The following is a 54,630-nucleotide window of genomic DNA, read 5'->3' as shown; positions in this document are numbered from 1 at the left end:
GCCGAGGCTGGCGGTATCCACGGCGATGACCTTGTCGACCTGGCTCTGGATTTCGGTCACCCATTGCTGGTCGTTGTACATCCGGTCCGAGCAGCCGAGCATGAACACCCGGTGCTGCAAATCGGCTGGCAAGGCCGCGCGCAGCATGGACTCGCGCTCGGCCAGCGTGAACGGATTGCGCGGGCTGACCGCCTGCCGTGCCGACCCGCAGATCACGATCAGCTTGTCGGCGTGCTCCAGTGCGGCGTGGATCAGTTTCAGGTGACCGTTGTGCACCGGCTGGAACCGGCCGATGAACACCAGATAGTCGAAACGTTTCGTCATCGGTTCTCCCGGATGAAAAAAGGGCGGTCTCGACCGCCCTTTGCACTTATGCGTAATAACGCTTGGAGAACTCGAGCATGCGCTCGATCGGCAACCGCGCGGCGTCCACCGCCTCGGGGCTCAGGTAATCGATGCGTGTGCCGACACCGGCCTGCGCCCGCTTCACCGCCTCGATCGTGTTCATTTTCATGTACGGGCACGAATTGCACTGGCAACCGGCATAGATCGGCGCCTGACGGATGTCCAGATCCGGCCGCGCCAGCCCCATGTTGTAGAGGATGCCGTCCTCGGTCGCGACAAAGATCACCGCGTCGGCTTCCTTGTCGAACGACTTCACCCAGTTGAGCATGCCCGAAGTCGAACCGACGTAATCGGCCTGCTGCAGCACCGGCAGCGGCGATTCCGGGTGGGCGATCAGGTATTTGGCACCGGCAACGCTGGCAAACGCCTCGTCGAGCGCGCTCTGGTTGAACTTGTCGTGCACTTCGCACACGGCCGACCACAGCGGCATGCCGTAGTCGTACTGGAAGTTCAGGTAAGCGCCCATATTGCGGTCCGGCGAGAAGATCACCTTTTTGCCGTCGGCATACAGGCTGGCGATGATGTCATCGACGTTGCGGCTGGTGACGATCCAGTCGCTCAGCGCCTTGTGCTCGGCCGAGCTGTTGATGTAGCTGACGTGCACGTGATCGGGATGCGCCTCGCGCCACGCTTTCAGCGCCCCCACGTCGGTCTGGGTGACGAGGCTACAGGTCGAACCGGCGTCGGGCAGGATCACCTCGGCATCCGGATTCAGTATCTTGGCGGTCTCGGCCATGAAGCGCACACCGGCAAACACGATGGTGTCCGCGCCGCACTCCTTGGCGTAGAGGGACAGCTCCAGACTGTCGCCGACCTTGTCGGCCATCTGCTGGATCTCGGGCTGGCAGTAGTAATGCGCCAGCGTGACGACTTTCTTGCTCATGGTCTTCCCCCATGCAAAACGCGCGGGCTCGCCCCGCGACGGATCGATCAGTACAGCAACCCGCTGATGCGGAACGGATTTCCTCCGGCACGGCGTTTCCCGCCGCACAGCATCAACGGCGTCATAGTACACCCGCAAGGCCGCGCAGCCTCGGTCGTCCGATCATTTTTGCAAAAAGGTGTTGACGGACGGCATTACGGGAGCCATAATGCGCTCCTCAGTTGCAGAACACAGCAGCGAAAACGGCGAAGCGGGATTAGCTCAGTTGGTAGAGCGATACCTTGCCAAGGTATAGGTCGAGAGTTCGAGCCTCTTATCCCGCTCCATTCACCGGTTTCATTTCTTGTTTTGCCTGCTGATGCGGGATTAGCTCAGTTGGTAGAGCGATACCTTGCCAAGGTATAGGTCGAGAGTTCGAGCCTCTTATCCCGCTCCAGATTCCAGAAAAAGGGAAAGTTATACGCTTTCCCTTTTTTGTCGCAGTTGCGGCGGGGTAGCAAAATGGTTATGCAGCGGATTGCAAATCCGTCTATGCCGGTTCGATTCCGACCCCCGCCTCCAGTACAAAAGCCCTGATTATTCAGGGCTTTTTGCTTTTCTGGCAACAGGAAATCCCCAAACGGCGTGCTACAATCGGCGCCCTGCCCCGATGGTGAAATTGGTAGACACAAGGGACTTAAAATCCCTCGGCGTAAGCTGTGCCGGTTCGACCCCGGCTCGGGGCACCAGATACAAAACAAAGGGTTACGTGAAAACGTAACCCTTTTTTGTTGCCCGCCTTCATCGGAGCGGCCGGAACAGAAGCCTGCGCCGAGACTAGGCCAACACGTGCTCGATCGACGAATGATCCTCGATCTTCAGCACTTTGGCGTTGACGACCAGCGACGGCAAGCGGGTCACGCCCAGCGATACCGCCTCGGCCGCACGCCGGCTGTCGACGCCGAGATTGACGATGTCGATCGTGGTATCGAGCGACTCGAAGGCTGCGGCGATCGACAGGCAAATGTTGCAACCGTCGTGAAACAGGATGGTCGCCATTTCAGAACTCCCCTTCGCGGATGTAGGGCTGGCTCCACAAAATGGCTTGCAGCAGTACCGATTTGACCCAGGCAGCGTGCATTTTCTCGACCTCGGCCGCCGGGGCGCCGTGCTTGGCCAGGAAAGGCTTGAGTGTCGTGGTGATCGGAATCGTCAGCGCCGGGATGTAGCGGAAGTTGACCTGCGCGGTGCTTTGCACCTGATCGGTCTGGTTCTTTTTGAACTTGCTGTGGCGCAGGCCGATTTCGTACTGGTAATCCAGCCAAGCCTGATCGTACTTGGCTTCGGCGGTGTCGAGAATCCAGCGTGCGAAGCGCTGGCGGACCGCCGCCAGATAGCCCGCATCCGGTGCGCCGGTGCGGGTGTTGCCGAAGAACACCACCAGTTCGGGGGTGGAGGCAACGAAGCCGTACCAGACATCGAGAATGGCGTCGGTCTGGTCGGCCAGAATGGCGGCGCTTTGCCGCAAGGCCTGAACGTCTTCGTCACTGAACAGCAATGCCTTCTGCAGCGACGCCAGATCGTCGAGCGAGTATGGCGCGCGAGCCACCGAGGGCTTGCCAAGGGTATAACCCGGGATCGGCGCAGCGACTTCGGCCTGCACGATGCCCGGCTTCAATGCGGACAGAATCGACTTGAGGAACGGCATGGTTGCACTCCTGAGTGAACAGCGATCAATGCCCAGCACCTGTAGCGTTCGATGCTGGCCCTGTGGTTACTGTGCCCGATCCTGGGATACGATGAATGTTCTAAAGTCGATTAAACATATCCTTAAGTCCAAACATGCCCGATACCCCGCTGCCCCCTTCGGTAGACCGGCTTTCGCCGCTGCTTGACCGCTTCCGCGTGCGCGCACAGCTGTTTCACACCGGTGCGCTGTGCGGCGTCAGCCTGTTCGAGCAGCAACCGGGGCGGGCCTTCCTGCACGTGCTGCGCCGTGGCGAGATGGAGGTCGTCCATACCGGCAATGATGGACTGGCCCCCCGGCTGATCGTCGACGAACCGACATTGCTGTTCTACCCGAGAGCCATCACCCACGCCTTCCACAACCCGCCGGTCGACGGGTCGGACTTCACCTGCGCGACGCTGCGCTTCGACGGCGACGAGCACAATCCGCTGGTTCAGGCGCTGCCGTCGCTGATCCTGCTGCCCTTGCGCCAAGTCACCGGGCTGGAACAGACGCTGAACCTGCTGTTCGCCGAAACCGACCGCAGCCGTTGCGGCTCGCGCCTGCTGGCGGACAGGCTGTTCGAGGTCGTGCTGATCCAGCTGCTGCGCTGGCTGATCGACCACCCCGATGCAGCAGGCATCTCCTCCGGGCTGGTCGCCGGCCTGTCCGATCCGCGACTGGCGCGGGCACTGGCAGCGATCCACGCCCAACCCGGCGATGACTGGACGCTGGCGGCCATGGCCACCAAGGCCGGAATGTCGCGTGCCGCATTTGCCGCTGGCTTCAAGCAGGCCACCGGACAGACGCCCGCCAGTTACCTGAGCGACTGGCGCTTGAGCCTGGCAATCGGCGAGCTGCGCGCGGGCCAGCCGATCAAGGTGATCGCCGACGCACTCGGTTACAGCGGCGCACCGGCCTTCTCCAAGGCGTTCAAGCAGAGGTTTGGCGCCGCCCCGCGCGACTGGCTGCGCGAGGCGACGGCGGCCTGAGCCACTGACAACGATCGGGGCCCGAAAACAGCCAGCCCTAGCCGCCGGCCAGTGCAACGCTGGCCGGCTGTGCCGACACGGCGGCTGCGGCTTGCTCGGTCAGCCAGAGCAGAACCAGCCGCGACAGGCGCTCGACGATCTGGTCGATCTGCACCGGGGTACAGATCAGCGGCGGCAACAATCGGATCGTCCGCTCTCGCGTGACATTGATCAGCAGCGCCTCGGTCCGCAGCGCGCGCTCGACCAGTGGCGTGCACGGCGCAGCCATTTCGATCGCGATCATCAGTCCATGACCTCGGACGCCGCGCACCCCGGGATGGCCGGCCAGCCGCACCTGCAAGCCGCGAAGCAGCTGTTCGCCCAGTTGTTTCGCCCTTAGCGGCAGCTGTTCGCGCTCGCTGATGTCGAGTACGCAGCAGCCGACCCGGCAGGCGAGCGGATTGCCGCCAAAGGTCGAGCCGTGATTGCCGGGCACAAACAGCGCGGCAGCGGTCGAGCGTGCCAGACAGGCGCCGATCGGTACGCCGTTGCCGAGCGCCTTGGCCAGCGTGATCACGTCGGGCACGATGCCGGCATGGTTGAAGCCGAACCATGCGCCGGTCCGCCCGAGGCCGGTCTGGATTTCATCCATCATCATCAGCCAGCCCCGGACGTCGCACAGTGCGCGCAGCTGCTGCAGATAGGCCGGAGAAGCAACGTGCACGCCCCCTTCGCCCTGTACCGGCTCGACGAGGACGGCCACGATGTCGGGGTGTTCTTCAGCGCATTGCCTCAGGGCCGCGATGTCGTTGAACGGAACACGGATGAAGCCCGGCATCAGCGGCGCAAACCCCTGCTGCACCGCCGGGTTGCCACTGGCAGCCAGCGTCGCGAACGTGCGGCCGTGAAAGCTGTTGTCCATCACCACGACCAGCGGCTGCGCAATGCCGCGACGCTGCGCATGCAGCCGGGCCAGTTTCAGCGCGGTCTCGTTGGCCTCGGCACCGGAGTTGCAGAAAAAAGCCTTGTCCATGCCGGCCAGCGCACACAGGCGTGCCCCCAGCCGCTCCTGCCATTCGATGCCGAACAGGTTGGAGGTATGGATCAGCCGGCCCGCCTGATCGGCAATGGCTGCGGCGATTTCCGGATGCGCGTGCCCCAGATTGGTGACCGCCACGCCGGCGATGGCGTCGAGGTATTCCCGGCCGTTGGTGTCCCAGAGAAGCGCGCCCGATCCGCGTTCAAACGAAACCGGCTGACGCGAATAGGCATGCATGAGGTAGGAAGTGGGCATGGTTCGATGCGGCTCCGGCAGGGTCATTCGGCCAGCGGCGCAGCTTGAAACAGCGCTTCTGCTCCCAGTAAACGCAGTCCGTCCGGACCGCTTTCAAGAATGCGTCGTTCGCCGTACGCCACCAGACGCTGGGTACGAAAGCCCTGCTCCGCCGGCAACTGGGCAGTGATCGTGGCCAATGCTTCGCGTGCGCCTGGCGCCTCGGTTTCGAAAAAGCCTAGCAGTTCGCCGTGCTGCCAGACGGTGAGCCGGTATTTGTGCGGGGTCGTGTCCATAAGGGGTGGGGGGCTCCAAGTCGGGATGGATAATTCAGGCTCAGCTCCGCATAGCCTGACTGGTGGGAGAACTGCAGTGCCGAGGTCACTTCGTCGCAGGCCAGTTGGACGGCATCGTGCAGCGGTACGTCGGCCAGCAGCAGGCCGGTCAGCACTGCGGCAAACAGGTCGCCGGTGCCCTTGGCATTGCAGGCAATGCGCGGATGCGTCAGCACCCGGGTGTCGTCACGCGTCACGATCGCCACGCCGAGCGGCGCGTCGGCGGAACCCGGCGCTTGGGCCGAGGTCACGACGACCCATTCGGCCCGTCCGGCCAGCCAGACGCGCGCAGCGTCGATCACGTCGTCGAACGTCGCCAGCCGGCGCGCGGCAAGCCGCGCCAACTCGAAACCGTTCGGCGTCAGCCCGTGCGCAAGCGGCAACAGGTGCTGGGTATAGGCCAGCACCAGCTCCGGCTCGACATACATGCCGCAGTCGTAATCACCGAGCACCGGATCGACATAAAAGCGGATGTCGGGCCAGTGTTCGTGCACGTGCGCCAGCCAGCCGGCCAGCATGCGTGCCTGATCGGCGCAGCCGAGATAGCCGATGACGATGGCGCGCGTGGCCTGCAGCACGCCGCGCAGCTCCAGCTCGCGCAGGTAGCCGGCGAACCACGTCGCCGGAATCACCCCGCCATCCACCGACGGATAGTGCGGGGTGTTGCTCAGCAGCACGGTGGGCACCGATGCCACGTGCAGCCCCATCCGCTGCAGCGTGGGCACCGCGATCGAGTTGCCCACGCTGCCGTAGACGAGTTGCGACTGGATCGAGATCACGTCGATCGGCAGCGCGGTTGTCGCGCGCCGCCGCCCGGGTGCGTCAATGTCGTTCATGCAGGCGAGGTCTGTTCGGAAATCACGGTATCGAGCCAGCGCTCGGCCACTTCACGCGCGGCCTTGGACAGCGCCGGGCCGTACTGAAGTGCCTGCTTGCGCAGCACACGCGGGTCAATGCCCGCCTGCCCCAGCTCTGCGGCGTGCCCCACCAGCCATTGTTCGATCCGGGCGGTGTCGGCCTCGAGGTGGAACTGCAGGCCCAGCGTGTTCGGGCCGTGCGCAAAGGCCTGGTTGGCGCCGATACGGGTGCCGGCCAGATGCGCCGCGCCGGCCGGAATGTCGAACTGGTCGCCATGCCAGTGCAGCACCGAGACACCGTTCAGTGCCGCCAGCGGCGAGGCCAGCCCTGCATCGCTGAGGCTGAGCGGGCCGAAGCCGATTTCCTTGACGCCGAGCGGGTAGACCTTGGCGCCCAGCGCACGCGCGATCAACTGTGCGCCGAGGCAGATGCCGAGAACGGGTTTGCCGGCCGCCAGCCGTGCGCTGATCAGCTTGAGTTCGTCGTCGACGAAGGGATAGATCGTTTCGTCGTACGCGCCGATCGGCCCCCCGAGCACGACCAGCAGGTCGGGTGCCAGCGGATCCAGTGCCGCCAGCTTGGCGGTGGTGGCGTCAACGTACTCGATGTGAAAGCCGCGCGATGCCAGCACGCCTTCGAGCGTACCGAGGTCTTCGAAATGGACGTGGCGAATGGCAAGAACCGATTTCATTGGGTGTGCTCCTGAGTAAGGGCCTGGTTCGGCCAGTAATGGTGATGCGGCAATGCACGTGCGCCGAACAGGGCCTGACCGACGCGTACGACGGTAGCCCCCTCCTCGATCGCGATTTCGAAATCACCGGACATGCCCATCGACAACTCGTCCATGTGCATGCCCGGCGGCAAATCAATCCGCAGGCGGTCGCGCAGTTCGCGCAGGCGCACGAAGCACGCGCGAACCCGTTCAGCGTCGGTCGACAGGACCGCCAGCGTCATCAGCCCTTTCACCCGCAGCGACGGAAACTGCCGCAGCTGCTGGACGAATGACGCGGCTACGTCCGGGTGCAGGCCGTACTTGCTGGCCTCGTCCGAGGTGTTGATCTGGACCAGCACATCCAGCGTGCGCCCCTCGAGCTGGAGCCGCTGCTCGAGCGCTTCGGCCACCCGCAGGCTGTCAAGCGCCTGAAACTCGCGGGCCATCTTGGCGACCACCTTGACCTTGTTGGTCTGGAGATGGCCGATGACCACCCAGTCGACGTCCCCCAGATCAGCCATCTCCTGCCATTTCTGCTGGACTTCCTGCACCTTGTTTTCGCCGAAAACCCGGCAGCCGGCCGCATAGGCCATGCGGATGCGCGACTGGTCGACCGTTTTGGACACCGGCAACAGCCGAACGCTGTCCGGCAGGCGGCCGGCGCGCGCGCATGCCGCAGCGATGCGCTCGCGGACCGATGCCAGATTGGCGGTGATTTCAGCCTGGGTCTGCGCTTGCGGATAAAGCACCCCGCCCCCCTTCAGGGGGAGATCGAAACCGGGTGAGTTCAATGCGTGCTCCTCGACGCGTGGTCGGTCAGTGGGTTAAAGGGCGATCGTCAAGGTGGCCAGCGTCGGGTAGGTGCAGCACGCCAGCGCATAGCCTTCGGCCTGTTCGCCCGGGCTCAGCGCGAAGTCGGCCTCGCGGCGGCATTCGCCGTCGACGATCTTGATCCGGCAACTGCCGCAAATCCCCGAACGGCACTGGCTCTTGATCGGGATCCGGTGTTCCTCGAGCAGGTCGAGCACGCTCTGCCGCGGATCGGCGCGCAGCGTCCGGTCCAGCCCGGCGATCGCCAGTTGCGGCGCCGCCAGCGCGGCGTCGACGACGATCGGTTCGGCCGCGGCGGGTGGCGTGAACGACTCGATCAGCACCTTGGCCCCCGGATGCAGGCGCCGCATTGCGGCCTGCTGCGCACTGGCGAACTGGTGGCTGCCGCAAATCACCACGGCGTCGAGCTGGTTCAGCTCGACCAGATCCGCATCACTCGGCCGGCCGGCATGGAAGTGCGGCGTCCGTGACTGGATGGCATCGCCGGTGACGAAAATGCGGACGCTGAACCACGGGCTGCGCAGATCGAGCTCCAGCAGTTCGTGCAGGAACGGCACCGCCGAAATGGACTTGGTGCACAGGCACAGGTCGACACGCGGCACCGGCTGGCCTTGCTGTGCCAGCTTGGCCAGTTCGCGGATCAGCGCGATCGGCAGCGTGATGCCGATCCCGCCGGCCAGCATCAGCACGCGCCGCAGCGAGGCGACCGTGCCCACGTTGATATGGCTGGCCGCGTACTTGATCGCCAGCGTCTCGCCGGCGTTCAGGCTCGCGTGCAGGCTGTCCGAGACGCCCTGGTTGCCGGTTTTCCGGACGGCGATTTCGAAGGTGTCGTGCGCCGGGCGACGAACGATCGAATAGCAGCGTTGTTGCGTGATGCCGCGGGTATCCGGGTATTCGATCGCGACATGCGCGCCGGGTTCGAGGTGAGGATGCAGATCGCTCAGGACGTTCTGGGCGCGCAAGGTGAACACCTTCACGCCGCCGGCTTCCGTATGCGCCTGCTCGCAGCGTGCATGCAGTACCGTGCTCATGATGTCGCCTCCGCCAAGGCCTGCGTTGCCGGCAACGAGGTTGCTGCGCGTACGCTGCGGTCGGCCAGGCCGATCCGCTCGATCAGCGCTTCGACCGAATCGGTGTAAACGCCGATCTCGTTGCTGTCGCCGGTATCGTTCAGGATCGCGTCGGAATCCGGCAGGCCGACCAGATCGAATGCCGCGCGCCACGCGCCCAGCTCGTTGTTGGCGAACAGTTGCACCGTCTTCTGGATGATGGTGCGCAGATGCTGCCGCTCGCTCTGGCTGAGGCCGTGGACCAGATCCGCGGCAACGAAGCTGAACACGCTCGAATGGCTCCACTCGTCGACGGCATGGGTGCGGGTGACCTGATGGCAAATCGCCTGGATCGACTGGTCTTCGGCCATGGTCTTCAGGTAATCGGTGATCAGCGTCTCGCTGGCGCACGCAATGCCGAAGCGCGTCAGCCGGCGCTCCCACTCGGCGCCGCAAGTCGCGAGTGCCTCGTCACGCCAGCGCACCAGATTGAAGTCCTCGAAATCCAGCGGGGTGAGGCCGCGTTCGCGGTAGATGTAGTTGCACGCACCGATCGACATGCGGGTATGCAAGGCCTCGTCGAGCAAGGCCTCGGAAATCACGTCCTGGATGAGCTCGCGGTTCTTGGTAAAGCCCGGCGGCGCCTTGATCAGGTCTTCGCACGCCGGCGTCACGATGTCGCACTCGATATAGATCGTCTTGAGGTTGTAGATCCCCCACGCGTAGGACAGGCACTGCGACTTCAGCGCCGCAGGCGCCGACCGCCATGCCTCGTGGTCCTTGAATGGCAGCAGCGACTCGCTGAAATCGTGCTTTTCCGCGTCCAGGACCAGGCCGGCGTAGTCGCCGGGCCCCTGATTGACCGCAGCACGCGTCCGCCAGAGCGCCGAAAGCCGCTGGAGCATGGTTGCGACCGAGTCTTCACGTACCGTTTCTGAGTAAGCCATGGGTTAGTGCCTCATGCAGATACTGCGTTGAAGTTGCAGGGTGCTGCTGCGTGTCATGCAGCCGGAATCCGGGTGTTCAGAGCCATGCCAACCTCGAACCCCGTAATTTTGTACTAGTTCATTAATCGTTATGAACTAGTTCATTAAATGATGCCAGAATGCTTTCGTCAAGCTTGTTGTTATTTTATTTTCTTGACATTGAAATGACGATATCGATGTACGCTATGCTAATAACCTTCCGGGAAATTTCTGTAAGAATGAGCAGAACCGCGGCCTGAACGGGTCTGCAACAAGCAAACTGGATCTCTCCTCGAAAAATCTGCAACACTGGTGGGGCTGGCGTCATCTGCTTTTGTTTTGTTTTTAATTTATTTTGAATGAGTACATAAATGCTGGAAGGAAGCACAGCCCTCGAGATCGTCGCCTCCATCGACCGGATGATCCGGTTCGACCAGTGGAAGCCTGGCCACCAGTTGCCGTCGGTTCGCGTGCTGGCCGGCCAGCTGGGCGTCAACCCGAATACCGTCGCCTCGGCGTACAAAATGCTGCGCGACGCCGGCACCATCGTGACCGATGGCCGACGCGGTACCCATGTCGCGGACGAGGTCGTTCATGCGGCGATCGACATGGCGGTACCGGCCGGCTTGCGCGATCTGGCATCGGGCAATGTCGACGACCGGCTGCTACCGCGCCTGAAACCGGACTGGCTGCCAGCGACCAGCCCGCTGACCAGTTACGATGCCGGCGAGGACGATCCGGCGCTGCTGGCGCTGGCGCAGCGCTGGATGTTCGAACCGGCGGGCTGCCACAGCCCGGTTGCGGTGTTCTCCGGCGTGCTCGACGCCATTGAACGTGCGCTGATCCAGCGCTGCCGCCCCGGGATGAAGGTGCTGGTCGAAGATCCGTGCTGGCCACCGCTGCTGGCGCTGCTGGTGAGCCTGCGGCTGAAACCGGTCCCGCTGCCGGTGGATTCCGCCGGCGCACAGGTGCCAAGCGCGGCAGCCCTGCAGGATGCCTGCGCGGTGATCCTGACCGCCCGCGCCCATAATCCGACCGGCGTCAGCTACTCGCGCGAGCGATGGCAAGCCTGGCAATTCGCACTGGCACGGTCGGCCGACTGTCTGCTGGTGATCGATGATCACTGGGGCGCGCTGAGCGCCGTGCCGCCACCGCCGTTGCAGATTTTTTCGTGCGAATGGGTATACGTGCTGTCGGTGAGCAAATTCCTCGGGCCGGAACTACGGCTGGCATTCGCCGCCGGCAACGGCCCGGTGCTGAAAACGATGATGCGCCGGCATTCGTTCGCGCCACGCTGGGTCAGCCCGCTCATGCAGCGCGTCGTCGCGCGAGCATGGCAGGGCATGCTCGACGACAACGCGCTGGCGCTGGTCAGGCAGACCTATGCCTCGCGCCGGAGCGCGCTGCAGGCCGGTCTGCACCGGCACGGTATCGACGTGGTCGATCACGGCGAGGGGCTGCACCTGTGGGTGCCGGTCGCCAATGAGACCACCACGGTCCAGCACCTCGCATCGCTCGGCTGGGCGGTCCAGGCGGGTCAGCCGTTCCGGCTCGCCAGCCCGCCGGCGATCCGCATCAGTACCGGCAACCTCGGACTGGACGATCTGGACACGCTGGCGGCCGATCTGGCGCAAGCGCTGATGCCACGGACACGGGCGATCTACTGAGCCGCCTTGGTGCGCCAGTCCGGCGGCTGGCGCGGGAACAGGGCATCCATCAGGTCGATCGGCCCGTCACGTTTGCCAAGCCAGACGTCGTGGTGCGGTGAAGTCTGGAACAGCGCGATCCGGCCATCGTCGACCGGCATCCAGGCATAGTTGACCAGCAGGTACTGGTTCTGGGTGTGGTTGTAGTCGTCAAGCAACTGCACGCTGCCGGCGCCGTCGCGCAGCTGCCGGCGCTCGCGGACCAGGAAGATCAGCTGATTGGCGATCGAGATCTGGTACGCCGACACCGACCACTGCGAACCGGTTTGCTGGTCGGACTCGAGAAAGGTGACGTCGCCGAAGCGGCAGACGCCGTAGTAACTCAGATTGCGATGGTTGATCCTGAGTTCGTAGTTGCAGCCCAGGCTGTTGACGATCACAAAGCCCACAGTCAGCAACGCCGCCAGCGGCAGCAGCCACAGCGCCAGATGGATTCGTTTCATGGCTGCACCTGCGCCTCGGGTTCGACCGTTTGCACCACCTGCCCGGACATCAGGACCAGCTTGCCCTGCCTTTGTGCTGGCACCTCGGCGTCGGAGACCCGCGGATCGGCCACCGCGCAAATCGTGCCCTGCCCGTCCTGGCTGCAATGAATCGGAATCCATTCATGGGCACTGATCAGGACCAGCATCAAAGCCCCCGATCCGATCACGATATTGGCCAGCACCAGTCGACGCTGCCATTTGCTTGCGGTGCCGGCCGGTAACGGTATCGGTTCGGCAATTGCCGCCGGCAAATCCGCCGTCGGGATCTTTTCCACGGTCGGCCCGGATGGCTCGGCAATGTCCGCCCTATCCGGAAGATCGCATTGCAGCGGTACGGCCAGCGTCAGCAAATAACCCTGACGCGGCAGATTGCGGATTTCCACCTCGTACGGTGCCACGTGCAAATGCCGGCGCAAATTGCCAATGGCGACCGGCAGCGAATTGGCACTGACCGGGCGTCCGTCCCAGCCGATACCGACCAGTTCTTCCTTGCTGCAGACCACGTCGGGACATTCGAGCAGACGGGCCAGGATTGCCGCTTCGGCGCCGGCAAGACGAACGCGCACCGGCTCTCCGCCGCCCTGCTGCCGGATCAGGTAGCGAAGCCCGGGCTGGAACACGAACGAGCCGAAGCGCAAACAGGTGGTGGTCAAACCCTTTTCCTTGCTGTGCAAATTCACGGTACGCAGGCCGGGACACGCGCCGGCAGCCGACACGGACGCAAACATCATAGCCGGCCTTGGTCCAGGCATTCGGCGCCGTCGGAACGGCGCCTTTGATTAGTTTTAATAATTTTTTATGTGTTTACCCGCCTGGCATCCGCCGCCAGAGTGGGCTGCATCGACGACCCGCCCTCATCGGGGCACGTTGCAGGAGGCCGCATGTTGCGCATTCATCCTACCCGACACCCGCATGCCGATCTTGACGCCGGTCCAGGACATCACCGTATCGCGGAGAGCGAACAGCCCGATCGCTGGCGCATCGGTCATGACCGCATTCGGTGCGCCTTCAACAAGCGCAATGACAAACGGCCGGGCGATTCACCGCATGGCGCAATGGCCGATTGCCTCGTTGGTGAATTGGCGCACCGCAATCGGCCAATGACCTTGGTCGGCCTGCCGACCGGTTTCCGCCATTGCCAGTGTCAATTGACCGGCCCGATACGGATTCAACTGTTCATTCAACCATTCACCCATCCCGACCAAGGAGTCCGATCATGAATCGCTACCGATTTCCGCTTGCCGCGTTGCTGACTTCGGCATTGGCATTGAACCCGCTGCTCGCCGTGGCCTCGCCGGCGTTCAATACCGATACGCTGATCGGCACCCGGTCCGATACCGCCGAGCAGATCCTGCAGAACAACGGCTACCAGCAGGTGCATACCGAGAATGGCAGCGACCGCAACTGGGTCAGCTGGTGGAACGGCGATCGCCAGGACTGTCTGGTCACGTCGGAGAAGAGCGACCGCTATGTCGCGGTGCAGCCGACGATTGCCCACGAGTGCCAGCAATACGCGAGCAGTGGCGGCATCAGCAAGGGCACCGCACTGGCGCTGGCGGCCGGCGCGGCGGCATTGATCGGCGGCGTCGCACTGTACAACCACAACAAGCACCACCACGACGGCAACAACGATCAGGCGAACCAGAACGACTACCAGCAGGGCTATCAGGACGGCTTGAACAACCGGAGCAGCAGCAACGGCGGGGATGCCTATACCTCCGGCTACAACGCCGGCATCGACGAATACAACCGCCAGCATGCCGGTCGCCACCATCGCCACGGCCGCGATGCTTATGTCGACGTTTCCGACCTCGTCGGCGTGCGTGCGTCGTACGCCGAGTCGGACCTGACCAGCCGCGGCTTTCGCAATATCGACGGCAGCAAGGGCTGGCACAACGCCTACACGACGTGGTGGAACCCGCGCGCCAGCGAGTGCGTGCAGGTCGTCACCCGCGACGGCCGCTACGACCGGGTCAACGTCGTCGATGCCAACAACTGCGCCTGAGCGGCGTTTGCTTCAACAGGCCGCTTGGCCAAAGGAGAAATCATGGAACTGGAAATGACCTGGCGCAGGGCCATGCGGGTCTGGTGGGCGTATACATGGCGCGTATTCGTGCTCGGCCTGCTTGCGGCAATGGTGTTCGGCATCTCGGCCGGCGTGATCGCGGCCTACATGCTGGGCAAAACCGGTTCGCCGGGCGAAGTACCACGACTTGCCATTGGCGCCATCGGCTCCGTACTCGGCGCCTGGCTCTCGATCGTGTCGATGAAGTGCGTGCTCGGCTGCAATTTCGGCGAGTTCCGCGTTGCCCTGATCAGCAACACCCCCTGGCTTCCCCGCTGACCCATCACTCGCGGCGCCGGTCATCCGGTGCCAAGGAGAACCCTTATGTTTCGCGCTTCGCTCATCGTAATGACTATTGCAGTATCCCTTCCGGCGGCCGCACATGCTGCCGATACGACCCAGACCGTCCATTTCGCCCGCGGCGCTTCGTCGGCCCAGTTCCAGCACAAGCTCGCCGGCAAGGATGTACGCGACTACGTGCTCGGCGCACGCGCCGGCCAGACACTCGTCGTCGACCTCAAACCGGGCAGCGTCTACTTCAACGTTCTGCCACCCGATAGCGATGCCGCGCTGTACAACGGCTCGATCAACGGCAGTCACGCCAGCGTCTCGCTGCCGCAAGACGGCAGCTACACCGTGCGCGTCTACCAGATGGGCGCCGCCGCGTCGTCGGGCAAGACCAGCGCGTACACGCTCAAGCTCGCCATCAACGGCGCAGCTGCCGCAAAGCCAGCCCAAAGCGCAGCGGTCGACGTATCGGATCTGGTCGACGCGCGCGCCGCCGGTGGCGAAACGGCGCTGACCCAGCGCGGCTTCAGCAATGTCGACGGCTACAAGCGCAACGGCAAAAGCTACACACTGTGGTGGAACGAGCAGGCGCAGCAATGCGTTCGGGTCGCGACCGCCAACGGCCGCTACGCCGAGCTGACCAATGTCGACGCCGCCCGATGCCGCTGAGCGGCGCAGCCGGGAGTCGGCGATGAAACTGCGCCGCCACGCCGCGCGATCACGGAGGTCTGGCTGCCACGCAGCGGCCAGACCGGCGCATTCCGCGTGCTGCAGTTCCGCAACAACCGCTTTACCAGCACCGATCACGCCGATCTGCGCTGGCAACGACAAGGCTGCGACTGGCAAGTGGAAATCGACGGTGTCGAACGGCACCGGATGCCACACGCCCTGATTCGCGGCTAAGCACCATCGGGGGCCGGGCGACCCGGGATTCAAGGAGAACCTCATGCGTATCGCATCCCTCGTCACCGCCGTGCTGCTGGCGCTGCTCGGCCCGCTGTTGCACTTTGGCATGCTGCTGCGCTTTGCCGACGGGCTCACACCTTTCGCCGTGGGGCTTTACCTGTGGCTGTGTGCACCGTACGCGGTCGCGATCTGGCTGATGCGCCCGTATCCCGCCGGCGGCAAGCGGCACGCGTTCACGCTTGGCAGCCCCCTGCCCGGCGTTGCCTATGCGCTGGCCTGCCTGCTCGCGGACGCCTGCATGCTCTACAGCGTGTTCTACCTGTCGCGTTCGTCGACCGCCGCCATCGGTCTGCTGTTCATCCCGCTCTGGGACCTGCTGCTGGTCGGGCCGCTGGCGGCACTGCTCGCCAGTCTGGTAGTGCGTGCGCGTCAGCGCCGGCGCGCCTGAGCCTCAGTGGAAGTCGCGGCTGCTGACCTGCAACTCGCCCAGCCAGTCGCTCCTGTCGGCCAGCCGTTTCGCCAGCAAGTGCACGACGTCGCCCTCGCGCTGCACCACGCCGTAAACCGCCAGTAGCTGCGAACCGAGCAGCTCGCGCCGCTGCCGCTCGGCCAGATCGCTCCAGACGATGACGTTGACGTTGCCGGTCTCGTCCTCGAGCGTGACGAAGACCACACCGGTCGCCGTCGCAGGACGCTGGCGGCCGACGACCAGACCGCAGGCACGTGCCGGCATGCCGTTCGGTGCCGCCGCCAGTTCTGCCGCGGTCAGCAATCTTTCTTTTTTCAGCCGCGAGCGCAGCAGGCTGACCGGATGCGCGCGCAGACTCAGTCCGGTCGCACGGTAGTCGGCGACGATGTCCTTTCCCAGTGACAGCGGCGGCAGTGCCGGTACGGCATCGGGCTCGACCAGCGCCAGATCCTGCTGCACACCCGCGCCGCTGACCTGCCACCACGCCTCGCGCCGGTGACCGGCGAGCACGGCCAGCGCATCGGATTCGGTCAGCGCCGCCAGCGCGCGCGGGTCAGCCCCACTCAGCCGCAGCAGCTGATCGACCGAGGCGTAGCCACCCGCCGGCCGCGCGGCAACGATGCGCCGCCCGGTTTCTTCGCCCAATCCCTTTACCTGCCGCAAACCGAGCCGTACCGCCGGTTGCCGGCCCGCCACCGATTCGCCCGAATATTCGAGCGTGCAATCCCAGCCGCTCAGCTGGACATCGATCGGCCGGACCTCGACACCGTGCCGGCGTGCATCCTGAATCAGTTGCGACGCCGAGTAGAAACCCATCGGCAGCGAGTTGAGCAGTCCGCAGCAGAACGCCGCCGGTTCGTAATACTTGAGCCATGCCGACGCGTAGACGAGGATGGCGAAGCTCGCCGCGTGCGACTCGGGAAAGCCGTACTCGGCGAAGCCTTCGATCTGCCTGAAAATGCGCTCGGCGAAATCGGCCGAATAACCGCGTTCGAGCATGCCGCCGATCAGCCGCTCGCGATGCTGTTCCAGCTTGCCGGTACGCCGCCAGGCCGCCATCGACCGGCGCAACTGATCGGCGTCACCCGGTGAATAGCCGGCGGCGACAACGGCGATCTGCATCACCTGTTCTTGGAAAATCGGCACGCCCAGCGTGCGCTTGAGTATGGCTTCGATCGCCGGACTCTCGTATGTCACTTTTTCCCGCCCCTGCTTGCGCTGCAGGTACGGGTGGACCATGCCGCCCTGGATCGGCCCGGGCCGGACGATGGCGACCTCGATCACCAGATCGTAGAAGGTCTCGGGTCGCAACCGCGGCAGCATGCTCATCTGCGCCCGGCTTTCGACCTGGAACACGCCGATGCTGTCGGCACGGCTGAGCATCGCGTAAACCGCCGGATCCTCGCGCGGAATCTGCTGCAGGCTCATCGGCGTCTGCCGCAGGCTTGAGACCAGTTGTAGCGTGCGCCGCAACGCCGACAGCATCCCCAATGCCAGCACATCGACCTTGAGCAGGCCGATCTCGTCGAGGTCGTCCTTGTCCCACTCGATCACGGTCCGGTCCACCATCGCCGCGTTCTCGATCGGCACCAACCGTGAAAGCGGCCCGCGCGAGATGACGAAACCGCCGACATGCTGCGACAGGTGGCGCGGAAAACCGCGCAACGTGCCGGTGAGCTGCAGCAGCTGCTGTACCGGCAGGCTGTCCGGATCAAGGCCGACCTCGATCATCCGTTGCGCCAGCGCCTTCCGGTCATCCCACCACGCCAGCGAACGCGTCAAACGGTCGAGCTGGTCTTCGGACAGGCCGAGCGCCCGGCCGACATCCCGCAGCGACGACTTGGTTCGGTAGGTGATCACCGTCGCCGCCAGTGCGGCACGGTCGCGGCCGTACTTGCGGTACAGATACTGGATGACCTCTTCGCGCCGGTCGTGCTCGAAATCGACATCGATGTCCGGCGGCTCGGCGCGCTCGCTGGAGACGAAACGCTCGAACAGCAGATTGCCGTTTTCCGGGTCGACCTCGGTGATCCCCAGCGCGTAGCACACCGCCGAATTGGCCGCCGAACCGCGCCCCTGGCACAGGATGCCGCGACTGCGGGCAAAGGCGACGATGTCCTCGACGGTGAGGAAGTAGGCCTCGTACTGCATCCGGGCAATCAGCCGGAGTTCGGTGTCGACCTGCGCCACGACCTTGGCCGTTGCGCCGGCCGGGTAACGCCGCGCCAGCCCGGTCTCGGTCAGCGCGCGCAGGTGCGCCGCCGGCGTCAGGCCCGCCGGCACCAGTTCGTCCGGATATTCGTAACGCAACTCGGTCAGCCGGAAGCTGCAGCGCGCGGCAATCGTCACCGATTCGGCCAGCCACGCCGCCGGGTACACCTGCGCCAACCGGGCGCGATGCCGCAGATGGCGTTCGGCGTTCGGTTGCAGCGCCATGCCGCACTGCGCCACCGGCTTGCCGAGCCGGACCGCCGTCAGTACATCCTGCAGCGGCTTGCGTGCCCGCACATGCATGTGCACGTCACCGGCAGCGACGCACGCCAGCCCGGTTTGCTCGGCGAGCCACTGCAGTTGCAGCAGCCGGCTGCGATCGTCCGGTCCGGCGAGCAGCTCGGCGGCAATCCAGCTGCGGGCGAAGAAATGCCCGCCCAGCCAGCGGCCGTCGGCCGGGTCCGGTTCGGTGGGCGGCAACCACAACGCGAGCAAGCGGCTGGCAAAATCGGCGACATCGGCCCGGCTCAGGCAATACCGGCCCTTGCCGGCATTGCGCCGGCCACGGGTGATCAGCTCGGCCAGATCGCCGTAGGCAGCCTTGTCCGGCGCCAGCAGGATCAGGCGCAGTCCGTCATTCAGCGTGAATTCGGCGCCGACGATCAGCTGCAAGCCGCTGCCCTTGGCCGCCCGGTGGGCGCGAACGATCCCGGCCAGCGAGCATTCGTCGGTGATCGCCAGCGCCGTGTAGCCCAGATCGCGCGCACGCTCGACCAGCTCCTCGGCGTGCGACGCGCCCCGCTGGAAGGAAAAATTCGACAGGCAGTGCAACTCGGCATACGCCGGCGGCACCACGCCCGCAAGCATGGCATCCACGTCAGAAGATCCCGTGCAGCCACCAGTCCTGGCTGTGCCGGTCCTGATAGATCCAGTAGCGCCGCCCCGATGGCCCGAGCGCCTGCCAGTAATCGCGCATCGCACCGCCGCCGTCCCACCAGCCGGCCTCGATCCGCTCGGCGCGGCCGATGCAGCGCAACGGCTCGTCATGCCACGGCAGCTGGTTGCGCACGGCCAGCGGTTGCGATTCGGGCAGCAGCCAGCCCGGACGCTCGCCGATGGACGACTCGCCAGTGGGCGGCGGCACGGCCGCCTCGCCCTCCCCGGCCAGCCGCCACGCCCGTTCGGGGCGATGGTCGGCGACGGTCGCGATGGCGCAGACCGCATCGTCGCCAAGCCGGGCGCGCAGCCGCGCCAGCAACAGCGGCAGATCGCCGTGCTGCTGGCGCTGGTCGAGCAGGGAAAGCGCCTGACCGTCGAGCGCGTGCAATCGCTCGGCCCGCAGCTCGACCGAAAATACCGGGGCATCGAGCACGATCCGCTCGGCGCGTTCGCGCAGCACCGCCAGCATCTCGTCGAGCCGTCGCAACGGCCGGCCGAAGCCGACGTCGAGCAGCGTCGCCGGCGCATCGTCATAGACAAAACGGAACGACACCGACTGCACGCCGAGACCGCGACCGCCCAGATAGCCGGCCAGTTCGGCCAGCAGGCGTTCGGCCAGCCGGACAAACACGTCGACGTGTTCGAACGGATAATCGAGGTCGATGCAGCGGATGAAGCGGTCGGGTGGCACGAAGGCCGTGCGCGGGTCTGCGACCAGACCTAGCGCCCGGTCGAGCCACAGGCCGACCTCGCTGCCGAAACGCCGGCCGATGCCGGCGCGCGGCAACGCTAGCAGGTCGGCCAGTGTCACCACGCCCAGCTGCGCCAGCCCGTCGTGCTGGCGGGCATCCAGCGGCAGCACCGACAGCGGCAAGGCGGCGATGCCGGTACGGACGCCGGCCAGTTCGGTAATCGCCCCCGCCTCGCCACACTCGGCACGCCAGTACGCTGCCAGCGGCGTCGGCGCGCACGCGGTCTGCACGAAATAGGCCAGATCGAGCAGCCCCGCTTCGATGCGCGATCGCAGTGCGGCCAGCCCGCCGAAATAGCGCAGGCAGCCCGCCACTTCGAGCAGCAGCATGGCCGGTCCGGCGATGACGACGGTCGGCGTGAACTGCTGCGCCCAGCACGCCAGCGCGCCCAGTGCCTCGGCCTCCGCATTCGGCTTGCGCCGGTGCACTTCGAGTTCGTTGACGAGGGCCAGCGCGGCCGAAAGCCTGATCCCGGCGCGGATGCCGAGCGACTGCGCCAGCGCATCGGCCACAACCACCCGTTCGAGCCGGCCGACCGACTCGACCACCAGACGCGGCCTAGGCGGCGTTGCGATGGCCGGACACACGTCCAGCGGTAGCCTGGGCAGGTATAAGGCCAGCCAGAGCATGGCTTGTCTCCGTCAGCATGATGGGAGGGACCAGTGGCGGGCCGCGGCGCTTGAGCACCCGCACGGCCACGCCACCGGGGAGCGCATCAACGCCGAGGCGCAACGGCAGCGGCGAGGTCTGCCCCGGTCGGGTGCGCAACAGAAAGCCGCAAGCCCCGCCCTCGCGACTCGCCAGCAGCAGGCGTCGCGCCGCCCGGTCGTCGACACCGTCGATCCAGCCGAGCACCGCACCGCAACCGGGTTCGCGCAGCGTCTGTTCCATCGCCCAGAGCGCACCGGCCGCATCGCCGGGGCGCAGCCACACCAGCCGCTCGAGCGCGATCCCGGCCGCGGCCCACGCCGGCGCGTACGGCAGCAACGGCGGCTGGATCAGGCAAATGCTCTGGCCGGTGCAGTGGCGCAACATCGGCCACAACAGAGCCAGTTCCCCCGTCCCCGGGCGGGCGGCGACGATTTCGGTCACGCTGGCCAGCGGCCAGCCGCCGCCCGGCAATACCGCGTCGAGCGCCGGATGACCGCTCGGCACGCAGGCCGGCACCGTGGCACGGCCGTCACCACGCCAGATCGCCGGATGCTTGAGCACGTCGCCCAGGCTGGAGTTTTGCTTGTCCATTCCTTGATGATATAGAACGAATGTTCTATTCAACAAGTCGAACCGGCAAGCGGCAGAAACGAAACGGGCCGGCATCTGGCCGGCCCGTTTCGAGCGCGTCAATCCGAAGCCCATCCCGTCAGGCAAAGGCGCCAACACCTGAAGGCGCAGTCGACGAGACCGGGTCCGGTTTTCAGCCGCCGAGCACGACTGCAACCACCCGCCGCGATTCGGCGGTGAGGATATTGAAGGTCCGGCACATTGCACCGGTATCCATCGGGTCGAAGCCGACCCGGGCGGCGGCAAGCGCGGCGGTCAGGCGCGGATGCGGGAAACGCAAGGTGCTGCCGGTACCGAACAGCACCAGCTCGGGCTTGAGTTCGAGCAGCGTGGCGAAATCGTCCGGCGTCAGCGCATCGAAGCTCGCCGGCCGCCACTCGCGGATCTCGTCGGGCGTCACGATCAGGCTGCCCTCGTAGCGGACATCGTTGACCTTGACGAAGCCCTCGCCATAGCTGGCGAACTGGTTCAGGTGCTCGGTCATGGTGTGGTGCAGTTTCATGGTCGGGGTCCGGAAAGCGGTGCGGCCATTTTAGCCGAACTGTGCTCCGCATCGTCGTGCCACGCTGTATGCACCGCAGCATGATTCTTTCGCTAGAATGGTCAGTTCCTCTACACCCTATCGGCCAGCGCGTCATGGAAGCCATCCTCAAGTCGAACAAACTGCTCAACGTCTGCTACGAAATCCGTGGTCCGATTCCGGAGCGAGCGCGGCAGATGGAGGAGGAAGGCCACCGGATCATCAAGCTGAACATCGGCAACCTGCAGCCGTTCGGCTTCGACGCGCCGGAAGAAGTGGTGCAGGACGTGATCCGCAACCTGCCGAACGCGTCGGGCTACGTCGACAGCAAGGGCCTGTTCCAGTCGCGCAAGGCGATCATGCATTACACGCAGGAGAAGAACATCGCCGGCGTCACCGTCGACGACATCTATATCGGCAACGGCGCGTCCGAGCTGATCGTGATGGCGATGCAGGGCCTGCTGAACAATGGCGACGAAGTGCTGGTGCCGATGCCGGACTACCCGCTGTGGACCGCCGCGGTCAGTCTGGCCGGCGGCCGCCCGCGCCACTACCTCTGTGACGAGGCCAACGGCTGGCTGCCGGCGCTGGACGACATCCGCGCCAAGATCAGCGACAAGACCAAGGCCCTCGTCATCATCAACCCGAACAACCCGACCGGCGCACTGTACCCGGACGAGGTCCTGCTCGAGCTGGTGCAGATCGCCCGCGAGCACGGGCTGATCATTTACGCCGACGAAATCTACGACAAGGTGCTGTACGACGGCGCCAAGCACACCTCGATCGCGTCGCTCGCCGACGACATCCTGTTCGTCACCTTCAACGGCCTTTCGAAGAACTACCGCGCCTGCGGTTATCGCGCCGGCTGGATGATCGTATCGGGCAACAAGAAGATCGCCCGCGACTATATCGAGGGACTGAACATCCTCTCGACCATGCGCCTGTGTGCCAACGTGCCCGGCCAGTACGCGATCCAGACCGCACTCGGCGGCTACCAGAGCATCGATGACCTCGTCGCCCCGGGCGGGCGGCTCGCCAAGCAGCGCGATCTGGCGCACGAGCTGCTCAACGCCATGCCCGGCGTCAGCTGCGTCAAGCCCAAGGCCGCGCTGTACATGTTCCCCAAGCTCGACCTGAACGTGTATCCGATCGCCGACGACCAGCAGTTCATCCTCGACTTCCTGCAGCAGGAAAAAGTGCTGCTGGTGCAGGGCACCGGCTTCAACTGGCATCAGCCCGACCACTTCCGCGTGGTGTTCCTGCCCAACACCGATGATCTGGGCGATGCGCTCGGCCGGCTCGACCGCTTCCTGGCGTCTTACCGAAAACGCCACGGTACCGCATAATGCGGGTCTTGCCGCTCACCGACGACCAGGGCGCGCTGATCGCACCCGAATGGCTCGCTGCAACCGAACCGGTGCACCGGCAATTGCGCCCGATGCTGCCGGATGACTACACCGGCCGGATCACGGCGGTTTGCGCTGCCGGTGCCCGTCTGGTCATCGTGGTCGACGGTGAACGCGTCCTCGGACTCGCGCTCTGGCGCCTGATCGAGAATACCTATGAAGGCCGGCGTCTTTACGTAGACGATCTGGTCACCGACGCGGCCGCACGCTCACAAGGCGTCGGCCGCGTACTCCTCGCCTGGCTCACCGAGCGGGCCCATGCACACGATTGCGACGTCCTCGCGCTCGACTCGGGCGTGCAGCGCGCCGGTGCACACCGCTTTTATTTCCGGGAAGGGATGAGCATCGCTTCCTACAGCTTCAAGAAAAATTTGAGAATGGCCTGACAGGCCCGAGGGTTGACCGTGATGAAACCGATCTATGTAGGCTTGTGCGGCGTCGGCACCGTCGGTGGCGGCACTGCCACCGTGCTGAAACGCAATGCAGAAGAAATCGCCCGCCGCGCCGGCCGGCCGATCACCGTGAAAATGGCCGCCAACCGCGACGTCGCGCGCGCGCGCGAAGTCTGTGGCAGCGATGTCGAGGTTGTCGACGATGCGCTGACCGTCGCCCGCCATCCCGACATCGACATCGTCGTCGAACTGATCGGTGGCACCACCATCGCCAAGGACGTGGTGCTGACCGCGATCGAGCACGGCAAGCACGTCGTCACCGCCAACAAGAAGCTGATCGCCGAATACGGCAACGAGATCTTTGCCAAGGCACAGGAAAAGGGCGTCATCGTCGCCTTCGAAGCCGCCGTCGCCGGTGGCATTCCGGTCATCAAGGCACTGCGTGAAGGCCTGACCGCCAACCGCATCGAATGGGTTGCCGGCATCATCAACGGCACCAGCAACTTCATCCTCACCGAGATGCGCGACAAGGGTGCCGCGTTTGCCGACGTGCTGGCCGAAGCGCAGCGCCTCGGTTATGCCGAAGCCGACCCGACCTTCGACATCGAAGGCCACGACGCCGCGCACAAGCTCACCATCATGAGCGCGATCGCCTTCGGCATCCCGGTCCAGTTCGACAAGGCCTACCTCGAAGGCATCAGCAAGCTGCAGGCCGCTGACATCAAGTACGCGCAGGAGCTCGGCTACCGGATCAAACTGCTCGGCGTCACCCGCCGCCGCGACACCGGCATCGAACTGCGCGTCGCCCCGACGCTGATTCCGGCCAAGCGCCTGATCGCCAACGTCGACGGCGTGATGAACGCCGTGCTGGTCAAGGGGGACGCTGTCGGCGCCACCATGTACTACGGCCCGGGCGCCGGTGCCGAACCGACCGCCTCGTCGGTCATCGCCGACCTCGTCGACATCACCCGCCTGCATACCGCCGACCCGGAACACCGCGTGCCGCATCTGGCGTTCCAGCCGTCGCAACTGGCCGACCTGCCGATCCTGCCGATCGGCGAAGTCGAGAGCTGCTACTACCTGCGCCTGAACGCGCGCGACCAGACCGGCGTGCTCGCCGACGTCACCCGCATTCTTGCCGACCAGCAGATCTCGGTCGACGCGATGCTGCAGCGTCCGAACGATGCGACCAGCGACGACGGCCACGACGATGTGGTGATCATCACCCATCTGGCGATCGAGAAAAACGTCGACGCCGCACTGGCGAAGATCGAAGCGCTCGACACCATCAACGGCAAGATCGTCAAGCTGCGACTCGAGCACCTGAACGGCTGACCGGGAGCCTTCGCGTGATTCTGGAAGTCGCCCACCTTGACGTGACTCCCGGACGGGAGGCCGACTTCGAGTCGGCCTTCGGCGTCGCGCAAGCCCTGATCAGCACCATCGACGGCTATCTGGAGCACGAGCTGCAACGTTGCCTCGAACGGCCCAATCGCTATGTCCTGCTTGTGCGCTGGAACTCACTGGAAGCGCACACGCAGGGCTTTCGCGGCTCGCCCCAGTACCAGCAGTGGAAAGCCCTCCTGCATCATTTCTATGACCCCTTCCCGACCGTCGAGCACTATCGTGCGGTCGAATCGAGCCGATCATGAAATACATCTCGACCCGCGGCGGCATGGCCCCGCAATCGTTTTCCGACATTCTGCTCGGCGGTCTGGCACCCGATGGCGGCCTTGCCATCGCCGAAGCCTATCCGCGCTTCGGCCTCGACGCGCTCGAGCGCCTGTCGACGCTGTCGTACGCCGACCTAGCCTTCCAGATCATCGAGCACTTCGTCGACGACATCCCCGCCGCCGACCTGAAAGCACTGATCGCCAAGACCTATACCGCCGAGGTCTACTGCAACGGGCGTGATCCGGCGCGTGCAGCCGAGATCACTCCGGTGACCCGGCTGGAGGACAACCTCTACCTGCAGGAACTGTCGAACGGCCCGACGCTGGCGTTCAAGGACATGGCCATGCAGCTCCTGGGCAACCTGTTCGAGTACGTGCTGGCCGCACGCGGCGAAACGATCAACATCGTCGGCGCCACCTCGGGCGATACCGGTTCGGCCGCCGAATACGCGATGCGCGGCAAAGCCGGCGTCAACGTCGTCATGCTGTCGCCGTACGGCAAGATGAGCCCGTTCCAACGCGCGCAGATGTTCAGCCTGCAGGACGAGAACATCCACAATGTCGCGGTCAAGGGCTTCTTCGACGCTTGCCAGGACATGGTCAAGGCGGTGAACAACGACGCCGCATTCAAGGCCGGACACAAGATCGGCGCCGTGAACTCGATCAACTGGGGCCGCGTGATCGCCCAGGTCGTCTACTACTTCAAGGGCTACTTCGCCGTCGCCAAGAAGGTCGGCGACCCCGTGGACTTCTGCGTGCCGTCGGGCAACTTCGGCAACGTCTGCGCCGGCCACATCGCGCGCCAGCTCGGCCTGCCGATCCGCCATCTGGTCGTCGCGACCAACGAAAACGACGTGCTCGACGAATTCTTCAAGACCGGCCGCTACCAGCCGCGCGGCCTCGACCGCACCTATGAAACGTCGAGCCCGTCGATGGACATCACCAAGGCATCGAACCTCGAGCGCTTCGTATTCGACCTGATCGGCCGCGACGGCGACGAGCTTGCCGCACTTTGGCAACAGGTCGAGAAGGCCGACGGCTTTGCATTGTCCGAGGGCGACTTCAAGCGCATGCACGACGCCTACGGCTTCCGCTCGGAAAAGAGCACCCATGCCGACCGGCTCGCCAGCATCCGCGAAGTCGCCCAGAAATACGGCGTACAGATCGATCCGCACACCGCCGACGGTTACAAGGCGGCCAAGGCGCACCGCGATGCGAACGTACCGATGCTGATCCTCGAAACTGCGCTGCCGGCCAAGTTCGAAGCGACGATGATCGAGGCGCTCGGTACCGAACCGCAGCGTCCTGCCCACCTCGCCGGGCTGGAAGCACTGCCGCAGCGCTTCGATACGCTCGAAGCCGACGTCGATGCACTGAAGCGCTACGTCGCCGAGCGGGTGTAAATCCGCAGCGCATAAAAAAGCCGGTCAATGACCGGCTTTTTTCTTGGCCTACTTCGCTGCCGCAGCCGGCACCAGCACCTGCTTGCCCGGCACGCCGAGCAAGGCATCGACCGTGACCAGCGCATAGCCCTGTGCCTTCAGCTTCGGGATTATCGCGTCGACCGCGGCAATCGTCCGGTCGCGCGCGCCGCCGCCGTCATGCATCAGCACGATGGCTTCCGGATGCAGATAGTCGGTGACCATTTTTTCGATTTCGGCCGGGTCGCCCTTCTTCCACGCCACCCACCAGTCACGGGTATCGATCGACCAACTGATCACCTTCATGTCGCGCTCCTGCAGCCAGCGCACTTCGGCATCGCTGATGTCACCGTACGGCGGCCGGAACAGCGTCGGCGCAAAACCGAGCGTCTGCTGCATGATCTGCTGCGTTTTTTCGACCTGATCGCGCCAGAACACCGCCGGGATCAGCTTGCTCGAATACGGGTGGTTGTACGAATGATTGGCAATCGTATGCCCCTGTGCGGCCACTTCGCGTGCGATGGCCGGGTTCTGCTCGACCTGAGCACCCAGCCAGAAGAAGGTCGCATGAACGCCGTGCTTTTTCAGCACCTTCAGCAGCTCGGGCGTATTCGCACTCGGGCCGTCATCGAAGGTCAGCGCAATCTGCTTGCGCTGGCCGGGGCCCTCGAGCCAGTAGGTCCCGGGGAAATCCGCAGCCTGCTTTTCCATCACGGCCAGCGGCACCTGCTCCCAGCCTTCCAGATAAGGCGTGCGGATTTTTTGCACCTTGTCCGTCGCGTTGGCCAGCCCGGTACACAGCATCATCAGCGTCACCATCCATGCCTTGATCGTCATTGCACTCTCCTCAACATCCCATGCATTCTAAATTCACACGGGACGAACCCGGTTTGCCGTGCTTGCCCCATCGATACCGGGCAAAAAAAAGCCTGCCGAATGGCAGGCTTTTCCTTCGAGGCGAACGGAATCAGGCTGAACGCTTGAACGCCAGACCTTCGGCATCGAACAGCAGCACGTTCTTTTCCGGGAAAGCGATGCGCACGCTGTCACCGTACTTGAGACCGGTCATGTGGCCCGGCAGCTTGAGGCAGATGATCTCGTTGATGCCCGGGATTTCGATGTAGGCCAGCACGATGTCGCCGAGGTGTTCGATCAGGTCGACACGCGCCGGAATCGCGTTGGCATCTTGCGGGTCGGCCAGCTGGATGTGTTCCGGGCGAATGCCCAGGGTGACCTTGTCGCCGACCTTGCCGCGGCTGGCGTCGACCGCGCTGCGCACGGTGATGCCCTTCGGCAGGCGCATCACGGCCGCGCCCTGCTCGACACCGACGAGCTGCGCTTCAAGCAGGTTCATCTTCGGCGAACCGAGGAAGCCGGCAACGAACAGGTTCGACGGGTTTTCGTACATTTCCAGCGGCGTACCGACCTGCTGGATGACGCCTGCGTTGAACACGACGATACGGTCGGCCAGCGTCATCGCTTCGACTTGGTCGTGGGTCACGTAGATCATCGTGGTCTTGAGGTCCTGGTGCAGCTTGGACAGCTCGACCCGCATGTTCAGACGCAGCGAAGCATCGAGGTTCGACAGCGGCTCGTCGAACAGGAAGACCTTGGGTTCACGAACGATGGCGCGACCGATCGCGACACGCTGACGCTGACCGCCAGACAGGGCCTTGGGCTTGCGCTCCAGCAGATGCGTGATCTGCAGGATGTCGGCCGCCTTGTTCACGCGCTCGTCGATTTCCGCCTTCGGCGTACCGGCCAGCTTGAGGGCGAAGCCCATGTTCTGCGCAACGGTCATGTGCGGGTACAGCGCGTACGACTGGAACACCATCGCGATGCCACGCTTGGACGCATGCACGTCGTTGGCGAGCGTATCGCCTATGAACAGTTCACCGTCGGTGATGTCTTCAAGGCCGGCGATCATGCGCAGCATGGTCGACTTGCCGCAGCCGGACGGACCGACAAAAACGACGAACTCGCCGTCCTGGATGTCCAGATCCACACCCTTGATGACCGTGACGTCCTTGGTGTAGTTCTTCTTGATATTCTTGAGCGTAACCGAAGCCATTTTCGATTTCCTTGCAAATACGGTTCTTGAGCGTTAGCTGATCACGAATCGATTACTTCACCGCGCCATCAAGGCCGGAGATGAAGTAACGCTGCGTGAAGGCGAAGAAGATCAGCACGGGCAACACGGTCAGCACGATCGCGGCCATGACGAGGCTGGTCGATACGGCAAACGGGCCGGTCAAGTCATTGAACACACCCACCGCCAGCGGCAGCTTGTCGCGCGTCGTAATGACGATCGACGGCCACAGGTAGTCGTTCCAGGCATTGACGAGGGTAAAGATCGACAGGGCTGCAATCGACGGCGCCGAGACCGGCACCATCACGCGCCACAGGATCTGCAGCTCGGTTGCACCGTCAACGCGGGCCGCATCGATCAGGTCCTGCGGGATCTGTTCGAACGCCTGCTTCATCAGGAAGATGCCGAACGCGCCGGCAAAGTTCGGGATGATCGCGCCCCAATAGCTGTCCAGCAGGCCAAGATGCTTCAGCGTGATGAAGTTCGGGATGATGTTGACTTCGGACGGCAGCATCAGCGTTGCGATGATCGCCACAAAAATCAGGTTACGCCCCGGAAACTTCAGCCGGGCCAGCGGGTAGGCAGCCAGCACCGAGATCACCACCACGGACACGATGGTCCAGAACGACATGACGGTCGAGTTCTTCAGGTACTTCAGGAACGGCATTTCCGTGAAGACACGCTCGAACCACATCAGACCCGGCTCGGTCGGCCAGAACGAACGGGGGAAGAGCCACGTGTTCGACGGGTCGGTCGACAGACCGACGGCCAGCGCCCAGACGAACGGGAAGCAGGTGAAGATGGCGAAGGCGATCAGGCCGGCATATTGACCGGCCAACGCCAGGGCACGCTGAGCCTTACGACTGTTTGCCATATTGCGAGACCTTTTTTTAGACGCAGCGCTGTCCTTCGCGGACGAGGACAACACTTTTTCGGCGGAATGACTAGCGGACATGTTGCGCTCCTTACTTCTTTTCGCCGAAGAATCGGAACTGAATCGCCGACAACATCAGGCAGAAGAAGGTCACTACCAGACCGGCAGCGGCGCCACGGCCAAAGTTGTAGTTGCGGAACGCCTGGTCGAATACGTAGTAGAGCGCGGTATAGGTGTCGGCCTGACCCTTGGTCAGCACGATGATTTCCTGGAACGCGCGGATCGCGGCAATGGTCGACAGCAGCGTACAGAGCAGGATCGTCGGCTTGACCATCGGCACCGTGATTTTCCAGAAACGGTCCCAGGCATTGGCACCATCCAGAATCGCGGCTTCCTCGACTTCACCCGGAATCGCCTGCAAGCCGGCAAGATATAGCACCATGTAGTAGCCGATCCCTTTCCAGAAGGTGAACAGCATCACCATGTAGAGCGCGATATCGGGGTTGCCCAGCCAGTCGATCTGGCCATCCGGACCTTGCGGTACCAGATGCAGCGCTTGCAGCAGCCAGGTCAGCATGCCGTCGTACTTGTAGACGTTGGCCCAGACGACGCCGGCAATCGAAATGGCGGTAATGACGGGAATGTAATAAGCCGCGCGGAAGAAGGTCATCCCCGGCAGCTTGTTGTTGACCAGCTTGGCCACGACAAGCGCAGCAATCTGGATCACCGGAACAACCAGCAGATAGAGCAGCGAGTTCTTCAGGGCATTGTGGAACAGCTCTTCCTGAGCAATGTACTTGAAGTGCTCGAAGTTGTTCCAGGTCGCCGTGCCTTCGGCAATGCTGTAGTTATTGAATGCCAGATAGGTATTATACCCTACTGGCCAGAACGTGAAGATACCCATCAGAATCAAGGCGGGGGCCAAGAACAGATAAGCAATGGCGGTATAGCTGCTGGAGTTTTTCACGGCGCAACTCGACTCTATATATTTATGTACGGCGGGAAAAAACGGAACTGCCGTTACCGACAGCTCCGTTTTCAGAGAAGCAGAAGAATTGCTTACTTCTTGCCGAGCTTCTCGTTCCAAGCAGCAACCACTTCATCCAGGGCGGCCTTGACCGACTTGCGGCCTTCGATCGCGCTCTGAACTTCGTCTTGCAGCTTCTTGTTCATTGCAGCTTCGTCCGGCAGCACGCCCGGAGCAATGGTCAGCGTACGAGCGTTTTCCATCGACTTGGCAGCAACGGCACGAGCCTGGTCAACCACGTCGGCGCTGTTGGCACCAGCCTGGAAGTACGGGTCGAGGTTAGCCTTCTTGGTCGACGGGAAGGTCGTTTCGGTTGCCTTCGAGAACGCAACTTGTTGCTCGTCGCCAGTCAGGAACTTGCCGAGCTTGGCAGCTGCAGCCGGATCCTTGGTGCCCTTCGGAATCACGAAGTCCATCATCCAGGCGCCGAAGGCCATCTTGCCTGCGTCAGCCGGGAAAGCAGCAACGCCGGTCTTGTCGTAGATTGCCTTGGCATCGGTTTCGGTACGCTTCAGAGCTTGCGGCGCGGTGGTCATCATCGCGATCTTGCCCGAGTTGTACGCAGCGATTTCCTGTTCGAAGGCCATCTTGAAGACGTCCTTCGGCAGAACGCCAGCCTTGTACAGGTCAGCAAACTTCTGCACGAAAGCGACGTGCTTCGGCGAGTTGAACACGGCCTTGCCGTTCTCGACCATCGGCAGGCCAGCGTAGTAGAACCAGCCGGTGAAGTTGTCCATCTTCGGAGCGAAAGCTGCAACGCCGGTCTTGGCCTTGATCAGCTTGGCATCGGACACCAGTTGATCAAAGTTCTTCGGAGCCGACTTCACTCCAGCCTTGGCGAAGATGTCCTTGTTGTAGGCAATGATCGAAACCGAGTTGTACCACGGGAAGGCGTACACCTTGCCATTGACGGTCACGTCCTTGAGGGCTGCGGCCAGGTAGGCGTTCTTGTCGGCACCAAGGTACTGGTCCAGCGGCAGGATGTTGCCTTGCTGAGCGTACTCATGCACCCAAGGCACGTTGAAGTTCACCAGTGCCGGCGGGTTGCCAGCAGCGATCGAAGCGATCAGCTTCGGCTGGATCTGGTCCCAGTTCATGTCAACCCACTTGGCTTGCAGGCCCGGGTTGGCAGCGTTGAACTTGGTAACAACTTGCTCGAAGTAGCCGTTGAACTTCGGCGCGAGGTTCATGGTCCAGAACTCGAGTTCGGTCGCAGCTTGCGCTTGAAGCGCAGCGAAACCGAAGACGACTGCACCGGCGGTCAACATCTTTTTGAGCTTCATCTTGTCTTCCTCTTGGAGTTATCGACAGAAACGCCAGGACTTCGGTCCTTGCGGTACACCACATTCGACCCAGTGTCACCACCAAATCATGCGGATTGTTTATTTTGCCGGGACAGTCTAACAGATTTCCATCCCGGCAAAATTTGATTCACCTTAAGTTGCAATAACTCAAACACCTTATTTGGCGGAGAGTTTGCCGTTCCAGAACGCGGCAGCTTCGTCCAGCGCCTGCTTGGCGGACTTGCGACCGGTAACGGCGGCCTGCACTTCGTCGTCGAGCTTCTTGTTCATCGTCGCTTCGTCCGGCAGACCCGAAACGGTCAGCGTGCGCGATGCCTTGATCGCGGTTGCCGCAACGGCAGTCGCACGTTCGACCGGATCAGCCGACTTGGCACCAGCCTGGAAGTAGGCATCGTCCAGCGCCTTGTTGCTCGACGGGAAGGTCGCCGATGCCTTGGCAAACGCCAACTGGGCTTCGTCGTTGGTCAGGAACTTGCCCAACTTGACCGCTGCGTCGACATTCTTGTAGCCCTTGGGTACCGACCACAGGAACAGGAAGCCACCGAACGGCGTCTTGCCGCCAGCCTGCGGGAAGCCGGCAACGCCGGTCTCGGCGTAAACCTTCGGCGAGTCGGTCTTGGTACGCTTCAGCGCATGCGCGCCTTCGGCGAACATGGCGATCTTCTGCGAACCGAAAGCAGCGATCTGGTCTTCAAACTGCATCTTGAAGACGTCCTTCGGGAACACGCCGGCCTTGTAGGCTGCAGCGAATTCTTCGACCAGCTTGACGTGGGCCGGGCTGTTGAAGACAGCCTTGCCATCCTTGATCACCGGGAGGCCTTCGTACAGGAACCAGCCGGTAAAACCGTCGTTCAGTTTCGGCGAGAAGCCGGCAACGCCGGTTTTTTCCTTGACCAGTTTGGCGGTCTGCATCAGTTCGCTAAAGGACTTGGGTGCTTCCTTGACGCCGGCCTTGGCCAGCAGGTCCTTGTTGTAGAACAGCACGCCGGTCACCTGGTACCACGGCAGGCCGTAGATCTGGCCGTCGTAGCTGGCGTCCTTGTTGGCGCCTTCGGTGTAGACACTCTTGAAGCCGGCGGCCTGCTTGGTGATCGGCACGATCATCTTCGACTGGGCGTACTGGTCCATCCACGGCTTGGGCAGGTTCACCAAACCCGGGACATTGCCGCTGGCCACGGCAGCGACCATGCGCGCCTGGAAGGCATCCCACGGCACGTCGACCCACTTGGCTTCGATTTCGGTCTGCGAGGCGTTGAACTTGCCGGTCAGTTCCTTCATGACGCTGTCGAACTTCGGCGACAGGCTGTTCGACCAGTACTCGACCTGCACCTTGCCGGCAGCCATGGCGTTAAACGAGGTGGCGGCGAATACGGCGGCAGCCAGTGCGACGGTGCGCTTCAACTTCATCGATCCAATCTCCTTCCAAGCAGGTGAATACCCGACTTCCAAATTGGCCGGGAAAACCTTAGTCAACTTCTCTCTTGTGCCGTCAAACCACCGTTGCCATTTCCGCGCAGCCGGAGGTGTGTAGTTCGGCGTGCGTAAGACTCGCCCGACTTCGATGCGGCGAACCTCCTGTTCGCGACACCCAGCCTGAACGGCTCGGGCCAGATTACCGCAATTTGAAAGCAGGCAGAAACCCGCCAAAACATGCCGCAGTGCAACACGACCGCACCGGACAAACGGCAAATCAGGCCAGTCATCCGGCATACCCGGAACGGGACGTAGCCGACGACGTAATTCGCACAAGTTCGACTACATAACAAATGCAGAAAGGTTTGGATTTTTTATTTCTAATCAGCAAATTAACAATGAAGCTCGACGACGAGATCGTAGTAATCGCTGCGAAAATAGGAATGAGTCAGCTCGACGGCCATGCCGTTTTCAAGAAAACCGACCCGGGTCAGATGCAGCATGGCCGATCCGACCGGCACATTGGCCAGCGTCGCCAAGGCCTCGGTAGCGTTGATTGCACCGATATTTTGTATCGCTCGCACAACACTCAGGTGGCGGCCGCGCATGAATTCGTAAAGAGAATCCCCAATCTCGGCCGGTTCCGGGACCAGGTGATACGGCAACGCGGTTTCCTCGATAGCCATGATCACGTCGCTGGCGGTACGGACCCGTTGCAGCCGGCTGACCCGGCTGTTCGGTGCGAGATTGAGCTTGAGGAGTTCTTCGGGTGTCGCTGTCGCCACCTCGCGCTTGAGCCATTTCGACCCCGGCGTGAAGCCACGCTGCTTGAGCATTTCCGACAGGTTGGTCAACCGGGTCAGGGGTTGCTCAAGCTTGGGCGTAATGTAAGTTCCGGCGCCCTGGCGCCGGATGATCATGCCCTGCTCGTACAGCAGGTCGAGGGCCTTACGTGCGGTCACGCGCGAAACGCCAAGCACCTCGCAGAAGGTCCGTTCCGACGGCAGCGGGTCGTCGGCTTTCCAGAATCCGGCATGTATGGCTGCAGCCAGCTTGTGGCCAAGCTGCAGGTAAAGCGGCGTCGCACTGTCTGGATCGGGTTTGAGAACGAGCAACTTGGCCGATGCTTGCATGGCGACGCCTCCGGCGCTTGGGTCAGGCGACGGCGCGGCGGATCAGGATCAGTGCACCGGCGCACGAGTCGGCCTGCGGCCGCGTAGTGCTGCCGAGGAAATCCACCGGAACGTAAGGACGCAGCGCTTCCGACAGGCCGCCACCGCAGATGGCGATCGGCAGCGCCGCGTCATCGCGTCGCAGTGCCTTGCCGATGATCTCGATTTCGCGACCGGCATCGAGCAGGAATTCTTTCGCAACCGGATCGCGCTCGCCGAACTCGACCACGATAGGCGACAGCGACGCGCACTCGCCCTGTTTCATCTGCCCCATCCAGGCAAAGATCGCTTCCTTGGTTTCGCCAACGACGCTCATCAGCTTGCGGCTGAAATCGGTCACCGGCTGCCGGCCGTCAAACACGCGCTGAACGTGGTTGATCGCCTTGAGGCCGAGGAATGCACCCGAGCCTTCATCCGAGGTCGGGAAGCCCCAGCCGCCCACTTCCAGCCGGGTGCCATCGGCCAGCCAGGCTTCGCCGATCGAGCCTGTACCGATCGCGATGATTGCGCCGAACTCGCCCTTGTGTGCGCCGAGCAGCGTCGAGAAACCGTCGGTTTCAACGATGATTTTGGCAAAGCCTGGATTCTTCTGTTCGAACTCGTCGGCCCAGGCACGGTTATGCACACCGGAGAGACCGAGACCGACCGCACACCGCGAGAAATCCGGCGCAGCAATACCGATTGCGGCAAAACCGTCGCGGATCGCCTGCTGGATGTTTGCCCACGCCTTGTCGACGCCCTGGCCCAGCGCCGAAGCACCGGCTTCCGCACGGACTTTCTCGATGCCGTCGAGACCTGCGATACAGATGCGTGTACCGGTACCACCACCGTCGACGCCGATCAAATACTCAATCTGACTCATGACCCGTCCTCTTCTTCATCGTTATATTTGTTGCGCTTTCAAGATCACTGGTACCGCGTTCCCATACCGGTGACCTGCGCTTGCCCAACCGGGTGAAGCACCGGTTAGCGACATCCTTCGCATCGCTACAAACCCGTACCGCCCGGCAAGCACACCAATCTATGTGCGCCCTTCCGCCATGTCAACGAACGCTGATGGACCTGCGTCAACAACAACGCCCGCATCTGCGGGCGCTGGATTGGTCGGTCGCTCGCCTTAATGCTTGGCGTGCAAGCCGCACTCCTTGAACTCGGGATTTTCCCACCACCAGCGACCGGCGCGAACGTCCTCACCCATCGCAATCGAGCGGGTACAGGGGGCACAGCCGATCGACGGGTAATGCTTGTCGTGCAGTGCGTTGTACGGCACGTTCTGCGACCGGATGTAGGCCCAGACGTCCTTCTCGGTCCAGTCGAGCAGCGGATTGAATTTCTCCAGCCCGTTGGCGTCGTCGAATTCCTGGTGCGCCATGTCGGTCCGCGTCGGCGACTGCTCGCGCCGCAAGCCGGTCACCCAGGCCTGCTTGCCCGACAGCGCGCGTGCCAGCGGCTCGAGCTTGCGGATGCGACAGCATTCCTTGCGCAGGTCGACCGATTCGTAGAAGGCATTGATGCCGTTGGCGTTGACGTAACGCTCTACCGAAGCGGCGCTCGGGAAAAAGGTCAGCACTTGCGTCGCCGGGTAGGCATCGGCCGTTTTCTGCATCAGCTCGTAGGTCTCGGCGGGCAGGCGGCCGGTGTCCAGACTGAAGATCTCGATGCCGATCTCGTGTCTGGCGATCAGGTCGGTCAGCACCATATCCTCGGCGCCGAAGGAATTGGCGAATACCGCCGGGCTGTATTCGGCGGCAATGCGCTGGAGCAGCGCTACGGTCACCGCCAGCTTGTCGTCCATGCTCATGCGAACTCCGGATGCGTGAATCGTTGCGATCAAAATACCAGTTTGGTGCCCGTTACCACCAGCATCACCGCCAGCAACGGCCGGAGCACGCGGTCCGGTACGCGCCCGGCAAGCTTGCTGCCGAAATAGATGGCCGGCAGCGAGCCGATCAGCAGATTGGCCAGCAGGTGCCAGTCGATGTTGCCGAGACCGGCATGGCCGAGGCCGGCAACCAGCGTCAGCGGTACGGCGTGGGCGATTTCGGTGCCGACGAGGCGCGAGGTCGGCAGCAGCGGGTACAGCATGAACAGGGCGACGGTACCCAGCGCGCCGGCGCCGATCGATGTCAGCGTCACGATCACGCCCAGCAACAGGCCGACGATCACCGTGTAGACGTTGCGGCGCTCGTCGGGCATCGCCAGCCAGTCACTGGCATGGGTTTGCGCCAGCGTCAGCAGTTTCTGCTTGAACACGATCGCCACCGCCGTCAGCAGCAAGGCGATGCCGAGACCATGCTTGATGATGCGGTTGACCGTATCGATATCGCCGTGCCAGTTGTGCAGCAACAACACCGTGGCCGCTGCGGCCGGTACGCTGCCGGCAGCCAGCCAGCCGGTGATTTTCCAGTCGATGTTGCGGGCCCGCTGGTGCACCAAGACGCCGCCGGACTTGGTGATGGCCGCGTACAGCAAATCCGTGCCGACGGCCGTGGCCGGGCTGATGCCGAAGAACAGCAGGATGGGCGTCATCAGCGAACCGCCGCCGACGCCGGTCATGCCGACGACAAAGCCGACTGCGAGTCCCGCAATGATGTAAGCCAGTTCCATGCCGCGTGCTTCCTAGATTCGAGCGGCGATGATAGCAACGGCTTTTATAGCAACTTAGATTGATATGTTAGGATAATAGAATCCTCGGTTATTTGATATCCGCCATGAAACTGCAACAGCTGCGCTACCTTGTCGAAGTCGCCAAACAGGGCCTGAATGTGTCCGAAGCGGCGGAAAAACTGCACACCTCGCAACCGGGGATTTCCAAGCAGATCCGTCTGCTCGAGGACGAACTCGGCGTGCAGATCTTCATCCGTAACGGCAAGCGCGTCGTCGACGTCACGGCGCCCGGGCGTGAAATCCTGCGCATTTCCGAACGGATGCTGATGCAGGCGCAGAACCTCAAGCGCATCGGCGAAGAATTCGTCAACGTCGATGGCGGCAGCCTGACGATCGCGACCACGCACACGCAGGCGCGCTACGCACTGCCGAAAACCATCAAGGCCTTCCTGTCGCGCTACCCGAAGGTGCGGCTGTCGATCAAGCAGGGCAGCCCGACGCAGATCAGCGAAATGGTCGTCGACGGCGATGCCGACATCGCCATCGCCACCGAAGGGATCGATCATTATCCGGAACTGGCGATGCTCGACTGCTACGACTGGAACCGCGACATCGTCGTGCCGCAGGATCATCCGCTGACCGGACTGACCCGACCGCTGGCACTCGCCGACGTCGCCGCCTACCCGCTGATTACCTACGATTTCGCCTTCACCGGCCGCAACAAGATCAATAGCGCGTTCGAGGCCGCCGGGCTGACACCCAACGTCGTGCTCACCGCAATCGACACCGACGTGATCAAGACTTATGTGTCGCTCGGCCTCGGTGTCGGCATCATTGCGGCGATGGCCTTCGAGCCCGAACGCGATCTCGGTCTGGTCGCCATCGACGCGGGCCATCTGTTCGAACCGTCGACGACCCGGATCGGCGTCCGCCGCGATGCCTACCTGCGCGGCTATGCCTTCGACTTCATTTCGCTGTTTGCGCCACAGTTGAGCCGCGACGTCGTGCAAGGCGCGCTGATGTGCGAGATCGACGACGACGAATAAGCCGGCCCATCGGTCGTGCCGGATGAGTCAGAAACAAAACAACCCCGCTCGGCGGGGTTGTTTTCGTTCGGGCACCCGATGAAATCAGAGCTTTTGCTGCGCCCAGAAAATGCCGGCCACGGTCTTGGCATCGGTGATGCTGCCGTCCAGCACGCCGGCCACCAGCGTCGACAGCGGCATCGCCACGGTTTCGACGAACTCGCCTTCGTCCAGCTTCGCCTCGCCCGCGGTCAGCTCGCGCGCGAGGAACAGATGGATTTCCTCGGTCGCGTAACTGATCACCGGATGGGTGACGCCGAGGTAATCCCAGCGCGTCGCCGTGTAACCGGTCTCCTCTTCGAGCTCGCGCTGTGCGCACGCCAGCAATTCCTCGCCGGCATCGAGCTTGCCGGCCGGAAATTCGACGAACACCCGGTTCAGCGGATAGCGGAATTGCCGCTCCATCAGCAAGCGCCCGTCCGGCAGCACCGGAATGATCATCACCGCGCCCGGGTGCACGACGTACTCGCGCACCGCCTCGTTGCCGTCGGGCAGGCGCACGCGATCGCGGTTGATATGCAACAGCGCACCGTCGTAAACACGTTCGCCGTTGATGCGGGTTTCGGTCAGGTGCAGGTCGTCTTGCATGCGCGGGTTTCCAATGAAATAGGCGGTAAGCCGCAGTGTAGCGCCGATCCATGTCGCGCCGGTGACCGCCGCCGCCGACACGCCGATTCCTGAGACGCGGACGAGGCCAAATAATTACACCTCACAACCGTTGCACGGGCGTTTATCCTTTCCGGCATAAAAATCCCGAGCCGGTTGTTTCACTGCCGGCACAGCTGACAGGACAATCACAATGCATCACGCCAAGAAAGTACTTCTCGCCGCCCTGCTCGCCATTTCGGCCACCGCCGCCAATGCCATCGAACTCAACGGCCAGGTTGGCGACGAGTACCAGCACATCGACGGCAATGCCGCGCTGCTGGGCATCGACTTCTCGGCCGACTGGACCCACAACGACCACAAGGGTGAAGTTGGCGGCCTCGGCCTCGGCATCAAGCTGCCGGTTCCGGTCGTCGATGCCGCGCTCGGCGTCAAGGCCGTCTACCTGTCGCCGAAGCACGACGACACCGAATACGCCGGTGCCGTCGGCGGCCGTCTGACCATTCCGCTCGGCGAACACTTCGCCGTCTACGGCAGCGCCTATTACGCGCCGGAAAGCTTCGCCAGCGGCGACATCAAGAGCTTCACCGATACCGCGATCGGCGTGCGCTGGAACGTGATCAAGCCGCTGTCGATCGACGTCGGCTACCGCTATACCGCAATCGACCGCGACCACGGCGACAAGATCAGCATTGCCGACGGCATCTATGGCGGCCTTGGCGTGCGCTTCTGACCGACCTGATCGGGCAGTACAGAAAAGGGGCCATGTGCCCCTTTTTCTGTATCTGCGCGCCGTGCACGGCGCCGGGTAAGATGGCCGTTCCCTCCTCCGCCCGGAACGACGATGAACGAGACATGGCTTTCCCCGCTGCTTGATCTGCTTGCCCGTGGCGAGCGTTTGCTGGATGAGTACGAACGCCGGCTGCCGGCCCTGCCACCGGCCAACGACTGGCAGGCACAGGCCTATCGCTGGCGCAGCTTCGATCAGCGCGTTGCCCTGCAGCCGGTGCTGCATCCGCACACGATCACGCTGGCCTCGCTGTGCAATATCGACCGCCAGAAGAATCTGCTCGTTGCCAATACCCGCCAGTTCGTCGAGGGCCGGCCCGCCAACAACGTACTGCTGACCGGCTCGCGCGGTTGCGGCAAAAGCTCGCTGGTCAAGGCCGTATGGAACGAGTTCAAGGATCAGGGCTTGCGGCTGATCGAGGTCGAAAAGACCCACCTGACCGATCTGCCCGACATCGTCGAACAGGTCGCCAACCGGCCGGAACGTTTCATCCTGTTCTGCGACGACCTCAGTTTCGAGGAAGGCGACTGGGGTTATCAGGCGCTGAAAACCGCACTCGACGGCTCGATCGCCGCGCCCAGTGCCAACGTGCTGATCTATGCCACGTCGAACCGCCGCCATCTGGTGCCGGAATACTTCAGCGAAAATGCCCAGACGCGCTACGAGGGTGACGAAATCCACTTTTCCGAAGCGATCGAGGAAAAAGTCGCGCTGTCCGAGCGCTTCGGCCTGTGGCTGTCGTTCTACGGCTTCGACCAGAACGACTACCTCAACGCCTGCAAACTGTGGCTCGGCCACTTCGGCGTCACCGACTGGCATGAACAGACCGAGCGCGAAGCGCTGCAATGGGCACAGGGACGCGGCTCGCGCAGCGGGCGCGTTGCCTGGCAGTTCGCCCGCGACTGGGTCGGCAAGGCCGGCTGAACCTTCGCGCCGGCACGCAGGATTCCCGCCATGCCGCCGGTGCCGGCACGGTACAATCGCCGCCTTCCTTCCCTGCCCGATTCAGCCATGACCGCACCGCGCATCACCCACGTCGCCGCCGGCATCCTGCTCCGCCCCGACGGTACTTTCCTGCTCGGCAGCCGCCCGGCCGGCAAGCCGTACGCCGGTTACTGGGAATTCCCCGGCGGCAAGCTCGAAGCCGGTGAAACCGGGCTGGATGCGCTGAAGCGCGAGTTGCACGAGGAAATGGGCATCACCGTTACCGCAGCCACGCCGTGGCTGGTGCAGACCTTCACCTATCCGCACGCGACGGTCCGGCTGCAGTTCTTCCGCGTCACCGGCTGGGACGGCGAACCCCAGCCGCACGAGGGCCAGTCGTTCGCATGGCAGACGCCCGGCGCACTGAATGTGTCCCCGATCCTGCCGGCCAACGGCCCGATCCTGCGCGGTCTGGCCCTGCCACCGGTACTGGCGCTGTCACAGGCGGATACGCTGGGCATCGATGAATGGCTGGCCCGGCTGGACCGGCGCCTGGCGCAGCCAGCCGGTCAGGGCGGCCTGCGCTGGCTGGTGCTGCGCGAACCGCAACTTGCCGCCGCCGACTACCGTGCTCTGGCGACCGAAGTACTGGCCCGCGCCCGCCTTCGCGATTGCCGCGTATTGCTGCACGGGGACATCGAACTCGCCCGCGAACTGAATGCCGACGGTGTCCAGTTGCCGGCACGGATCGCCGCGTCACTGGACCGGCGCCCGCGTGGCCTCGACTGGCTCGGCGTATCGGCACACAACGCCGATGAACTGGCGGTCGCCCGGCGCATCGGTGCCGACTACGCCTTGCTCGGCCATGTCGCCGAGACCGTATCCCATCCCGGCCAGACCGCGCTGGGCTGGAACGGTTTCGCCGCGCTGACCGATGCCGGCTGGCCGTTTCCGATTTATGCGATCGGCGGCATGGGTGACGACGACGTCACCACCGCACAAGTCCACGGCGGCCATGGCGTCGCGCAACTCTCGATGGCATGGAGCAAGGCATGAAAGACAAGATGCTGAAACGCGCGCTGCTGCGCGTCGCCGTGGTCCTGCTGATCGCCTTCGGCGCAGGCTGGCATTACGGCTGGGTTCGTCCGGCCACGTGGTTCAACCAGCAGCAGGTCAATACCATCGTCACCCAGCAATGCGACGACCTCGTCGCCGGCTGCCGCTTCAAACTGGAAAACCACGAGTACCTGCTCAAGAGCAAGGCCCCCCTCAGCACTAAGGCGCCGGTCGAACTGGTCCTGAGCGGCAAGGCCGACGAAGTGCATGCCGAGTGGGCGATGTCGGGCATGGACATGGGCAGCAACCGCTATGCGCTGCGGCGCAACGATGCCCAGCAATGGCTGGCATCGACCATCCTGCCGATCTGCAGCCAGAAACGGCTGGACTGGCAACTGACGCTGGACATCGACCGCAACCGTGTCGTGCTGCTGACCCGCTCGCAGCAGTAGGTTCAGTGTGCGCTGATCTTCGAAAACAGCTGGATCACGGCGACGCCGGTAATGATCAGCGCAATGCCGGCCCACGCGGCCAGATCGGGCAGCTGCCGGTACAGCACACTGGCCACCAGCGTCACCAGCACGATGCCTGCGCCGCACCAGATCGCGTAGGCCACGCCGACCGGCACCGTTTTCATCACCTGCATCAGCAGGTAAAACGCCGTGGCATAGCCGGCCACGACCAGCACGCTCGGCAACAGCCGGCTGAAGCCGTCCGATGCCTTCAGGCTGCTGGTTGCGATCACCTCGGCCACGATGGCGAGGCCGAGCATCAGGTAGGCATTCATTCGTGTCCTCCTTTCGGGTGGGTTGCGGATGGGACGCCATCCTGGCGGTCACAGCCGATGGCACCAAGTTGGAAAGCATCTGATAATCAGATGGATGAACTGGACCCATGATCAACTTGCCACCTTTGTCGCCGCCGTCGACGCCGGTTCGTTCTCGGCCGCCGCGCGCCGGCTGGGCCGGGCGCAATCGGCGGTCAGCAGCGCCATCGCCCTGCTCGAAGCCAGCCTCGACCTGACACTGTTCGACCGCAGCGCCCGGACGCCGGTGCTGACCGACGCCGGCCGTGCGCTGCTCGACGAGGCGCGCGAGCTGCTGCGCCAGCGCGAGCATTTCGAGAACCGCGCTTTTGCCCTCGGCGGACAGGCGCCCGGACAGATCACGCTGGCGCTCGACGAAGGCCTCCCCTATCTGCCTGCGATGCAGCTGCTGGCCGATTTTGCCGACGCCTATCCGCAGCTCACGGTGACCGTGCTCAACTGTTCGGCCGCCGAAATCGCCGAATGGGTCGCCGACGGTCAGGTCGATGCCGGACTGGCCTACCGCCGGCTGGCCGACGACAGTGCGATCGAATCCGAATCGGTCGGTGCCGTCCCGCGCGTGCTCGTCACCGGCATCGGCCATCCGCTGGCGCACGACGGCAAAACCAGCCGCAAGGCGCTGGTGCGCCATCGCCAGCTGATCGTCACCCCGCGCACCGGCAACGAAGACGGTGACGAGCGCCTCAGCCCCCAGGTCTGGTATTCGGACAGCCTCTACGCGGTGGCCGAACTCGCCGCGCTCGGGGTCGGCTGGGCAGTCGTGCCGCGCAATGTCGCCCGGTATCCGACCTTCGCCGGGCGTCTGGTCGCGCTCGCCTGCACCGATGTCGCGTTCAGCGCGCTCGAAGTCCGCCTGTGCTGGCGTACCGGTCGCGGTGACTGGCCGATGCTCGACTGGCTGCGCCGCTACCTGTCGCAAGCCATCTTTGCCGGCGACGATACGCCACCGGCGGGCACGAACAGGTGACGTTGGCGGCCGGTTTTGAAACAATGCGATCTTTACCCTCCACGCGACCGCCCATGCTCCGCCTGCCCGTCGTTCTCGCAGCCCTGATGCTGTCGCTGCCCGCCTGTGCCAAGGTCTACCAATGGCGCGACGCCGACGGCCAGGTGCACTACAGCGATCAGCCACCGGCGGGCCAGAACAGTCGCGAACGGACGATACGCCCGAACGTGGTCGGCAACGCCAAAGCCGTGACAGCGAGCGGCCCACAAGCCAAGGCCCCCGGCGTGGTGCTGTATACCAACCCGCAATGCGGCTCGACCTGCGCCGAAGCGGTAAAGCTGCTCGATGCGCGCGGCGTCGATTACGAAATGCGCAACCCGGCCAGCTCGGAAGCCCAGCTGCTCGCGTTCTATCAGGCCACCGGCCAGACCCAGCTGATTCCGCCGGTCATGCAGGTCGGCAACGACGTGTTCCGTATCTGGGATCCGCAGCTGTGGTCGGCAGCGCTGACCAAGGCCGGCTACGCACCGGTCCAGCGCTGAGCCGTCAACCGACCGGCCCGGCCGACGTTGTAGTTTCACCCCCTCGATGATGTATCCGATGAAATCCCTGATTCTGTTCTGCTGTACTGCCGCGCTGCTTGCCGGCTGCTCGAAGTCCGATCCCCACTCCCCCAGCGCGCTGCGCCAGTCCATTTTCAAGGACATGCTGCGGACCAGCGAAACGCTCGGCGGCATGGTTCGTGGTCGCAGTGCCTACGACCCGGCCACCTTCCAGGCCGGCGCCGACAAGCTCAAGGCACTCGCGTCGGCACCGTGGTCGCATTTCCCCGAATTCGAGGCCAGCGGCCCCAGCCACGCCAGCGCCGGCCAGTTCAAGGCCGCGGCGCAAAAGCTCGAAACCGCGACGACGCAGCTCGCTGCGCAGGCGGAAGCCGGCGCGTCGATGGAGGACATCCGGCCCCGCTTTACCGCGGTCGAGGAATCCTGTGCTGCCTGCCACCGGGTATTCCGGCCGGAATAAAACCGGCATGCGCCCGGCGACTACGAATGCGCACGGCTGCCCGGACGGTCCGCCCGGCAGGATGCGGCGGGCCTGATAGAATCAGGGCATTCCCTTTCCTGCGACCCGCCCCATGCAATTTGCCACCTGGAACGTCAACAGCCTCAAGGTCCGCCTGCCGCAGGTGCTCGAATGGCTGCAGAGCCGCCCCGAGCTGACCGCGCTGGCGCTGCAGGAAACAAAGCTTGAAGACCACAATTTCCCGCAGGCAGAGATCGAGGCGGCGGGTTTTCACGTCGCCTATGCCGGCCAGAAGACCTACAACGGCGTCGCCATCATCAGCCGCGCGCCGATCGACGATGTCGTCATCAACATCCCCGGTTTCGACGATCCGCAAAAGCGCGTGATCACCGGCACGGTCAAAGGCGTGCGCTTCGTCTGCGCCTACATCCCGAACGGCCAGGCACTCGATTCGGAAAAGTACCCGTACAAGCTCGGCTGGCTCGAAGCGCTGATCACCTGGCTCAAGGACGAGCTGGCACAGCACCCGCAACTGATCCTCGCCGGCGACTACAACATCGCCCCCGAAGATCGCGACGTTCACGACATCAGGAAATGGGAAGGCGGCGTACTGGTGTCGCCGCCCGAGCGCGAAGCGTTCACCACGCTGGTCGGTCTCGGACTGGCCGATGCATTTCGTGCCTTCGAACAGCCGGAAAAGTCGTTCTCGTGGTGGGACTATCGCGGCTTCAGCTTCAAGAAGAACGCGGGCCTGCGTATCGACCACCTGCTGATCACGCCGGCACTGTCGCAAAAACTGACCGCGTGCGAGATCGACCGCGAACCGCGCAAGGCCGAACGGCCTTCGGACCACACGCCGGTGCTGGCGACCTTTGCCGACTGAACCCGGCCCCGCCGTCCAGATCCAATGCACACCGCGCCGGCCTCCCGGCCGTGCCCGCCCCTTTTGCCGACTGAGGACATGATGGACAAGGTCAAACTGTTATCGGGCAGCAGCCTGTTCTGCGAACTCTCGACCGACGAGCTCGCCGGCCTTGCCGCCCATGCCCAGCCGCGCAGCGTGCGCGCCAAGGAGATCGTCGTCGCCCAGGGCGCGACCGGTGACGCGATGTACGCGGTGCTGCACGGCCGGCTCAAGGTGCTGCGTACCAGTGACGAGGGCCGCGAAGCCACGCTGGCGATCCTTGAAGCCGGTGAGGTCTTCGGCGAAGTCGCCATGCTCGACGGTGGCCTGCGCACCGCCAGCGTCGAGGCGCTCGAACCCTGCGAGTTGCTGGTGCTGCGCCGCGACGCGGTGATGCAGCATCTCGAATCGCACCCGAAGGTGATGCGCCAGCTGATTGCCGCGCTCTGCCACCGGCTGCGCGGCGCCGACGAACTGCTGCAGGACACGCTGTTCCTGCCCCTGCCGCAACGGCTGGCCAAGACACTGCGCCAGTTGGGCGAACAGCACGGTGCACAGGAGGCCGGCAGCGTGCTGATCGACCTGAAGCTGACGCAGCAGGAGATTGCCAACCTCGTCGGCGCCAGCCGCGAGAGCGTCAACAAGCAGCTCAACGCCTGGGTCGACGACGGACTGATCGCGCTCGAAGCCGGTTACATCCGGCTGATCGCGCCGGAAAAGCTGCCACGCTAGCCGATAGCCAGGAGTAAAAAGCGGACCCGCGGGTCCGCTTTTTCATGCGTGCCAGCTCAGTTCGCGACGAACTCGATCCGCCGGTTCTGGTGGCGGCCTTCCTCGGTGCTGTTGTCGGCAATCGGCCGGCTGTCGCCATACCCCACGGCGGTCAGCGCATCGGCGGCGACGCCCTTGCCGATCAGGTAGTCCCGTACTGCGGCAGCGCGTTGCTCGGATAATGTCTTGTTGTGCGCTGCATCGCCGACATTGTCGGTATGACCGGCGATTTCGCCGTGCTTGCCGCTGGCCTTCAGGTCGTCGGCCAGCTTGTCGAGCGAGGCATGGTACTGCGGCCCGATCGCGGCACTGTCGGTGTCGAACTGTACGTCGACGGCAATCCCGGCCAGCTTGAACAGCGCCGGCGCGCTGGCCACCATCGACGCCACCGGCGTCTTGATGTCCACTTCCGGAACCGCCGGCACTTTGGGCGTGCCGCAATAGCGCAGGCCGAAGAAGGCCAGAATCGCCAGCGGGATCACCCACCACAGCCAGCGTGGCAGACCGGACTTGACCGCGGTTTCCGCCGACTCGACCGCGCTGCCGAGCTTGCGCTTGGCTTCGCCACCGGCGTCGGCCACCGCGCCGATCGCCGTGCCGGCGTGCGAGCTCAGTCCGCCGAACAGGCTGGCGAGACTGCCGACCCCGAGCGCCTGCAGCAGATGACCATCGAGCAGCTTGGCCAGCCAGCCCTGCTGATCGGTCAACAGGCTGACAAAACCGCCATAGCCGCTGCCCGACTCGCCCAGCTTGCCCTTCAGCAGCGACAGCAGCATCGGCGCGCCCAGCGCCAGCAACGAGGTTGCCGACTCGGTCGGTACCCCGGCCTTGGCCGCCACGGCGCCGGCCACCTGCCCGGCCTGATCGCCGAGCACCGCCGGCAGCAGATCGCGGCCGCGTTCGACCAGCCCGGCCAGCGCATTGCTGTCGCCTGCCTGCACCGTCGGGCTGTCGAGGACACCCGCGTCGACCTTGGGGCCGGAGATCAGCTCGAACAGGCCGCGCGCCGCCTGCGGATCGCCGGCCTGCTTGACCAGACCGCCAACGAGCGCCGGCAGCGCTTGCGATACCGCCGTGCTTGCCGTTGCCGGATCCATGCCCAGCGCCTTGCCGGCAAACTCCGAAAGAATGGGACCTGCTGCGCCCTGCAGCGCTTCGATCAGATTAAACGCCACGGTGTTGCCTCCATGCAGATAGGGGAGACCTTCGCTCCCCCCTTGCATCGCGAAGGCATGAACGCTCAGGTTCAAACCCCATTCAGGGACTCGCATGGCAGGAAATACAAGCGAATCAGCGGGATGACAGCAGACGAGTGGCCAGGTTTCCGCTCAACGGCGGCCCAGACGCAAGCGCAGCAAGCGGCTGCGGATCTGGACGTCCTCCCACACCGGCATCACCGCCAGCAGCAACAGCAGCAGCGCCAGCGGCACCGTCGCGACAAAGCCGACGCGCTGGAATGCCCAGGCACCGGCGATCCCGCCGGAGAGGAACAGCGACAGCAGGCCCAGGTTCACCGCCAGCAGCGTGCGGTCGGCCACCACGGGCTGCAGATCGGGACGGTTGTGGCGATTCCAGTACAGCAGGCGGCCGATTTCGATGCCGATGTCGGTCACCAGACCGGTCACGTGCGTGGTCCGGATGCGCTTGTTCGACAGCTTGGTCACGATCGCATTCTGCAGCCCCATCAGATAGCACAGCCACATCACCGTGAACGGCAGGATGAAACCGGCATGGGTCGACAGCCAGCCACCGAGCAGGCCGAAACCGAGCATCAGCACCGCTTCGACCAGCAGCGACAGGGCGTACTCGCTGTGCATGCGCCGCCGCCGGGCCCAGTTGATCAGCAGCGACGAGGTGGCCGCGCCGGCAGTGAAGCACACGAAGGCGCCGAGTCCGGCCAGAACCAGCTTGGCGTTGCCGAGCACGAACTGGTCAGCCATCGTCGAGACGATGCCGGACATGTGCGAGGTGTACTGGCCGACGGCGAGAAAACCGCCGGCATTGGCAGCGCCGGCCACGAAGGCAAGCGAGAATCCGAGTTTCTGGTCGGCATCGAGCGTGCGCTCGCGTCCGACCAGACTGTGCATCCACCTCATCTCCCGCTCCCGCCGATACCAACATCATCAGCATGGCAGATTGCGCGCGCGGGCAGGTCAAGACAGATCAAACCGGCGGGCGATGCCGGTCCGACGTTTCAAAATTACCGTCGCGGCACGATCGAATTGGTCAGCCGGGCGATACAGATCAGCTTGCCGTCCGCGTCATCGATGCGGATTTCCCACACGTGCTGGCTCTGGCCCAGCCGGATCGGCCGGGCGGTACCGGTCACCCGGCCCGACGTAGCCGAACGCAGGTGGCTGGCGTTGATTTCGGTGCCGACGGCCAGCTGCTTGTCGGTGTCGACGATCAGGTTGCTGGCGAGGCTGCCGAGCGTTTCGGCCAGCGCGCACGAGATCCCGCCGTGCAGCAGCCGCATCGGCTGCACCGTGCGGTGATCAACCGGCATCGTCGCCACCAGATAGTCGTCGCCGACTTCGGTGAAACGGATGTCGAGGTGTTCGACCGCAGTATTGGCGCACATCGCGTCGAGGTCGGCAGGGGTAAACGGGCGGATCCAGATCGGCATGAAGTCCTCCTGAGAAGGCGTCCACGATAGGTCGACGCCACGGCCCCGGCAAGCCGGCCCGACCTGACGCCGCAGTTTGAAACGCCTCAGACGTCCGAAGGAACGACGGCGGCGCCGCGCGCCAGCAGCAGCTCGCGCAGGATGGAGCGATGGCAGTGGTGCTCGCTGTCGCAGTAGCAGCCGACCGACACGTCGGTCCGGTGCGACAGCGCCGCCAGCAGGTCGAGGTCGCGGCTTGCCGCCGGTTCGGCCATCTCGGCGACAAAGCGCTTTTTCACAGCCGGCCACAGCACCTCGTCGTGCGTTTCGAGCATCACGCGAAACTGCTTCAGCAGCTCGGCCGACGGGGCGAGATTGGGAAACCAGACGTCGAAGTAATCGAGCCGCGCATAATCGGCCTTGGACACGCCACGTGGCGGGCGGCGCACGGTACCGAGCCGCAGACCTTCACCGGGCTGGCGCGTGCTGCCGAGACGGACGATGCGGATGCTCATGCCCCCTCCCTTGCCGAAACCGCCGGAGCGTCAGCGCTGCGCGATGCTGTTGCCGGCGCCATTCCAGACGTAGTTGTTCTTCCACGCACCGTAAACGAGGTTCGGGTATTCGGCGCGGCCAAGGCTGCCGTTGTAGCGGCCAAGCGCGCGGAACAGGTCGCCGTTCTCGATATCGAGATAGTGGCGCAGGATGGTGCAGCCGTAGCGCAGGTTGGTGTTCACATCGAGCAGGTTCTGGTCCGACGTGCCGATCACGCGCTGCCAGAACGGCATCACCTGCATCAGTCCGCGTGCGCCGACCGGGCTGATCGCATAGCGGTTGAAGCCGCTTTCGATATGGATCAGGCCGAGCACCAGCTGCGGATCGAGCCCCGCGCGGGTCGCTTCGTACTGCACCGCGGTCAGCACCTTGCGACGCATGAATTCGTCGGGGATGCGCTTTTCCAGTTTCGCGCTCATCTCCGCCATCCACGCGTCGGCCTCTGCCTGGGTCGGGAAGATCAGCTTCGCCTGCACGCCCTCGCCGATCGCGCGCGACATTGCCGACTGCACCGACGCCGACAAGGCCTCTTCCTTCTGTGCACCGGCAAAGGCGGTACAGGCAGACAGCGACAGGATGGCGGCAAGGGCAAGCTTGTTCATAGGAGGATGGATACGGAAATGAAGAGCGGCCCACACGATGCGGCTGGCAAGGCGTTCGAAGCGCCGTACAGTACAAGGTAGTACGGCAAACGCTGCAGCCAGCGGGTGATGTGGACGCCCGGAATGAAAAACGGGGCCAGCGTCAGACGCTAAGCCCCGTTGCAGCAATCGGCAAGGCTATCGTCGATTTATGCCAATTGCTGCTGCACGAAGGCAACAGCTTCGCCTAGTGCGATCTTCTGCATCTCGCCACCGGCACGGGCGACGTACTCGACCTGGCCGTCGGCCAGTACCTTGTCGCCGATGGTGACGCGGTGCGGAATGCCGATCAGTTCCATGTCGGCGAACATCACGCCCGGGCGCTCATTGCGGTCGTCGAGCAGCACGTCGACGCCGGCAGCGACGAGTTCGGCATACATTTTGTCGGCAGCAGCCTTCACCGCTTCGGACTTGTGATAACCGACCGCGACGACGGCGACCGCGAACGGAGCCAGCGCCGGGGTGAAAATGATGCCGCGCTGGTCATAGTTCTGCTCGATCGCTGCGGCGACGATGCGCGACACGCCGATGCCGTAGCAGCCCATTTCCATCGGTTCCTGCTGGTTGTTCTCGTTGACGAACAGGCAGTTCATCGCGGCCGAGTACTTGGTGCGCAGCTGGAAGATGTGACCGACTTCGATGCCGCGGCACAGCTCGATCGAACCCTTGCCGTCCGGGCTCGGATCACCGGCAACGACGTTGCGGATGTCGGCGACGACGTGCGGCTCGGGCAGATCGCGGCCCCAGTTGACGCCGGCAATGTGGAGTTTCGGCTTGTTGGCGCCAACGACAAAATCGCTCATCGCCGCGACGGTGCGGTCGGCGATGACCTGGATGTCGGCGGCGATGCCGACCGGGCCGAGGAAGCCCGGCGGGCAGTTGAACTTGGCGCGGATTTCCTCGTCGGTGGCAAAGCGGAATTCGCCGATGCCGTCGACCTTGGACAGTTTCACTTCGTTGAGCGAATGGTCGCCACGAATCAGCGCGATCACAAAGCGGCCGTCGCCGGCGACCAGCGCGATCAGCTTGACGGTCTTCTCGATGCCGATTTCCATCAGCTTGGCGACATCCTCGCAGGTCGTCTGCTTCGGCGTGTCGACGTCGCGCAGCGCTTCGGTCGGTGCGGCACGCGGTGCGGTCGGTGCCAGCGCTTCGGCGAGTTCGACGTTGGCGGCGAAGTCCGAATCCGGGCAGTAAGCCAGCAAGTCTTCACCGGCGTCGGCCAGCACGTGGAATTCGTGCGAGCCGTCGCCGCCGATCGCGCCGCTGTCGGCCGCGACCGCGCGGAACTTCAGGCCGAGGCGCGTGAACACGTTCGAGTACGCCTGATGCATCTTGCCGTAAGTGACCTGCAGGCCTTCGAAGCTGGCGTCGAACGAGTACGCGTCCTTCATGGTGAATTCGCGCGCGCGCATCACGCCGAAACGCGGGCGGATCTCGTCGCGGAACTTGACCTGGATCTGGTAGAAATTCGCCGGCAGCTGCTTGTACGAGCGCAGTTCGGTGCGGGCGATGTCGGTGATCACTTCTTCGTGCGTCGGGCCGAAGCAGAAATTGCGGTCGTGGCGGTCCGTGATCTTGAGCATCTGCGGGCCGAACAGGTCCCAGCGACCGGTTTCCTGCCACAGCTCGGCGGGCTGCACCGCCGGCATCAACAGTTCCTGCGCGCCGGCCTTGTTCATTTCGTCACGCACGATCGCTTCGACCTTGCGCAGCACCTTCAGGCCCAGCGGCATCCAGGTGTAGAGGCCCGAACCGAGCTTCTTGATCAGGCCCGCACGCAGCATCAGCTTGTGCGAAATCAGTTCGGCCTCGCTCGGAGCTTCCTTGAGGGTCGAGATATACAGTTGCGAAGTGCGCATGGCAGTGTCGGTCGGCAATCGGGAAAGCGATGATTCTACCAAAGCCGCCCGGCTCTGCCTGCCTTGTACCCGTTCTTGCCGTTCATATGCGCGGGGCGGTCGGGAACGGCTGCTGCAGCGCAACGGGCCGGAGTCAAAAACGGCATAATGTCCGGGTGAAACCGCTTTGAACCGCCATGCAACGCCAGACGCTCCCCCCTCGCACCGCCCCCCGCTACGCCACGATGGCCCTGTTCTTCATCGCCGGCGCCACCTATGCCACCTGGGGTATCCACATTCCGACACTGCGTGACCGCTTCGCCCTGTCTCCGGCATGGCTGTCGGTCGCGATGTTCGCCGTTGCCTTCGGCGCCATCATCGCGATGCAGCCCGTCGGCAAGCTGATCGCGCGCATCGGCAGCGACCGCGTCGTCGGCGTCTCGGCGTGGTGCTTTGCGGCCACGACGGCCTTGCTGATGCTGATGCCGAGCTTCTGGCTGACGCTGGCGGTGCTGATCGGCTTCGGTATTGCCAACGCCGCCTATGACGTGGCGATGAACGCCCAGGCCGCCACCGTCGAATCCGGCAGCGACAAGCCGATCATGTCGACATTGCACGGGCTGTTCAGCGTCGGCGGCATGGTCGGTGCCAGCGTCGGCGGCGGGCTCATTTCGCTCGGTGTACCGCCATGGCTGCACTGCGTCGGCATGGGCGTGCTGATCGCGATCGTCGGCCTGGTTGCGCGGCCGAAGCTGATCGCCGATCCGGCCATGAGCACCGGCAGTAGCGAAAAGCACGCCCACGCGGGCCGACTGCTGTGGGTGATCGGTTTCCTCGCCTTTCTCGGTCTGGTCGCCGAAGGCGCGATGTACGACTGGACGGCGATCTATCTGCGCGACGTGGCACAGTCGGCTGCACTGGCAAGCTTCGGCTATGCGACGTTCTCGGGCGGGATGGCCATCGGCCGTTTCAGCGGCGACGCGCTGCGCGCGCGACTCGGCATGCTCAAATTGCTGATGATCAGCGGCTGCGTCGGCCTCGCCGGCATCGTGCTGGCACTGACCTGGCCCAACCCTTGGGTCGCACTGACCGGTTTTCTGTTCATGGGGCTGGGCTGCGCCAATCTGGTGCCGATTTTCTTTGTTGCTGCGTCGCGGCTGCCGGGCATCCATGCCGGCGAAGCCATCGCCGCCGTGGCGCGGCTGGCCTATGTCGGCATGCTGGTCGGTCCGGTGCTGATCGGTTTCGTCGCCGAACAGGCCGGTCTGCGGATCGCCATGGTGCTGGTGGCGCTGTCGATCGCGTGGATTGCCATCGACGGCAGCCGGGTCCTGAAGAAGGCGATCGCGTCCCCGCCGCAATCCTGATCGACCGGGCCTGCGCAGGATCAATAAGCCCGCAGGCCGCACGCCGTACTATTCACACCCGACGAGACCATCCGGTCTACTAGGGAGTGCGCAATGAAGTACCGGCAAGCGAGCGAATTCCTCGCCCTCGTGGCCAACCGCAATCCGGCTCAGCCGGAATACCTGCAGGCGGTCACCGAAGTCATCGAAAGCCTGTGGCCCTTCATCCAGCTGCATCCGCGCTACGCCGAGCACGGCCTGCTCGACCGGCTGGTCGAGGCAGAGCGGACGCTGATCTTCCGCGTCGCCTGGGTCGACGACCACGGCGAGGTCCGCGTCAACCGCGGCTATCGCGTCCAGCACAGCTCGGCCATCGGCCCGTACAAGGGCGGCATCCGCTTTCACCCGTCGGTCGACCTGTCGGTACTCAAGTTCCTCGCCTTCGAACAGACGCTGAAGAACGCGCTGACGACGCTGCCGATGGGCGGCGCCAAAGGCGGCTCGGACTTCGACCCCAAGGGGCGCAGCCCCGGCGAGGTGATGCGCTTCTGCCAAGCCTTCATGACCGAGCTGCATCGCCATGTCGGCGCCGATACCGACATTCCGGCCGGCGACATCGGCGTCGGCGCGCGCGAGGTCGGCTACATGGCCGGCATGATGAAGAAACTCTCGAACCGCGCCGACTGCGTGTTCACCGGCAAGGGGCTGTCGTTCGGCGGTTCGGTGATGCGGCCGGAAGCCACCGGCTACGGTACGGTCTATTTCGCCGAGGAGATGCTGCGCCACGCCGGCCGCTCGCTCGAAGGATTGCGCGTTGCCGTTTCAGGCTCGGGCAACGTCGCCCAGTTCGCGATCGAGAAGGCCATGGCGCTCGGCGCCCGGGTGCTGACGGCGTCCGACTCGGCCGGCACCGTGATCGATCCGGACGGCTTCACCCCGGACAAGCTCGCCTTCCTGCAGGAGATCAAGAACCGCCACTACGGCCGGATCAGCGACTACGCGCAGAAACTCGGGCTCGAATACGCCCCCGGCGTGCGGCCGTGGCACGTGCCGGTCGATGTGGCGATGCCTTGCGCGACGCAGAACGAACTCGACGGTCAGGATGCCGCCCAGCTGGTTGCCAACGGCGTGCAGTGCGTGGCCGAAGGCGCCAACATGCCGTCAACCGCTGCCGCGGTCCGGATCTTCGTCGAGCACGGCGTGTTGTATGCACCGGGCAAGGCCAGCAACGCCGGGGGCGTGGCAACGTCGGGGCTGGAAATGAGCCAGAACGCGATGCGCCTGTCGTGGACGCGTGACGAGGTCGATGCGCGGCTGCTGCAGATCATGCAGGGCATCCACGCCGACTGCCTGCGCTACGGCCGGCGCGACGACGGCAGCGTCAGCTATGTCGACGGCGCCAACATCGCCGGCTTCGTCAAGGTGGCCGACGCGATGCTCGCACAGGGCGTGATCTGAGCCGTCAGTACCGCAACCGTTCACACCGGTACGCATACCGGCGTGAATGACTAAACGTCATCACGGTTTGCGCCGTTTGCCCCGCCACCCCGGCGGGGTTTTTCATTCCGGGGTCAGGCAGGACATCGCCGACGCAACCGCATCGGCAACGCGGCGGCGTGTATCCGGCTGTTTCATCGCAAGTGCTTCGTCACGGTTGATGATGACGCCCGCTTCGAGCAGCAGTGCCGGCACCGTCGCGTACTTCACCACGATCAGCGATG

General features: G+C 64.0%; 61 protein-coding genes and 4 tRNA genes (2 of these 65 running past the window's edge). 29 read left to right on the top strand and 36 right to left on the bottom strand.

The annotated features are described in order from the left end of the window. Both JMJ54_RS13355 and nadA read right to left on the bottom strand, forming a co-directional pair. Positions 1–324: the beginning of a bifunctional nicotinamide-nucleotide adenylyltransferase/Nudix hydroxylase gene (locus JMJ54_RS13355; RefSeq protein ID WP_203539043.1), read on the bottom strand. The gene continues 741 nt to the left of window position 1, outside the view; only the first 324 of its 1,065 coding nucleotides appear in the window; its start codon is at positions 322–324; its stop codon lies off the left edge, out of view. Positions 325–370: 46 nt separating this feature from the next. Continuing rightward, positions 371–1,288 (bottom strand): quinolinate synthase NadA, encoded by a 918-nt coding sequence (nadA, locus tag JMJ54_RS13350; protein ID WP_203539042.1) that lies wholly within the window; start codon positions 1,286–1,288, stop codon positions 371–373. 250 nt (positions 1,289–1,538) lie between these two features. Here nadA and JMJ54_RS13345 point away from each other — a divergent pair. The 4 genes from JMJ54_RS13345 (at position 1,539) to JMJ54_RS13330 (ending at position 2,016) form a co-directional block, all read left to right on the top strand. After that, a tRNA-Gly gene (locus tag JMJ54_RS13345) sits at positions 1,539–1,614 on the top strand. Positions 1,615–1,648: 34 nt separating this feature from the next. After that, positions 1,649–1,724 (top strand) — tRNA-Gly (locus JMJ54_RS13340). A 51-nt stretch (positions 1,725–1,775) separates the two neighbouring features. After that, positions 1,776–1,849, top strand: a tRNA-Cys gene (locus tag JMJ54_RS13335). An 82-nt stretch (positions 1,850–1,931) separates the two neighbouring features. Continuing rightward, positions 1,932–2,016, top strand: a tRNA-Leu gene (locus JMJ54_RS13330). Positions 2,017–2,104: 88 nt separating this feature from the next. Here the strand turns inward: JMJ54_RS13330 and JMJ54_RS13325 are convergent. Together JMJ54_RS13325 and JMJ54_RS13320 are read right to left on the bottom strand one after the other, a co-directional pair. Further along, positions 2,105–2,326 (bottom strand): hypothetical protein, encoded by a 222-nt coding sequence (locus tag JMJ54_RS13325; protein WP_203539041.1) that lies wholly within the window; start codon positions 2,324–2,326, stop codon positions 2,105–2,107. A gap of 1 nt (position 2,327) precedes the next feature. Further along, positions 2,328–2,975 (bottom strand): protoglobin domain-containing protein, encoded by a 648-nt coding sequence (locus JMJ54_RS13320; protein WP_203539040.1) that lies wholly within the window; start codon positions 2,973–2,975, stop codon positions 2,328–2,330. A gap of 134 nt (positions 2,976–3,109) precedes the next feature. Between JMJ54_RS13320 and JMJ54_RS13315 the strand changes: the two genes are divergently transcribed. Beyond that, positions 3,110–3,985 carry an AraC family transcriptional regulator gene (locus JMJ54_RS13315; protein ID WP_203539039.1) on the top strand — a complete coding sequence of 292 codons (876 nt, stop codon included), beginning with the start codon at positions 3,110–3,112 and terminating at the stop codon, positions 3,983–3,985. A gap of 37 nt (positions 3,986–4,022) precedes the next feature. Here JMJ54_RS13315 and JMJ54_RS13310 read toward each other — a convergent pair whose 3' ends face one another. The 7 genes from JMJ54_RS13310 to JMJ54_RS13280 are packed head-to-tail and all read right to left on the bottom strand — an operon-like array spanning position 4,023 to position 9,972. After that, entirely contained in the window at positions 4,023–5,258 is a 1,236-nt protein-coding gene (locus JMJ54_RS13310) for an aspartate aminotransferase family protein (protein WP_203539038.1), read from the bottom strand. Between the two features lie 23 nt (positions 5,259–5,281). Next, complete coding sequence (locus JMJ54_RS19250) at positions 5,282–5,437, bottom strand: hypothetical protein (RefSeq protein ID WP_239000080.1); 156 nt, start codon at positions 5,435–5,437, stop codon at positions 5,282–5,284. A gap of 38 nt (positions 5,438–5,475) precedes the next feature. Beyond that, positions 5,476–6,408, bottom strand: a complete 933-nt coding sequence (gene pdxK, locus JMJ54_RS13300) for a pyridoxine/pyridoxal/pyridoxamine kinase (RefSeq protein WP_203539036.1) — start codon at positions 6,406–6,408, stop codon at positions 5,476–5,478. After that, positions 6,405–7,121, bottom strand: coding sequence for a glutamine amidotransferase (locus JMJ54_RS13295; RefSeq protein ID WP_203539035.1), 717 nt, complete (start codon positions 7,119–7,121; stop codon positions 6,405–6,407). The genes pdxK and JMJ54_RS13295 overlap by 4 nt, the downstream gene beginning before the upstream one ends. Then, positions 7,118–7,933, bottom strand: coding sequence for a YggS family pyridoxal phosphate-dependent enzyme (locus tag JMJ54_RS13290; protein WP_239000079.1), 816 nt, complete (start codon positions 7,931–7,933; stop codon positions 7,118–7,120). Before JMJ54_RS13290 ends, JMJ54_RS13295 begins: the two co-directional genes overlap by 4 nt. A 33-nt stretch (positions 7,934–7,966) precedes the next feature. Then, positions 7,967–9,007 (bottom strand): 2Fe-2S iron-sulfur cluster-binding protein, encoded by a 1,041-nt coding sequence (locus tag JMJ54_RS13285; protein ID WP_203539034.1) that lies wholly within the window; start codon positions 9,005–9,007, stop codon positions 7,967–7,969. Beyond that, positions 9,004–9,972, bottom strand: coding sequence for a diiron oxygenase (locus JMJ54_RS13280; protein WP_203539033.1), 969 nt, complete (start codon positions 9,970–9,972; stop codon positions 9,004–9,006). Before JMJ54_RS13280 ends, JMJ54_RS13285 begins: the two co-directional genes overlap by 4 nt. 389 nt (positions 9,973–10,361) lie before the next feature. On the opposite strand from JMJ54_RS13280, the gene JMJ54_RS13275 reads away from it, so the two are divergent. Continuing rightward, complete coding sequence (locus JMJ54_RS13275) at positions 10,362–11,657, top strand: aminotransferase class I/II-fold pyridoxal phosphate-dependent enzyme (RefSeq protein WP_203539032.1); 1,296 nt, start codon at positions 10,362–10,364, stop codon at positions 11,655–11,657. On the opposite strand, the gene JMJ54_RS13270 is transcribed toward JMJ54_RS13275, so the two are convergent. Further along, on the bottom strand, positions 11,651–12,139 hold the full coding sequence (locus JMJ54_RS13270) for a hypothetical protein (RefSeq protein WP_203539031.1): 489 nt from the start codon (positions 12,137–12,139) through the stop codon (positions 11,651–11,653). The genes JMJ54_RS13275 and JMJ54_RS13270 overlap by 7 nt on opposite strands. Beyond that, on the bottom strand, positions 12,136–12,897 hold the full coding sequence (locus JMJ54_RS13265) for a winged helix-turn-helix domain-containing protein (RefSeq protein ID WP_203539030.1): 762 nt from the start codon (positions 12,895–12,897) through the stop codon (positions 12,136–12,138). Before JMJ54_RS13265 ends, JMJ54_RS13270 begins: the two co-directional genes overlap by 4 nt. A 165-nt stretch (positions 12,898–13,062) precedes the next feature. Here JMJ54_RS13265 and JMJ54_RS13260 point away from each other — a divergent pair, with 165 nt between their 5' ends. From JMJ54_RS13260 to JMJ54_RS13235, 6 genes are all read left to right on the top strand, one after another. After that, positions 13,063–13,401 (top strand): hypothetical protein, encoded by a 339-nt coding sequence (locus JMJ54_RS13260; RefSeq protein ID WP_203539029.1) that lies wholly within the window; start codon positions 13,063–13,065, stop codon positions 13,399–13,401. After that, positions 13,398–14,186: a hypothetical protein gene (locus JMJ54_RS13255; RefSeq protein ID WP_203539028.1), complete on the top strand. Its 789-nt coding sequence runs from the start codon at positions 13,398–13,400 to the stop codon at positions 14,184–14,186. Before JMJ54_RS13260 ends, JMJ54_RS13255 begins: the two co-directional genes overlap by 4 nt. A gap of 42 nt (positions 14,187–14,228) precedes the next feature. Next, on the top strand, positions 14,229–14,525 hold the full coding sequence (locus JMJ54_RS13250; protein WP_203539027.1) for a GlsB/YeaQ/YmgE family stress response membrane protein: 297 nt from the start codon (positions 14,229–14,231) through the stop codon (positions 14,523–14,525). A gap of 69 nt (positions 14,526–14,594) precedes the next feature. Continuing rightward, complete coding sequence (locus tag JMJ54_RS13245; protein WP_203539026.1) at positions 14,595–15,203, top strand: hypothetical protein; 609 nt, start codon at positions 14,595–14,597, stop codon at positions 15,201–15,203. 96 nt (positions 15,204–15,299) lie between these two features. Continuing rightward, positions 15,300–15,437 (top strand): hypothetical protein, encoded by a 138-nt coding sequence (locus JMJ54_RS13240; protein WP_203539025.1) that lies wholly within the window; start codon positions 15,300–15,302, stop codon positions 15,435–15,437. Between the two features lie 43 nt (positions 15,438–15,480). After that, positions 15,481–15,888: a hypothetical protein gene (locus JMJ54_RS13235; protein WP_203539024.1), complete on the top strand. Its 408-nt coding sequence runs from the start codon at positions 15,481–15,483 to the stop codon at positions 15,886–15,888. A 3-nt stretch (positions 15,889–15,891) separates the two neighbouring features. Here the strand turns inward: JMJ54_RS13235 and JMJ54_RS13230 are convergent, their stop codons facing one another. The 4 genes from JMJ54_RS13230 to JMJ54_RS13215 all read right to left on the bottom strand — a co-directional run bounded on the left by JMJ54_RS13230 (position 15,892) and on the right by JMJ54_RS13215 (position 21,594). After that, entirely contained in the window at positions 15,892–18,987 is a 3,096-nt protein-coding gene (locus tag JMJ54_RS13230; protein WP_203539073.1) for an error-prone DNA polymerase, read from the bottom strand. Positions 18,988–18,997: 10 nt separating this feature from the next. Further along, positions 18,998–20,440: a Y-family DNA polymerase gene (locus JMJ54_RS13225; RefSeq protein WP_203539023.1), complete on the bottom strand. Its 1,443-nt coding sequence runs from the start codon at positions 20,438–20,440 to the stop codon at positions 18,998–19,000. Further along, positions 20,370–21,053, bottom strand: coding sequence for a translesion DNA synthesis-associated protein ImuA (gene imuA / locus JMJ54_RS13220; RefSeq protein WP_203539022.1), 684 nt, complete (start codon positions 21,051–21,053; stop codon positions 20,370–20,372). The genes JMJ54_RS13225 and imuA overlap by 71 nt, the downstream gene beginning before the upstream one ends. Positions 21,054–21,225: 172 nt before the next feature. Next, positions 21,226–21,594: an Mth938-like domain-containing protein gene (locus JMJ54_RS13215; protein ID WP_203539021.1), complete on the bottom strand. Its 369-nt coding sequence runs from the start codon at positions 21,592–21,594 to the stop codon at positions 21,226–21,228. 134 nt (positions 21,595–21,728) lie between these two features. On the opposite strand from JMJ54_RS13215, the gene JMJ54_RS13210 reads away from it, so the two are divergent. From JMJ54_RS13210 to thrC, 5 genes are read left to right on the top strand one after another with little or no spacing between them, the layout of a single operon-like run. After that, positions 21,729–22,958, top strand: a complete 1,230-nt coding sequence (locus JMJ54_RS13210; protein WP_203539020.1) for a pyridoxal phosphate-dependent aminotransferase — start codon at positions 21,729–21,731, stop codon at positions 22,956–22,958. Beyond that, positions 22,958–23,404 carry a GNAT family N-acetyltransferase gene (locus JMJ54_RS13205; RefSeq protein ID WP_203539019.1) on the top strand — a complete coding sequence of 149 codons (447 nt, stop codon included), beginning with the start codon at positions 22,958–22,960 and terminating at the stop codon, positions 23,402–23,404. Before JMJ54_RS13210 ends, JMJ54_RS13205 begins: the two co-directional genes overlap by 1 nt. Before the next feature lie 21 nt (positions 23,405–23,425). Continuing rightward, positions 23,426–24,745, top strand: coding sequence for a homoserine dehydrogenase (locus JMJ54_RS13200; protein ID WP_203539018.1), 1,320 nt, complete (start codon positions 23,426–23,428; stop codon positions 24,743–24,745). A 14-nt stretch (positions 24,746–24,759) separates the two neighbouring features. Next, on the top strand, positions 24,760–25,062 hold the full coding sequence (locus tag JMJ54_RS13195) for an antibiotic biosynthesis monooxygenase family protein (protein ID WP_203539017.1): 303 nt from the start codon (positions 24,760–24,762) through the stop codon (positions 25,060–25,062). Beyond that, positions 25,059–26,486: a threonine synthase gene (thrC, locus tag JMJ54_RS13190; RefSeq protein WP_203539016.1), complete on the top strand. Its 1,428-nt coding sequence runs from the start codon at positions 25,059–25,061 to the stop codon at positions 26,484–26,486. Before JMJ54_RS13195 ends, thrC begins: the two co-directional genes overlap by 4 nt. 48 nt (positions 26,487–26,534) lie before the next feature. Here the strand turns inward: thrC and JMJ54_RS13185 are convergent, their stop codons facing one another. The 10 genes from JMJ54_RS13185 to JMJ54_RS13140 all read right to left on the bottom strand — a co-directional run bounded on the left by JMJ54_RS13185 (position 26,535) and on the right by JMJ54_RS13140 (position 36,990). After that, positions 26,535–27,341 (bottom strand): polysaccharide deacetylase family protein, encoded by an 807-nt coding sequence (locus tag JMJ54_RS13185; RefSeq protein WP_203539015.1) that lies wholly within the window; start codon positions 27,339–27,341, stop codon positions 26,535–26,537. 130 nt (positions 27,342–27,471) lie between these two features. Further along, entirely contained in the window at positions 27,472–28,575 is a 1,104-nt protein-coding gene (locus JMJ54_RS13180) for an ABC transporter ATP-binding protein (protein ID WP_203539014.1), read from the bottom strand. A gap of 52 nt (positions 28,576–28,627) precedes the next feature. Further along, positions 28,628–29,467 (bottom strand): carbohydrate ABC transporter permease, encoded by an 840-nt coding sequence (locus JMJ54_RS13175; RefSeq protein ID WP_239000078.1) that lies wholly within the window; start codon positions 29,465–29,467, stop codon positions 28,628–28,630. A gap of 91 nt (positions 29,468–29,558) precedes the next feature. Further along, positions 29,559–30,434 (bottom strand): carbohydrate ABC transporter permease, encoded by an 876-nt coding sequence (locus JMJ54_RS13170; protein ID WP_308438003.1) that lies wholly within the window; start codon positions 30,432–30,434, stop codon positions 29,559–29,561. A 92-nt stretch (positions 30,435–30,526) separates the two neighbouring features. Further along, complete coding sequence (locus JMJ54_RS13165; protein WP_203539013.1) at positions 30,527–31,777, bottom strand: ABC transporter substrate-binding protein; 1,251 nt, start codon at positions 31,775–31,777, stop codon at positions 30,527–30,529. Positions 31,778–31,954: 177 nt separating this feature from the next. Then, the gene (locus JMJ54_RS13160; protein ID WP_203539012.1) at positions 31,955–33,205 is read right to left on the bottom strand and encodes an ABC transporter substrate-binding protein; all 1,251 of its coding nucleotides are present in this window, start codon (positions 33,203–33,205) and stop codon (positions 31,955–31,957) included. A 398-nt stretch (positions 33,206–33,603) separates the two neighbouring features. After that, on the bottom strand, positions 33,604–34,344 hold the full coding sequence (locus JMJ54_RS13155) for a GntR family transcriptional regulator (protein ID WP_203539011.1): 741 nt from the start codon (positions 34,342–34,344) through the stop codon (positions 33,604–33,606). Between the two features lie 22 nt (positions 34,345–34,366). Next, a complete protein-coding gene (locus JMJ54_RS13150) occupies positions 34,367–35,245 on the bottom strand; it encodes a glucosamine kinase nucleotide-binding domain-containing protein (RefSeq protein WP_203539010.1) in 879 nt (292 codons plus the stop codon). 255 nt (positions 35,246–35,500) lie between these two features. Then, positions 35,501–36,184: a phosphoadenylyl-sulfate reductase gene (locus JMJ54_RS13145; protein WP_203539009.1), complete on the bottom strand. Its 684-nt coding sequence runs from the start codon at positions 36,182–36,184 to the stop codon at positions 35,501–35,503. Positions 36,185–36,213: 29 nt separating this feature from the next. Further along, a complete protein-coding gene (locus tag JMJ54_RS13140; protein WP_203539008.1) occupies positions 36,214–36,990 on the bottom strand; it encodes a sulfite exporter TauE/SafE family protein in 777 nt (258 codons plus the stop codon). A gap of 104 nt (positions 36,991–37,094) precedes the next feature. On the opposite strand from JMJ54_RS13140, the gene cysB reads away from it, so the two are divergent. Further along, positions 37,095–38,036, top strand: a complete 942-nt coding sequence (gene cysB / locus JMJ54_RS13135; protein WP_203539007.1) for an HTH-type transcriptional regulator CysB — start codon at positions 37,095–37,097, stop codon at positions 38,034–38,036. An 84-nt stretch (positions 38,037–38,120) separates the two neighbouring features. Here cysB and JMJ54_RS13130 read toward each other — a convergent pair whose 3' ends face one another. Then, positions 38,121–38,663, bottom strand: coding sequence for an NUDIX domain-containing protein (locus tag JMJ54_RS13130; protein ID WP_203539006.1), 543 nt, complete (start codon positions 38,661–38,663; stop codon positions 38,121–38,123). A gap of 211 nt (positions 38,664–38,874) precedes the next feature. Here JMJ54_RS13130 and JMJ54_RS13125 point away from each other — a divergent pair, with 211 nt between their 5' ends. From JMJ54_RS13125 to JMJ54_RS13110, 4 genes are all read left to right on the top strand, one after another. After that, positions 38,875–39,414 carry a YfaZ family outer membrane protein gene (locus JMJ54_RS13125; RefSeq protein ID WP_203539005.1) on the top strand — a complete coding sequence of 180 codons (540 nt, stop codon included), beginning with the start codon at positions 38,875–38,877 and terminating at the stop codon, positions 39,412–39,414. A gap of 111 nt (positions 39,415–39,525) precedes the next feature. Further along, positions 39,526–40,395, top strand: a complete 870-nt coding sequence (locus JMJ54_RS13120) for an ATP-binding protein (RefSeq protein WP_203539004.1) — start codon at positions 39,526–39,528, stop codon at positions 40,393–40,395. An 87-nt stretch (positions 40,396–40,482) separates the two neighbouring features. Then, positions 40,483–41,451: a Nudix family hydrolase gene (locus JMJ54_RS13115; RefSeq protein ID WP_203539003.1), complete on the top strand. Its 969-nt coding sequence runs from the start codon at positions 40,483–40,485 to the stop codon at positions 41,449–41,451. Beyond that, complete coding sequence (locus tag JMJ54_RS13110; protein ID WP_203539002.1) at positions 41,448–41,903, top strand: hypothetical protein; 456 nt, start codon at positions 41,448–41,450, stop codon at positions 41,901–41,903. Before JMJ54_RS13115 ends, JMJ54_RS13110 begins: the two co-directional genes overlap by 4 nt. Before the next feature lie 2 nt (positions 41,904–41,905). Here the strand turns inward: JMJ54_RS13110 and JMJ54_RS13105 are convergent, their stop codons facing one another. Further along, the gene (locus JMJ54_RS13105) at positions 41,906–42,238 is read right to left on the bottom strand and encodes a DMT family transporter (protein ID WP_203539001.1); all 333 of its coding nucleotides are present in this window, start codon (positions 42,236–42,238) and stop codon (positions 41,906–41,908) included. Positions 42,239–42,332: 94 nt separating this feature from the next. On the opposite strand from JMJ54_RS13105, the gene JMJ54_RS13100 reads away from it, so the two are divergent. The 5 genes from JMJ54_RS13100 to JMJ54_RS13080 all read left to right on the top strand — a co-directional run bounded on the left by JMJ54_RS13100 (position 42,333) and on the right by JMJ54_RS13080 (position 45,882). Beyond that, the gene (locus JMJ54_RS13100) at positions 42,333–43,244 is read left to right on the top strand and encodes a LysR family transcriptional regulator (RefSeq protein ID WP_203539000.1); all 912 of its coding nucleotides are present in this window, start codon (positions 42,333–42,335) and stop codon (positions 43,242–43,244) included. Positions 43,245–43,297: 53 nt separating this feature from the next. Continuing rightward, complete coding sequence (locus JMJ54_RS13095; protein WP_203538999.1) at positions 43,298–43,765, top strand: glutaredoxin family protein; 468 nt, start codon at positions 43,298–43,300, stop codon at positions 43,763–43,765. 58 nt (positions 43,766–43,823) lie between these two features. Further along, on the top strand, positions 43,824–44,246 hold the full coding sequence (locus tag JMJ54_RS13090) for a c-type cytochrome (RefSeq protein ID WP_203538998.1): 423 nt from the start codon (positions 43,824–43,826) through the stop codon (positions 44,244–44,246). 112 nt (positions 44,247–44,358) lie between these two features. Continuing rightward, on the top strand, positions 44,359–45,129 hold the full coding sequence (xth, locus tag JMJ54_RS13085; protein WP_203538997.1) for an exodeoxyribonuclease III: 771 nt from the start codon (positions 44,359–44,361) through the stop codon (positions 45,127–45,129). Between the two features lie 81 nt (positions 45,130–45,210). Next, a complete protein-coding gene (locus JMJ54_RS13080) occupies positions 45,211–45,882 on the top strand; it encodes a Crp/Fnr family transcriptional regulator (RefSeq protein WP_203538996.1) in 672 nt (223 codons plus the stop codon). Positions 45,883–45,938: 56 nt separating this feature from the next. On the opposite strand, the gene JMJ54_RS13075 is transcribed toward JMJ54_RS13080, so the two are convergent. The 6 genes from JMJ54_RS13075 to JMJ54_RS13050 form a co-directional block, all read right to left on the bottom strand. Next, positions 45,939–47,096 carry an OmpA family protein gene (locus tag JMJ54_RS13075; RefSeq protein WP_203538995.1) on the bottom strand — a complete coding sequence of 386 codons (1,158 nt, stop codon included), beginning with the start codon at positions 47,094–47,096 and terminating at the stop codon, positions 45,939–45,941. A 153-nt stretch (positions 47,097–47,249) separates the two neighbouring features. Then, positions 47,250–48,017, bottom strand: a complete 768-nt coding sequence (locus JMJ54_RS13070; RefSeq protein ID WP_203538994.1) for a YoaK family protein — start codon at positions 48,015–48,017, stop codon at positions 47,250–47,252. A gap of 104 nt (positions 48,018–48,121) precedes the next feature. After that, on the bottom strand, positions 48,122–48,547 hold the full coding sequence (locus tag JMJ54_RS13065; protein WP_203538993.1) for a hotdog fold thioesterase: 426 nt from the start codon (positions 48,545–48,547) through the stop codon (positions 48,122–48,124). A gap of 86 nt (positions 48,548–48,633) precedes the next feature. Continuing rightward, positions 48,634–49,041, bottom strand: a complete 408-nt coding sequence (locus JMJ54_RS13060) for a DUF488 domain-containing protein (protein WP_203538992.1) — start codon at positions 49,039–49,041, stop codon at positions 48,634–48,636. Positions 49,042–49,071: 30 nt separating this feature from the next. After that, entirely contained in the window at positions 49,072–49,683 is a 612-nt protein-coding gene (locus tag JMJ54_RS13055) for a lytic transglycosylase domain-containing protein (RefSeq protein WP_239000077.1), read from the bottom strand. A gap of 188 nt (positions 49,684–49,871) precedes the next feature. After that, on the bottom strand, positions 49,872–51,584 hold the full coding sequence (locus JMJ54_RS13050; protein ID WP_203538991.1) for a proline--tRNA ligase: 1,713 nt from the start codon (positions 51,582–51,584) through the stop codon (positions 49,872–49,874). A gap of 176 nt (positions 51,585–51,760) precedes the next feature. On the opposite strand from JMJ54_RS13050, the gene JMJ54_RS13045 reads away from it, so the two are divergent. After that, positions 51,761–52,930, top strand: coding sequence for an MFS transporter (locus tag JMJ54_RS13045; RefSeq protein ID WP_203538990.1), 1,170 nt, complete (start codon positions 51,761–51,763; stop codon positions 52,928–52,930). Positions 52,931–53,023: 93 nt separating this feature from the next. After that, the gene (gene gdhA / locus JMJ54_RS13040) at positions 53,024–54,367 is read left to right on the top strand and encodes an NADP-specific glutamate dehydrogenase (protein ID WP_203538989.1); all 1,344 of its coding nucleotides are present in this window, start codon (positions 53,024–53,026) and stop codon (positions 54,365–54,367) included. Between the two features lie 102 nt (positions 54,368–54,469). On the opposite strand, the gene JMJ54_RS13035 is transcribed toward gdhA, so the two are convergent. Further along, positions 54,470–54,630: the final stretch of an N-acetylmuramoyl-L-alanine amidase family protein gene (locus JMJ54_RS13035; protein WP_203538988.1), read on the bottom strand. It continues 541 nt past the right edge of the window; only the last 161 of its 702 coding nucleotides appear in the window; its start codon lies beyond the right edge, outside the window — the gene reads right to left on this strand; the stop codon is at positions 54,470–54,472.

It is taken from the genome of Jeongeupia naejangsanensis, from assembly GCF_016865585.1.
In the GTDB taxonomy this organism is placed as follows: Bacteria; Pseudomonadota; Gammaproteobacteria; order Burkholderiales; family Chitinibacteraceae; genus Jeongeupia; species Jeongeupia naejangsanensis.
Note: the sequence above shows the minus strand (reverse complement) of the source record. Positions and strands in the feature narration are given on the sequence as shown.

Coding starts and splice junctions, on each gene's coding strand:
- JMJ54_RS13150 (WP_203539010.1), bottom strand. CDS start 35,245: ATGAGTCAGATTGAGTATTTGATCGGCGTCGACGGTGGTGGTACCGGT.
- JMJ54_RS13145 (WP_203539009.1), bottom strand. CDS start 36,184: ATGAGCATGGACGACAAGCTGGCGGTGACCGTAGCGCTGCTCCAGCGC.
- JMJ54_RS13050 (WP_203538991.1), bottom strand. CDS start 51,584: ATGCGCACTTCGCAACTGTATATCTCGACCCTCAAGGAAGCTCCGAGC.
- JMJ54_RS13235 (WP_203539024.1), top strand. CDS start 15,481: ATGCGTATCGCATCCCTCGTCACCGCCGTGCTGCTGGCGCTGCTCGGC.
- JMJ54_RS13115 (WP_203539003.1), top strand. CDS start 40,483: ATGACCGCACCGCGCATCACCCACGTCGCCGCCGGCATCCTGCTCCGC.
- JMJ54_RS13320 (WP_203539040.1), bottom strand. CDS start 2,975: ATGCCGTTCCTCAAGTCGATTCTGTCCGCATTGAAGCCGGGCATCGTG.
- JMJ54_RS13230 (WP_203539073.1), bottom strand. CDS start 18,987: ATGCTTGCGGGCGTGGTGCCGCCGGCGTATGCCGAGTTGCACTGCCTG.
- nadA (WP_203539042.1), bottom strand. CDS start 1,288: ATGAGCAAGAAAGTCGTCACGCTGGCGCATTACTACTGCCAGCCCGAG.
- JMJ54_RS13250 (WP_203539027.1), top strand. CDS start 14,229: ATGGAACTGGAAATGACCTGGCGCAGGGCCATGCGGGTCTGGTGGGCG.
- xth (WP_203538997.1), top strand. CDS start 44,359: ATGCAATTTGCCACCTGGAACGTCAACAGCCTCAAGGTCCGCCTGCCG.
- JMJ54_RS13095 (WP_203538999.1), top strand. CDS start 43,298: ATGCTCCGCCTGCCCGTCGTTCTCGCAGCCCTGATGCTGTCGCTGCCC.
- JMJ54_RS13090 (WP_203538998.1), top strand. CDS start 43,824: ATGAAATCCCTGATTCTGTTCTGCTGTACTGCCGCGCTGCTTGCCGGC.
- JMJ54_RS13315 (WP_203539039.1), top strand. CDS start 3,110: ATGCCCGATACCCCGCTGCCCCCTTCGGTAGACCGGCTTTCGCCGCTG.
- JMJ54_RS13060 (WP_203538992.1), bottom strand. CDS start 49,041: ATGAGCATCCGCATCGTCCGTCTCGGCAGCACGCGCCAGCCCGGTGAA.
- JMJ54_RS13275 (WP_203539032.1), top strand. CDS start 10,362: ATGCTGGAAGGAAGCACAGCCCTCGAGATCGTCGCCTCCATCGACCGG.
- JMJ54_RS13185 (WP_203539015.1), bottom strand. CDS start 27,341: ATGACGATCAAGGCATGGATGGTGACGCTGATGATGCTGTGTACCGGG.
- imuA (WP_203539022.1), bottom strand. CDS start 21,053: ATGGACAAGCAAAACTCCAGCCTGGGCGACGTGCTCAAGCATCCGGCG.
- JMJ54_RS13175 (WP_239000078.1), bottom strand. CDS start 29,467: ATGGCAAACAGTCGTAAGGCTCAGCGTGCCCTGGCGTTGGCCGGTCAA.
- JMJ54_RS13120 (WP_203539004.1), top strand. CDS start 39,526: ATGAACGAGACATGGCTTTCCCCGCTGCTTGATCTGCTTGCCCGTGGC.
- JMJ54_RS13245 (WP_203539026.1), top strand. CDS start 14,595: ATGACTATTGCAGTATCCCTTCCGGCGGCCGCACATGCTGCCGATACG.
- JMJ54_RS13325 (WP_203539041.1), bottom strand. CDS start 2,326: ATGGCGACCATCCTGTTTCACGACGGTTGCAACATTTGCCTGTCGATC.
- gdhA (WP_203538989.1), top strand. CDS start 53,024: ATGAAGTACCGGCAAGCGAGCGAATTCCTCGCCCTCGTGGCCAACCGC.
- JMJ54_RS13125 (WP_203539005.1), top strand. CDS start 38,875: ATGCATCACGCCAAGAAAGTACTTCTCGCCGCCCTGCTCGCCATTTCG.
- JMJ54_RS13205 (WP_203539019.1), top strand. CDS start 22,958: ATGCGGGTCTTGCCGCTCACCGACGACCAGGGCGCGCTGATCGCACCC.
- JMJ54_RS13080 (WP_203538996.1), top strand. CDS start 45,211: ATGGACAAGGTCAAACTGTTATCGGGCAGCAGCCTGTTCTGCGAACTC.
- JMJ54_RS13285 (WP_203539034.1), bottom strand. CDS start 9,007: ATGAGCACGGTACTGCATGCACGCTGCGAGCAGGCGCATACGGAAGCC.
- JMJ54_RS13180 (WP_203539014.1), bottom strand. CDS start 28,575: ATGGCTTCGGTTACGCTCAAGAATATCAAGAAGAACTACACCAAGGAC.
- JMJ54_RS13270 (WP_203539031.1), bottom strand. CDS start 12,139: ATGAAACGAATCCATCTGGCGCTGTGGCTGCTGCCGCTGGCGGCGTTG.
- JMJ54_RS13160 (WP_203539012.1), bottom strand. CDS start 33,205: ATGAAGTTGAAGCGCACCGTCGCACTGGCTGCCGCCGTATTCGCCGCC.
- JMJ54_RS13045 (WP_203538990.1), top strand. CDS start 51,761: ATGCAACGCCAGACGCTCCCCCCTCGCACCGCCCCCCGCTACGCCACG.
- JMJ54_RS13070 (WP_203538994.1), bottom strand. CDS start 48,017: ATGAGGTGGATGCACAGTCTGGTCGGACGCGAGCGCACGCTCGATGCC.
- JMJ54_RS13225 (WP_203539023.1), bottom strand. CDS start 20,440: ATGCTCTGGCTGGCCTTATACCTGCCCAGGCTACCGCTGGACGTGTGT.
- JMJ54_RS13200 (WP_203539018.1), top strand. CDS start 23,426: ATGAAACCGATCTATGTAGGCTTGTGCGGCGTCGGCACCGTCGGTGGC.
- JMJ54_RS13310 (WP_203539038.1), bottom strand. CDS start 5,258: ATGCCCACTTCCTACCTCATGCATGCCTATTCGCGTCAGCCGGTTTCG.
- cysB (WP_203539007.1), top strand. CDS start 37,095: ATGAAACTGCAACAGCTGCGCTACCTTGTCGAAGTCGCCAAACAGGGC.
- pdxK (WP_203539036.1), bottom strand. CDS start 6,408: ATGAACGACATTGACGCACCCGGGCGGCGGCGCGCGACAACCGCGCTG.
- JMJ54_RS13260 (WP_203539029.1), top strand. CDS start 13,063: ATGTTGCGCATTCATCCTACCCGACACCCGCATGCCGATCTTGACGCC.
- JMJ54_RS13255 (WP_203539028.1), top strand. CDS start 13,398: ATGAATCGCTACCGATTTCCGCTTGCCGCGTTGCTGACTTCGGCATTG.
- JMJ54_RS13295 (WP_203539035.1), bottom strand. CDS start 7,121: ATGAAATCGGTTCTTGCCATTCGCCACGTCCATTTCGAAGACCTCGGT.
- JMJ54_RS13055 (WP_239000077.1), bottom strand. CDS start 49,683: ATGAACAAGCTTGCCCTTGCCGCCATCCTGTCGCTGTCTGCCTGTACC.
- JMJ54_RS13215 (WP_203539021.1), bottom strand. CDS start 21,594: ATGAAACTGCACCACACCATGACCGAGCACCTGAACCAGTTCGCCAGC.
- JMJ54_RS13105 (WP_203539001.1), bottom strand. CDS start 42,238: ATGAATGCCTACCTGATGCTCGGCCTCGCCATCGTGGCCGAGGTGATC.
- JMJ54_RS13065 (WP_203538993.1), bottom strand. CDS start 48,547: ATGCCGATCTGGATCCGCCCGTTTACCCCTGCCGACCTCGACGCGATG.
- JMJ54_RS13110 (WP_203539002.1), top strand. CDS start 41,448: ATGAAAGACAAGATGCTGAAACGCGCGCTGCTGCGCGTCGCCGTGGTC.
- JMJ54_RS13140 (WP_203539008.1), bottom strand. CDS start 36,990: ATGGAACTGGCTTACATCATTGCGGGACTCGCAGTCGGCTTTGTCGTC.
- thrC (WP_203539016.1), top strand. CDS start 25,059: ATGAAATACATCTCGACCCGCGGCGGCATGGCCCCGCAATCGTTTTCC.
- JMJ54_RS13210 (WP_203539020.1), top strand. CDS start 21,729: ATGGAAGCCATCCTCAAGTCGAACAAACTGCTCAACGTCTGCTACGAA.
- JMJ54_RS13100 (WP_203539000.1), top strand. CDS start 42,333: ATGAACTGGACCCATGATCAACTTGCCACCTTTGTCGCCGCCGTCGAC.
- JMJ54_RS13165 (WP_203539013.1), bottom strand. CDS start 31,777: ATGAAGCTCAAAAAGATGTTGACCGCCGGTGCAGTCGTCTTCGGTTTC.
- JMJ54_RS13130 (WP_203539006.1), bottom strand. CDS start 38,663: ATGCAAGACGACCTGCACCTGACCGAAACCCGCATCAACGGCGAACGT.
- JMJ54_RS13155 (WP_203539011.1), bottom strand. CDS start 34,344: ATGCAAGCATCGGCCAAGTTGCTCGTTCTCAAACCCGATCCAGACAGT.
- JMJ54_RS13280 (WP_203539033.1), bottom strand. CDS start 9,972: ATGGCTTACTCAGAAACGGTACGTGAAGACTCGGTCGCAACCATGCTC.